We start from the raw sequence: 57,671 nt of genomic DNA, 5'->3' as shown, positions 1-57,671 counted from the left end.
ATAGGCGATCAGCGCCAGGGTTTCGAGCGTGGCGCGGGTGTACTTGGTCTGGCGTTCGGTCCACAGGCGCGCGACCCAGGCGTGCACGTCGGCCTTGACCTGGAAGCGGAAGCCGGAGGCGAGCTCGACGAGTTCCACGCCGCGGTCGGCGCAACCCTCGCGGAGGAGTTCCAGCGCCTGTTCGACGGAGCCGTCGGGCGCGGGATCGTCCAGCGAGAACAGGCCGTGCAGCTGCGCGAGCGTCAGCGGCTGGTTCGCCGCCATGAGCGCGGCTTCGACGATGCGGGTGATCAGGCTTTGGTCCATTGCATTCATGCGTGTCAGTCGTTCGCTGCGGCGGGTTCGTCGTCGAACTCGCTGGAAAGTTGCAGGGCTTCGGGCGCGCCTTCGCCGACGGCGAGGGACTTCACATAGATCGGGGCGAGGGTGCGGTTGTCGCCGTGCGTATCCGACGGCGGCTCCTGCACGATCTCGATGAGTTGTTCCTTCGCCAGCGTGAGCAGCGCCAGGAATGTCACCACCACGCCGAGTTTGCCTTCCTGCACGGTGAACAACGATTCGAACCGCTGGAACTGGCCGTCGTGCAGGCGTTCGAGCAACTCGCCCATGCGCTGGCGCACGCTCAGGGCGTCGCGCTTGATCGCATGTTGCGTGAACAGCTCGGCGCGCTTGAGTACGTCGGCCAGCGCCAGCAACATCTCGCGCAGGTCCACCGGCGGCGGCAGTTTCACTTCCGCGCGGTCCGGCACGAAGGCGTTGACCGGTGCGGTGTCGCGGTCCTGGCGGGGCAGGGCGTCGAGGTCTTCGGCGGCCTGCTTGAAGCGTTCGTATTCCTGCAGGCGGCGCACCAGGTCCATGCGCGGGTCGTCTTCCAGGCCTTCTTCCGTCGGCGGGCGCGGCAGGAGCATGCGCGACTTGATCTCGGCCAGGATGGCGGCCATGACCAGGTACTCGGCGGCGAGCTCGAAGCGCATCTCGTGCATCGCCTGGATGTAGTCGACGTACTGGCGCGTGATCTCGGCGACCGGGATGTCGAGGATGTCCAGGTTCTGGCGGCGGATCAGGTACAGCAGCAGGTCCAGCGGACCTTCGAAGGCGTCGAGGATGACCTCAAGCGCATCCGGCGGGATGTACAGGTCCTGCGGGATCTGCAGGACCGGCTGGCCGAGCACGACCGCCAGCGGCATTTCCTGCTGCTGCGGGTGCGTCGGGTTGTGCGTTTGCGGGTGGACGCCGTTGGCTTCGGGGCCTTCAGGCGCGGGCACGCTCGGTTCGTCGGACATGCGGTAGGCGGCCCCCTCGAGGCCACGGGGTGGAGCAATGCAGCGCGAACGGCCAGGCCGTGCGCAGCCGCGGATCTCTGAAGTCGCTTGCGGGGGGACCCGGTGGGGTCGCGACGGGCCGCGTCGACCGCGGCTCCGTAAACAATGACCCCAAGGGTACGGGGGCGGGAGAGGGCTGTCCACCACTTACAATCGCCTTTTCAGCAAACGCACCAACGGGCAGGAGCAACTGGATGTGGTACGCGATCGAGGGATACGACGGCACCGGGGTGCTCGAACGCCGCCTGGCCGCGCGCCCGGCGCACGTGGCGCGGCTCATCGCCCTGCGCGACGAGGGCCGCCTGCTGCTCGCCGGCCCGTGCCCGGCGATCGATGCCGAAGACCCGGGCCCGGCCGGTTTCAGCGGCAGCATCATCGTGGCGGAGTTCGACTCGCTCGAGGCCGCGCGCGCCTGGGCGGAACTGGATCCTTATATGGAGGCCGGCGTCTACCAGCGCATCGATGTCCGCCCCTTCAAGCCCACGCTGCCGTGAGCCGGGTCGAACGCATCCGCGCGATGCTGCAAGCCGCGCTCGCGCCGCAATCGCTCGAGGTGGTGGACGACAGCGCGCGCCATGCCGGCCATGAAGGTGCGAAGGACGGCCGCGGCCACTTCAATGTCGACATCGTGAGCGAGGCCTTCGCCGGACTCGCGCCGCTCGCGCGGCATCGCAAGGTGTACGCGGCGGTAGGCGACATGATGCAGACGGATATCCACGCACTTTCGATTCGCGCACGCACGCCGGCGGAAGCGGAAGCCTGAAGCGGCTTCAGTTCGTGTTGCATCGCAGCACGAACTCAACCTTTACAAAGCGTTTACATCCCATTGTGAAAACGTTTACATTCCGGACAGGACGGTAAACGCGGGGCGGCAATGGGAGACGTTGTCACGATTCGCGATGTCGCGCGGTTGGCGCAAGTGTCGGTCGCCACCGTGTCGCGCGCGCTCAACGGCCAGCAGAACGTGGCCAGCACCGTTCGCGAACGCGTCCTCGACGCCGCGCGCGAACTCAAGTACGTCCCGCATCACGCCGCGCGCAGTTTGAGCAGCCGGCGCACGCGCACGATCGGCGTGGTGTTGCCGGACCTGCACGGCGAATTCTTTTCCGAATTGATGCGCGGCATCGATGTCGTCGCGCGCGAGCACGACCTGCATCTGCTCGTCTCGAGCTACCACGGTCATCCCGACGAACAGGGCACCGCGTTGCGCGCGATGCGCGGCCGCGTGGATGGCCTGCTCGTGTTGTCGCCGTTCGTCGACAGCCAGGCCCTGGCGAGCGAACTCGGTCAATCGCAACCCGCGGTGCTGATCAACTCGCATCTCACGGGCGTGGGCCTGGGCACGTTGCGCATCGACAACTACGGCGGCGCGCGTGCGATGGTCGCGCACCTGGTCGAGCGCGGCTTCCGCCGCATCGCGTTCGTCACCGGCCCGAAGGACAACTTCGACGCCGACGAACGCCTGCGCGGCTACACCGACGCACTGTCCGATCTGTTGCCCGATGCGCAACCGATCGTGTTGCAGGGCGCCTTCGACGAATCCTCCGGCCACGCCGCGGGCCACGCGATCCTCGCGATGCAGCCGCGCCCCGATGCGGTGTTCGCCGCCAACGACATGACCGCGCTTGGCGTGCTGTTCGCCTTCCACCAGGCGGGCTTGCGCGTGCCGGAAGACATCGCGGTGGCCGGCTTCGACGACATCCCGCTCGCACGCTACGTGCATCCCTCATTGACGACGATTTCCGTCGACATCGCCGAACTCGGCGGCCGCGCGTTGCGCACGCTGCTGGCCGGCCGCGAAAACCCCACGCCGCCGACGCAGGACGCGACGCTCATCGCGCCGCACCTGGTCGCGCGCGAATCCACCCAACGCAACGCAGACCGCCCGCCGGGAGAGAACCTCAAATGAAGTCTCGCAATCCAAAACGCCCCACGCCGCGCCTGCTTGCGTGCGCGCTCGCCGCGGCGCTCGCCGTCGGCGCGCCCGCCGTCTACGCGCAAAGCACCTCGGCCACCTTGCGTGGCCAGGCCGCCGCATCGCAGGACATCACCGTCGTCAACACCGCGACCGGGCTCACCCGCGTGGTGAAGGCCGATGCGAACGGCAACTACATCATCGCCGGCCTCCCGCCGGGCACGTATCGCGTGACCTCGGCGAGCGCGCCGACGCGCACGGTCACGCTCGCCGTGTCGCAGACCGCCTACCTCAACGTCGGCGCCGCGCCGGCGCAACCGGCGCAACTGGAAGCCGTCGAAGTCGTCGGCGCACCGCTGCCGGAAGTGCGCACGTCGGAAGTGTCCAGCAACGTCTCGCAGGCGCAGATCGAAGCACTCCCGCAGCAGAGCCGCAACTTCCTGTCCTTCGCCGACACGGTGCCGGGCGTGATGTTCGATCAGCTGCAGGACGGCTCCACCCGCGTGCGCAGCGGTGCGCAGAACTCCAACGGCGTGAACGTCTTCATCGACGGCGTCGGCCAGAAGAACTACGTGCTCAAGGGCGGCATCAGCGGCCAGGATTCCTCGCGGGGCAATCCGTTCCCGCAGGTCGCCATCGGCGAGTACAAGGTCATCACCTCGAACTACAAGGCCGAGTACGACCAGATCAGCAGCGCGGCGATCACCGCCGTGACGAAGTCGGGCACCAACGAATTCGGCGGCTCGGTGTTCTACGACCGCAGCTCCGACCATTGGCGTTCGATGACGAAGGCCGAAGAGGAAGCCGGCGTGGAATCGGACACGGCGACCGAGCAGTTCGGAATGTCCGTCGGCGGCCCGATCCTCAAGGACCGCTTGTTCTACTTCGTCGCCTATGAAGGCAAGACGATCGACAGCCCGCGCACGATCACGGCGGGCCAGATCAACGGCGGCTTCGCGCTTCCGAGCTTCCTGGTGCCGTACACCGCGCCGACCGCATCGCCTTTCAGCGAAGACCTGTGGTTCGGCAAGGTGACCTGGCAGCCCGATGGCGACAATCTCGTCGAGCTCTCGGTGAAGACCCGCGACGAAACCGAAATCACCGGCATCGGCGGCGCCGATACCTTCGAATACAGCACGTCGAAGGACAACAAGAGCACGCGCGGCGACCTGCGCTGGCAATACAACCAGGAGAACTGGTTGAACGACGCGCACCTGACGTTCGAAGACGAAGAGTGGGCGCCCATCGCCACCAACAGCGGTCCGGGTTATCGCTTCACCGGTACCCCGTCCTCGCCGTTCGACGGCGCGATCCTCAACATCGGCGGCGGCCGCGACTTCCAGCGCAAGGGACAGAAGGGCTGGGCGATCCAGGACGACTTCAACTGGTTCGGTTTCGAGGGCCACACGATCAAGGCCGGCATGAAGTACAAGGCCGTCGAGATCCAGGCGTTCGAACAGCAGCCCTACAACCCGCAGTATTCGATCGACCTCGGCGAGCAGCTCTCGCTCGGCAACGACGACCTCAACGAAATGACGCCGTGGCGCACGCAGTTCGGCGCGCTCGTCCCGGGTTACGGCGACCGCAACATCACCACCGACGCCAAGCAGTTCGGCATCTACATCCAGGACGACTGGCAGGTCACCGACAAGTTGCTGCTGAACCTCGGCCTGCGCTGGGACTACGAAAAGAACCCGGGTTGGGAAAACTACGTGACGCCGCCGGGCATCGTCGCCGCGCTGCGCGCGTGGCCGAACGTGCATGGCCCGAACGTCGATTACAACATCGAGAATTACATCAGCGACGGCAACAACCGCGACGCCGACATGGACAACTGGGCACCGCGCCTGGGCTTCTCCTACGACTTCGGCGGCGATGAACGCCACGTGCTGTTCGGCGGCGCGGGCCGCACGTACGACCGCAACCTGTGGGACTACCTGCAGCTCGAGCAGTCCAAGAGCAGCTTCCCGACGTACGAGATCCGCTACAACACGCCGCTCCATCCCTGCACCGTGGGCACCGGCAACTGCGTCGCGTGGGATCCGTCGTACCTCAACCCGGCGGTCCTCGATGCGTTCGTGGCGAACAACCCGAACCTCGGCGCCGAGGTCAACCTGATCAACAACGACCTCAAGACGCCGTACTCCGACCAGTTCAGCCTCGGCATGCGCAACACCTTCGGGATGCTGGGCAACGACTGGACGTTGTCGACGACGGTCGTGCACATCCGCAGCAAGGACGGCATCGTGTTCTCGCTCGGCAATCGCTGGCCCGACGGCAGCTTCCGCGATCCCAACGTGCCGGGCGCGACGTGGGGCAACCAGCCGTGGGGCTTCCCGATCCCGGGCTACGGCACGCTCATCAAGGCCGACAACGGCATCGAGACGCGCCTCAACCAGTTCCTGCTGGGCCTGGAGAAGGGTTACACCACCGACTCGCCGTGGTCGCTCTCGATCGCGTACACCTACAGCGACGCCGAGGAAAACCGCTTCAACGCCGCCGACGCGGACGAACACTACCTGTTCGATTATCCGAACCTCGACAACCAGCCGTTCCAGACCTCGGTCGGCGTGCCGAAGAACCGCCTGGTGGTGAGCGGCTTCGCCGACATCTTCTGGGACATGCAGGTCTCCGGAAAGCTCGTGGTCGCCAGTTCCTATCCCAAGGATTCGGTGAACTGCCACGACACGACGAGCTTCAACAACTGCTTCTTCGACTCGTTCATCCCGGACGTCGATTACGGTTACAAGGAACTGGACCTCGCGATCAAGAAGTCCGTCGACACCGGCACCAGCCTGCGTCCGTGGATCCGCGTGGACGTGCTCAACGTGTTCAACTGGCGCAGCTGGACGGACTACGACACCTGGCGTGGCGGTCCGTCGCCGGACATCAACACGAACTTCGGCGACGTGAACGGCTTCAACCATCGTGAAGTGCCGCGCACGTACAAGCTCTCGTTCGGTTTCGACTTCTGAGGTAGTAGTCCGTAATGCACAAAACGCTTTCGAACATCGCACTGGCTGCACTGTCGACCGTCGCGCTGGCCTCGTGCCAGCGCGACACCGCGACTCCCGAAACCACGCAACCCGCGCCGCCGCCGTCTGCATCGACGACGGCGCGCGTGGAGCGCGCGGTCCCGCCGCTGGTCGAAGATCTCGAAAAGCGCACGTTCGATTATTTCTGGCAGACCACCAACCCGGAGAACGGGTTGGTGCCGGATCGCTGGCCCACCCCGTCTTTCTCGTCCATCGCGGCAGTGGGCTTCGGGCTCACCGCATATGGCGTGGGCGTGGAGCGTGGATGGATCACGCGCGACCAGGCGGTCGAGCGCACGCTGGCCACGCTGCGCTTTTTCAAGAACGCGAAGATGGGCCCGGAAGCGAAGGGCACGTCCGGCCACAAGGGCTTCTACTACCACTTCCTCGACATGCAATCGGGGGCGCGCTTCGCGACCAATGAGCTCTCGACGGTCGACACGACGTTGCTGATGGGCGGCGTGCTGTTCGCGCAGACCTACTTCGACAAGGACGACCCGCGCGAGAAGGAAATCCGCGACACGGCCGATGCGTTGTATCGCGCCGTGGACTGGCCGTTCGCGCAGGTGCGCAAGCCGCTGATCTCGATGGGCTGGAAGCCGGAGGACGGCTTCATCGCCTATGACTGGAACGGCTACAACGAAGCGATCCTCGTCTACGTGCTGGCGCTCGGTTCGCCGACGCATCCGGTCGGCCGCGATGCCTACGATGCCTGGACCTCGACGTACGACCGCTCGTGGGGTGCGTTCAACGGCGGCCAGGAACACCTGACGTTCCCGCCGTTGTTCGGCCACCAGTATTCGCACGTGTGGATCGATTTCCGCGGCATCACCGACGATTACATGAAGCGCCGCGGCCTCGATTATTTCGAGAACAGCCGCCGCGCGGCGCTGTCGCACCGTCTGTACGGCAAGCAGAATCCGGAAGGCTGGACGGGTTACGACGAAAACATCTGGGGCCTGACGGCCTCCGACGGGCCGATCGACGCGACCATCGAGTTCAAGGGCAAGCCGCGCCTGTTCCGCACGTACACCGCGCGCGGCATCGGCACCGAGTACACCATCGACGACGGCACCATCGTGCCGACGGCGGCCGCGGCCTCGATCGCGTTCACTCCGGAAGAATCCGTCGCCGCGATCCAGGCGATGCATGACCGTTACGGCAAGGCGATCTACCAGCAGTACGGGTTCCTCGACGCGTTCAATCCGAGCTTCACGTTCAAGGACAAGAAGCTGCAACACGGCCAGATCGTCGACGGCGTGGGTTGGGTCGACAAGGATTACCTCGGCATCGACCAGGGCCCGATCGTGCTGATGATCGAGAACCACCGCAGCGACTTCGTCTGGTCGGTCATGCGCCGCAACCCGTACATCCGCAATGGCCTGGAACGTGCGGGCTTCACCGGTGGATGGCTCGACGCCGACCGTCATCCCCGCGAGGGCGGGGATCCAGGCAAGTAGTCGATGAATCCGCTGCGCACGTTGGCCTGTGTGGCGCTCGCGTGCGTGGCGATGCTCGTTTCGTGTTCGCGCACGCCCACCGAAGACGGCAAGACCACCACCATCCGCTTCTGGGTCATGGGCTACGAGGGCGACATGGTCGCCCAGATGTTGCCCGACTTCGAACGCACGCACCCCGGCATCAAGGTGCAGTTGCAGCAATTGCCGGTCACGGCCGCGCACGAAAAGTTGCTGACCGCCTTCGCCGGCGACGCGTTGCCGGACGTCAGCCCGCTCGGCAACACGTGGATCGCCGAATTCGCCACGCTCGGCGCGCTCGAACCGCTCGATCCGTGGATCGCACGCACGCCCGGCATCGTCGTCTCCGATTATTTCCCGGGTGCGTGGGACACCGGCGTCATCGACGGCAAGACCCTCGCGGTGCCGTGGTATGTCGAAACGCGCCTGCCGTTTTATCGCAAGGACATCGTCGCCGCCGCGGGCGTCAAGGACCTGCCGCAGAACTGGGCGGAATGGCGCGTCGCGATGCGCAAGGTCAAGCAGCACGTCGGCCCGGATCGCTACGCAATCCTGTTCCCGCTCAATGAGTACGAGCCGATGCTCAACCTGGCCGTGCAGCAACCCGATCCGCTGCTGCGCGACGGCGGGCGCCACGGGAATTTCCGCAGCGACGGCTTCAAGCGCACTTTGCGGTTCTACAAGGAGACCTTCGACGAAGGCCTCGCCCCGCGCGTGGACAACACGCGCATCTCCAACGTGTGGCAGGAACTCGGCCGCGGCTACTTCAGCTACTACGTCAACGGCCCCTGGAACATCGCCGAATTCCGGAAGCGCCTGCCGGCGGACGTCGCCGACACGTGGGGCACGATGCCGTTGCCGGGTCCGAATGGGCCGGGTGCATCGGTCGCCGGCGGCACGAGCTTCGTGTTGTTCAAACAATCGAAGAAGAAAGAAGCCGCGTGGCAATTGATCGCATGGTTGTCCGAGCCCGCCCAACAGATCCGGCTGCATGCGATCACCGGCAATCCGCCGCCGCGTCGCGCGCCGTGGTCCGCGCCCGCGTTGGCGAACGATCCCTACATCCAGGCCTTCCGCAACCAGCTCGAGCGCGCGGTGTCCACGCCGAAGGTGCCGGAATGGGAACGCATCGCGCAGGAAATGCGCTTCGTGGGCGAACTGGTTGCGAATGATCGGTTGACGGTCGACGAAGCCGCGGCGGAGATGGATCGCCGCGCCGACCGCATTCTGGAAAAGCGCCGCTGGATGCTCGACCACCCCGCGATGCAGGGCGGGGCGCAATGAAGCCGTCGCTAGCAGGCTGGGCGTTCGCCGCGCCGGCGTTGTCGGTGATCGCGTTGTTCTTCGCATTCCCGGTGCTGGCGGCATTCGCGTTGTCGCTGACCGACTTCGACATCTACGCGCTCGCCGACCTGCGCAACCTGCGCTTCGTCGGCCTCGACAATTACATCGGCCTGCTCGGGAACCCGCTGTTCTGGAAGGCGCTGGGCAACACCCTGTACTTCGTGGTCGCGGGCGTGCCGTTGTCGATCGTCGCCTCGCTCGGCGCGGCCTTGCTGCTGCATTCCAAGCTCGTGCGGTTCAAGCCGTTCTTCCGCACGTCGCTGTTCGCGCCCGTGGTGACGACCGTCGTCGCCGTCGCGGTGATCTGGCGCTACCTGTTCCACACGCGCTACGGCGTGATGAACTGGCTGCTCGCGCACGTGGGCATCGACCCGATCGACTGGCTCGGCGATCCGCATTGGTCCATGCCGACGATCATCCTGTTCGCCGTGTGGAAGAATTTCGGCTACAACATGATCATCTTCCTCGCGGGTTTGCAGGCGATCCCGGAAGACCTGTACGAAGCCGCGCGCATCGACGGCGCGACATGGTGGCGGCAGTTCCTGCACGTGACGTTGCCGATGCTCGGGCCGGTGATGCTGCTGGTGTCGATCCTGACGATGGCCGGCTACTTCCAGTTGTTCGCCGAGCCCTACGTCATGACGCTCGGCGGCCCGTTGCAAAGCACGGTGAGCGTGCTTTACCTGATGTACGACGAGGGCTTCAAGTGGTGGAACCTCGGCAACGCATCGGCGGTCGCGTTCATGCTGTTCGTGCTGATGACGGCGACGACGTCGGGCCTGTTGTGGTTCGCGCGCCGCAAGGGGGCCGAATGAGCGTCGTGCGGCAACGGGTCGTGTCGTCGGTGCTCGTGCACGCGGCGCTGCTGGCCGTCGCGGCGATCGCGCTCGCGCCGATCGTGTGGATGGTGCTCGTGTCCTTCATGCAACCGGGCGAGGCGAGTCATTTCCCGCCGCCGTGGTGGCCGGACAAGCCGACGCTGCACAATTATTCCGAACTGTTCCTGCGCGCGGGCATGGGGCGGTACTTCGCCAACAGCCTGATCATCGCCACGGGCGTCACGCTGATCTCGGTGCTGCTCAACACGCTGGCCGGTTACGCGTTCGCGAAACTGCGCTTCAAGGGCCGCGAGCGCACGTTCCGCGCGCTGCTCGCCGCGCTGGTGATTCCGGCGCAGGTCGCGATGATGCCGCTGTTCCTGCTGCTCAAGCAGATGGGGCTGGTGAACACCTACTTCGGCGCGATGGCGACGGGCCTGGCGAGCATCTTCGGCATCTTCCTCGTGCGCCAGTACGCGCGGTCGATCCCCGATGAATTGCTGGAAGCCGCGCGCATCGACGGGGCAGGGGAGCTGCGCATTTTCTTCCAGATCGTGCTGCCTGCGCTGAAACCCATCCTCGTGACGCTGGCGATCTTCGCGTTCCTCGGGGCGTGGAACGACTTCATGTGGCCGCTGATCGTGCTGGGCGACCAATCGATGCAGACCCTGCCGGTCGCGCTGGCCACGCTCTCGCGCGAACACGTGCAGGACAACGAATTGATGATGGCCGGCGCCGTGGTCACGGTGATCCCGGTCCTGTTGCTGTTCCTGGTCCTGCAGCGTTACTACCTGCAGGGCCTGCTGGTCGGGAGCGTGAAGGGATGACGAAGTGGTGGTTGTCTGCGTTGATGTTCGTCTCCCTCTCGTGTCATTCCCGCGAAAGCGCGGAGCCACGGAAGGTGGACGACTTCGAAGACCCCACGCACTGGAAGATCATCCAATCCGACCAGGTCACCGGCGTCCTTCGAAAGTTCGACGACGCCCTGTGCCTGGACTACGACTTCCACGGCGTCTCCGGCTACGTCGGCCTGCAGCGCGACGTGGCGCTCGACTACCCGTCGAACTACGCCTTCGATTTCAAGCTGCGCGGCGACGGCCCCAGGAACGACCTCCAATTCAAGCTCGTCGAGGCCAGCGGCGACAACGTCTGGTGGGCGACGAAGCCGAAGTTCGAGTTTCCCTCGCAGTGGACGCAGATGCGTTTCAGGAAGCGCCACATCTCCAAGGCGTGGGGTCCGTCGGAGGAGATGGAACTCACCCACAGCGCCAAGCTCGAATTCACGCTGGCGAGCGGCGAGGGCGGGAAGGGGAGTGCGTGCTTCGATGCGTTGACGTTCGAAGCGTTGCCGCCGCCGGATGAGTCGCCGTTGACGACCAAGCGGATGCGCAACGGAGACCAAGGCTGGGTTTTCGGCCTCGGAAGTGTTCGCGAAATCGGCGGCCTGGTCTTCGAAGACCTGTTGATGTGGTCCAAGGTTTCCCTGTCGAACGATGGGAAAACCTGGACACCCCTCGGATTGTTCGGCGGCGAACACAACAACCAGACGCACATCGCCCTCCCCGAGACAGAGACGCGTTTCATCCGAGTGGACAAGGGCGTCGTGTTCGGCGGTGGCGGTGCGAATCCGCCGAGGCTGCAAGTGCAGCCGCTCGCCTACTCGGCGACGCCCAACGATTTCGTCAAAGCGGTCGCGTCCCGCAATCCGCGTGGCGACTATCCGCGCGGATTCATTGGCGAGCAGCCCTACTGGACGATCGTCGGTGTGGACGGCGGAACCGAGCAGGGACTGATCGGCGAGGATGGCGCCATTGAAGTCGGCAAGGGCGCCTTCAGCGTCCAACCCGAAGTGCTCGGTCCTCACGGACGCGCGACGTGGGCCGACGTGCAGTCGTCGCAAGACCTGCTCGACGGCTACCTGCCGATCCCCTCGGTGCATTGGCGCCACGACGGTTTTCGCCTTGACGTCACTGCGTTCGGTGAAACCGGAAAGCCACAGCCGCGGCTGGTCGCACGCTACAGGCTGACCAATACGGGCGCAAAGGCCACGCAGTATTCATTGGTGCTGCGTGCGCGCCCCTTCCAGGTGAATCCGCCGAGCCAGTTCCTCAACACGACAGGCGGCGTGAGTCCGATCAATCGCATCGCAGTCAATCCTGGGGGTCTTGTCGTGAACGATTCCCGGCACGTCGCGTTCGATCGCAACGCCTCACGCGGCGGAGTGGTGACTTTCCACTCAGAAACGAACGTGCTCAAAGAGTTCGACAAGGAACCACTGCGAGCAAACGACCCCACGGGGCTGGCGGAGGGCGCGGTTTATTTCGATGCGACGTTGCAACCGGGCGAGTCGCTCGACGTCGCATGGGTCTCGCCGCTCTACGAATCCGAGGCGGTCCCGGCGCGGATTGACGCAGGCGAGGCGCAGGATCTGCAAGCGCAGGCCGCGAAGGCTTGGCACGACAAACTCGACCGCGTGACCTTCAAGCTCCCGAAGGAAGGCGAACACATCGCGAACAGCATCCGCACCGCGCTCGCGCACATGGCGATCTCGCGCGTCGGCCCGCGCCTGCAACCGGGCACGCGTTCGTACTCGCGCGCGTGGATCCGCGACGGCGCGATGATCGGCGAGGGCCTGTTGCGTCTCGGTCGCGAGGACATCGCGAAGGAGTTCCTGCGCTGGTACGCGCCGTACCAGTTCGACAGCGGCAAGGTGCCGTGCTGCGTCGATGACCGCGGCGCGGATCCGGTGCCCGAGAACGACAGCCACGGCGAGTTGATCTATCTCGTCGCCGAGGTCTATCGCTACACGCACGATCGCAAGCTGCTGGAAGCGATGTGGCCGCACGTCGTCGGCGCCGTGCAGTACATGGACGAGCTGCGGGCGAGCGAGCGCACCGACGCAAATCGCGCGAAGAACCCCGCGTTCTACGGCCTGATGCCGGCGTCGATCAGCCACGAAGGCTATTCGGCCAAGCCGATGCATTCGTACTGGGACGACTTCTGGGCGCTGCGTGGTTACAAGGATGCGGTGGAAATCGCGCAGTGGCTCGGAAAGGACGGGGACGCGAAACGATTCGCGGCATCGCGCGATCAGTTCTCCGGCGACCTGCAGGCCTCGATCCGCACGGCAATGGCGCAGGAGAAGATCGACTTCATTCCGGGCTCGGCGGAACTCGGCGACTTCGACGCGACGTCGACGACCATCGCGCTCGCGCCGGGCGCCGCGCAATCGATCCTGCCCCCTGGTGCGTTGAATGCCACATTCGAGCGGTACTGGCGCGAGTTCGAACAGCGCCGCAAGGGCGAGCGCGAGTGGAAGGATTACACACCGTACGAGTTGCGCACGGTGGGGACGTTCGTGCGGCTGGGGTGGCGTGAGCGCGCGCAGACGGCGCTGGACTTTTTCTTCGACGACCAACAACCGCGCAGCTGGAACCAGTGGGCGGAAGTCGTCTCGCGCACACCGCGCAAACCGTTCTTCGTCGGCGATCTGCCGCACGCGTGGGTCGCGAGCGATTACGTGCGCTCGGCGCTGGACTTGTTCGCGTACGAGCGGCACGAGGACGAATCGATCGTGCTCGCGGCCGGCATTCCGGAAGCGTGGGTGAAAGGCGAGGGCATCGCGATCGACGGGCTGCGCACGCCGGGAGGAGCGTTGTCGTATTCACTGCGCGAGATCGACGGCACGCTGGTGCTCGACGTCAAGGGCGGACTCACGCTACCGAAGGGCGGGCTGGTGTTGCCGTGGAACGGGGGGGAAACGCGCGTGACGCGCGTTCCCGCCCGACTCGAAATCCCGACTCAATAAGGCAGCGGATCGTCGACCGAGGCGCCGTGCGTCTGGATCGCCTTCGAATACCACCGTGCGCTGTCCTTCGGCGTGCGTTCCTGCGTGCCGTAGTTCACGTGCACGATGCCGAAGCGCTTGGAATAGCCGAGCGACCATTCGAGGTTGTCGAGCAGCGACCACACCATGTAGCCGCGGATGTCGCAGCCCTGGTCGATGGCGTTGCGGATCGCGGTCAGGTGCTTCTTCAGATACCCCATGCGCAGCGGGTCGCGCACGCGGCCTTCCTCGGCGACGGCGGGGTCGAAGAACGCCGCGCCGTTTTCGGTGATGTAGGTGGGGATGTTGCCGTACCGGTCCTTCGCCCAGACCAGCAGGTCCGTCAAACCCTGCGGGAACACTTCCCAGCCGGTTTCGGTGTACGTGCCCAGCTTCTGGCGCACGGCGCCCGCCTTCAACGGATAACTGTCGGTCGCTTCGGTGACGCTGCGCGTGTAGTAGTTGATGCCGATGAAGTCGAGCTTCTGCTTGATCAGCGCGTAATCCTCGTCGGCCCACTCGGGCCACGCATCGCCGAAGATTTCGTTCTTCAGCTCAGGCGGATATTTGCCGAGCAGCGCGACGTCGAGGTACTGCTCGTTCATGTACGCATGTGCGCGCTTGGTCGCGGCGAGGTCTTCGGGCGACTGCGTGTTCGGATACTTCGGCTCGATGTTCACCACCAGGCCGATCTCGTGCTTGCCGATCTCGCGATAGGCCTGCACCGCGGCGCCGTGCGCGCGCATCAGGTTGTGCGTGGCGATCGGCGTTTCGTACTTGCTGCGGTGGCCCGGTGCGAGCGCGCCGTGCAGGTAACCGCCGTCGGTGACGACCCACGGTTCGTTGAGCGTCACCCACTTCTTCACGCGGCCGTCGAGCGCGCGATAGAGCACGCTGCCGTATTCGGCGAACCACTGCGCGATGTCGCGATTGAGCCAGCCGCCGCGGTCGTCGAGCGCCGCCGGCAGATCCCAGTGATAGAGCGTGAGCAGGGGTTCGATGCCCTTGGCCAACAGCTCGTCGACCAGGCGCGAGTAGAAGTCCAGGCCCTTCTGGTTCACGCGGCCCGTGCCATCGGGCAGGATGCGGGACCACGAGACGCTGAAGCGATACGCCTTGAGGCCGAGCTCGGCCATGAGCGCCACGTCGTCCTTCATGCGGTTGTAGTGGTCGCACGCCACGTCGCCGGTGTCGCCGTTGACGGTCATGCCCGGCGTGTGGGCGAAGCGGGTCCAGATGCTCGGACCTGCGCCGTCGGCCATGGGGGAACCTTCGATCTGGTGCGCGGCGGTGGCGGCGCCCCAGAGGAAGCCTTCGGGGAAGCGACGGGCGTTCGAAGTCATGGCCATGTTCGTGTAAACGGTTACATGGCAGGATAACCGCACATCCCGCGTATTGCACCGTCCCTTTCGCAGAACCGGAATCCATGGCCCAGGTCAGCCTCGAGCAGGTCCGCAAGGTCTACCCCAACGGGTTCGTCGGTGTCGCAGGCGCGACCTTCGATGTCGCCGATGGCGAATTGCTGGTGCTCGTCGGGCCTTCGGGCTGCGGCAAGTCCACGCTGCTGCGCATGATCGCGGGACTGGAGGACATCTCCTCGGGCTCGCTGCGCATCGGCGAGCGGGTGGTGAACGACGTCGCCCCGAAAGACCGCGACATCGCGATGGTCTTCCAGAGCTACGCGCTGTACCCGCACATGAGCGTCGCGGAGAACCTCGGCTTCGGCCTGAAGCTGCGCGGCAAGACCAAGGCGGAGATCGCGTCGCGCGTCGACGAAGCGGCGCGCGTCCTCGAACTCGGCAAGCTGCTCGACCGCAAACCCGCCGCGCTCTCCGGGGGCCAGCGCCAGCGCGTGGCGCTCGGCCGTGCGCTCGTGCGGCATCCGCAGGTCTTCCTGCTCGACGAACCGCTGTCCAACCTCGACGCCAAGCTGCGCGCCGGCATGCGCGTGGAAATCGCGCGGCTGCACCGGCAGGTCGGCGCGACGATGGTCTACGTCACGCACGACCAGGTCGAAGCGATGACGCTCGGCCAGCGCATCGTCGTCCTGAAGGACGGCCACGTACAGCAGATCGATACGCCGATGGCGTTGTACGAACGGCCGGCGAACCTTTTCGTCGCCACCTTCCTCGGCAGCCCGGCGATGAACGTGCTGCAGGGCAGGTTGGTGCGCAGCGATGGCCTGGCGCTCGATCTCGGCGACGGCAAGCAGGTGCCGCTCGGCGATGGCCACGATGTGCCCGAGGCGTGGCTCCAGCGCGACATCGCGATCGGCATCCGCCCCGAAAGCCTGCTGCCCGCCGATGGCGGCGCCGGCTTCGATTCGACCATCGAGATGATCGAAGCCCTCGGCAACGAAACCCTGGTCAACGTGCGGATCGGCGCGCAGCCGCTGGTGACCCGCATGGCGCCGCGCGCACTGCCGCCGCCGGGCGAAACCTTGCGCCTGGCCGTCGCCCCGGGCCGCTGGCACGCGTTCGACGCGGCCACCGGGGAGCGGCTCGCCCCCACGGGCTGAGCGATTCGCCACGCGGGGCCGCCCATGGGGCGAAAACCCTCGTTATACTCGCGCGTAATCGCGATGCTTTCATCGTGCGCCGCTTGTGCAATCAATGACTTGGCGGTGACTTCGCACCGAATTTCTCATTGAAGCGACACAGGCCCTCATGGGGATGTGCCGCAGGGGCCGAACGACCGCCGCATGCGCCTGTCCACGATCAAGCTTTCCGGTTTCAAATCCTTCGTCGATCCGACCACGCTGCACCTGCCGACCAACATGACCGGCGTGGTGGGGCCGAACGGCTGCGGCAAGTCGAACATCATCGACGCGGTGCGCTGGGTGATGGGCGAAAGCTCCGCCAGCCGCTTGCGCGGCGATTCGCTCACCGACGTCATCTTCTCGGGCAGCACCGCGCGCAAGCCGGTGTCGCAGGCGACGGTGGAGCTGATCTTCGACAACAGCGACCACACGATCACCGGCGAGTACGCCGCGTTCAACGAGATCTCGGTCAAGCGCACGGTCAGCCGCGACGGGCAGAGCACCTACGCGCTCAACGGCACCAAGTGCCGCCGCCGCGACATCACGGACCTGTTCCTCGGCACGGGCCTGGGCCCGCGCAGCTACTCGATCATCGAGCAGGGGATGATCAGCCAGATCATCGAGGCGCGCCCGGAAGAACTGCGCGTGTACCTCGAGGAAGCCGCGGGCATCTCGAAGTACAAGGAGCGCCGCAAGGAAACCGAAACGCGCATCCGCCACACCCGCGAAAACCTCGACCGCCTCAACGACTTGCGCGAGGAAGTCGGCAAGCAACTCGAACACCTGCGCCGCCAGGCCCGCCAGGCCGAGCAGTACCAGGCCATCCAGGGCGAGCGCCGCATCAAGGACGCCGAGTGGAAGGCGCTGGAATACCGCGGCCTCGACGCCCGCGTGCAGGCGCTGAAGGAAAAGCTCGACAACGAAGAAACCCGCCTGCAGCAGCTCATCGCCGAGCAGCGCGCGGCCGAAGCCAAGATCGAAACCGATCGCGTGCGCCGCGAGGAAGCCAGCGAAGCGCTGAACAAGGCGCAGGCCAACGTCTACCAGGTCGGCGGCACGCTGGCGCGAATCGAACAGCAGATCGCGCACCAGCGCGAAATGGCCCAGCGCCTGCAGCGCGCCCGCGACGAAGCGCAGAACCAGCTCAGCGAACTGGGCTCGCACATCAGCGGCGACGAATCCCGCCTCACCAGCCTGCGCGACACCATCGCGCAAGCCGAACCCGAACTCGAACGCCTGCGCGCAGACGACGCCGCGCGCCAGGACGCCCTGCGGGATGCCGAAACCGCGCTGGCCGATTGGCAGCAGCGTTGGGACGCGCACACCAAGGCGCAGTCCGAAGCCGCGCGTGCCGGCGACGTCGAACGCACGAAGATCGAACACCTCGACCGCCAGACGCTCGACGCCGACCGCCGTCGCGAACAACTCACCGCCGAACGCGCCGGCCTCGACGTCGATGCGCTGTCCAACGCCTTCACCACGCTGCGCGAGCAACACGACACGCAGAAGGCCTCGCTCGAAGGCCTGACCGCGCAGGTCGAAGAACGCAAGGCCGGCGTCACGGCGTTGCAGGACCAGCAGCGCAGCGCCCAGAGCGAAATCGCCGACGTGCGCAAGAACGCGCAAGCCGCGCGTGGCCGGCTGTCGTCGCTCGAAACGCTGCAGCACGCCGCGCTCGGCCAGGAACAGGGCGCCGCCACCGCGTGGCTCAAGGCCCGCGGCCTCGACAGCGCCGCGCGCGTGGGCGAAACGCTGCAGGTCGAATCCGGTTGGGAAAACGCCGTCGAGGGCGCGCTCGGCCAGTTGATCGAAGGCGTGCTCGTCGAAGCGCCGGAGGTCCTCGTCGATGCGCTCGGCGAACTCGGCGAAGGCCGCCTGACGCTCGTCGATCCGACCAACGCCGACTTCCCCGTCGCGCCGACCTCGCTCGCCGCGAAGGTGAAGGGCCCGGCCGCCATCCGCCGTTTGCTCTCGAAACTCCACGGCGCCGAAACGCTGGCCGATGCGCGCGCCCTCGTGCCGCAACTCGGCGACGGCGAATCGGTCATCACGCGCGCGGGCGAACGCCTCGGCGCCGGCTGGGTGCGCGTCGTGCGCTCCGGTGCGGCGAAGCAGGGTGCGCTGCTGCGCGAGAAGGAAATCCAGTCGCTGCGCGCGGAGATCGAAGACCTCCAGAAGCGCGAAGCCACGCTCAACGAAACGCTGACGCGCCTGCGCGACCAGGCTCTGTCCGCCGAACAGCAGCGCGAAGACGCGCAGCGTGCGTTGTATCTCGCGCATCGCGGCGTCTCCGAACTCGCCGGCCAGCTGCAGAGCCAGCAGGGCAAGCTCGATTCGGCGCGCAACCGCATCGAACGCATCGACGCCGATCTCTCGCAACTGATCGCAACGCTCGACGCGAGCCGCGAACAGGCCCGCGACGCGCGTTCGAAGCAGGAAGACGCCGTCGGCCGCATGGCCGACCTCGAACAGACGCGCCAGGTGCTCGACGCCGAACGCCGCCGTTTCGTCGAAGCGCGCGACAACGCCCGCGTCGCCGCGCGCGAATCGCGCGACACTGCGCATGCGCTCGCGCTGACGGTGGAATCGCAACGCGCGCAGATCGTGGCGCTCGCGCAATCCCTGGAGCGCATGGGCAGCCAGCGCGGGCAGCTGGATTCGCGCCTGGGCGAACTCGCCGCGCAGTTGACCGACGGCGACGCCCCGGTCAATGCGCTGGAAGCCGAGCGCCAGTCCGCGCTGGAAGAACGCGTCCGCGCCGAGAAGGCGCTGGGCGAAGCGCGCTCGACGCTCGAAGGCATCGACGAAGAGCTGCGCGGCAACGAACAGACGCGCCACCAGCGCGACGAACAGTCGATCGCGCAGCGCGAGAAGATCGGTCAGCGCAAGCTCGATCAGCAGGCCCTCGTCATCAAGGCCGAGCAGTTGTCGGCGGCGGTGGTCGAGGCCGGCTTCGTCTTGCAGGACGTGATCGACACGCTGACGCCCGACGCCGAAGTCGCCGCGTGGGAAAAGATCGTCACCGACTTCGACGCCAAGCTGCGCCGCCTGGAACCGGTCAACCTGGCCGCCATCCAGGAACACGCCGAGGCCGCGCAGCGCAAGGAATACCTCGATGCGCAGGACACCGACCTGAGCACCGCGCTGGAAACGCTGGAAGAAGCGATCCGCAAGATCGACCGCGAAACGCGTGGCCGTTTCAAGGACACCTTCGACCGCGTGAACTCCGGCGTGCAGGAGCTGTATCCGCGCCTGTTCGGCGGCGGCCACGCGTACCTCGAACTCACCGGCGAAGATCTGCTCGACACGGGCGTGGCGATCATGGCGCGCCCGCCGGGCAAGCGCGTGTCGAACATCTCGCTGCTCTCCGGCGGCGAGAAGGCGATGACCGCGGTGGCGTTGGTGTTCGCGATCTTCCGCCTCAACCCCGCGCCGTTCTGCCTGCTCGACGAGGTGGACGCGCCGCTCGACGAAGCCAACGTCGGCCGTTTCACGGCGATGGTCAGCGAGATGAGCGAAGCAGTACAGTTCCTGTTCGTCACCCACAACAAGGCGACGATGGAAGCCGCGCAGCAGCTCTCGGGCGTCACCATGCGCGAACCGGGCGTCAGCCGCCTGGTGTCCGTCGACCTCGCCGAAGCCGCGCGCCTGGCCGGCGCCGCCTGACCCCAAGGGAGCTCGCGATGGATTCGACGTTGTTGCGCATCGGGATCGCCATCGCCGGCGTGGTGTTGATCGCCGCGATCTACTTCTTCGGCCGTCCCCGCAGGCCGGGGCAGGGGCGTCGTGTCGGCGGCGGCTTCGCCGACGGCAACCGCGGCGACGGCGAACGCATCGAGCCGACACTCGGCGAACAGATCGCCGATGAGCTCTCCGCCAGTGATGCGGCGTCGCAATCCGAGCTCGACCTTGGCGCGCGCAACGAACACAACGACCTCGGCAAGCGTGGCGATGCGTCGTTCGAAAAGATCGTCACGCTGTACGTCGCCGCACGCCAGGGCGAGAAGCTGCGCGGGCCGGACATCGTCGTCGCCGCCGAAAAGGCCGGCCTGACCTACGGCCACATGCAGATCTTCCACCGCCTGGTCGAAGGCCACCCCGAGCGCGGCCCGATCTTCTCGGTGGCCAACATCATGAAGCCCGGCAGCTTCGACATGGCGACCATCCAGGAACTCGAAACCCCGGCGATCGCCTTCTTCCTCACGCTGCCCGCGCCGATGACCGCGCTGGACGCGTGGGAAAAGATGCTGCCCACTGCGCAGCGCATGGCCGAACTGCTGGAAGGCGTCGTGCTCGACGAGTCCCGCAACGCCCTCGGCCGCCAGCGCATCGCCCACATCCGCGACGAATTGCGCGGCTACGATCGCCAACACGAAGCGCCGCCGCTGACGAAGCCGGCGCGCTGGTAATGGCGAAGGCCGCATCCCTGGCGGCGCGCGTCGAAGAACTGCGCCGCCTCCTCGACGACGCCAATTACCGCTACTACGTCCTCGACGATCCCACCCTGGCGGACGCCGAGTACGACACGCTGCTGCGCGAGCTCGAAGCGCTCGAACGCGACCACCCCGAATTCGCCGATCCGCAATCGCCGACCATGCGCGTGGGCACCGCACCGTCGGGCAAATTCGCCGAAGTGAAGCACTCGGTGCCGATGCTCTCGCTCGCCAACGCGTTCGAAGGCGAGGAAGTCGCCGAATTCGTCGCGCGCATCACGAAGGAAACCGGCGACGACACGCCCGATTTCTCGGTCGAGCCCAAGCTCGACGGCCTGGCGATCAGCCTGCGCTACGAGGACGGCGTCTTCGTGCGCGGCGCTACGCGCGGCGACGGCGCAACGGGTGAAGACGTCACCGCCAACCTGCGCACCGTGCGCAGCGTGCCGCTGCGCCTGCGCGGCGTGGCGCCGAAGGTGATCGAAGTGCGCGGCGAGGTCTACATGCCGAAAGCCGCGTTCGAGAAGTACAACGAATGGGCGCGCGAGAACGGCGAGAAGACGCTCGCCAACCCGCGCAACGGCGCGGCCGGCTCGCTGCGCCAACTCGACCCGCGCATGACGGCCCAACGCCCGCTCGCGTTCTACGCCTATGCGTTGGGCGAAGTCGAAGGGGCGGCGCTGCCGGCCACGCATTCCCGCACGCTGCAGTGGTTGCGCGAGTTGGGCTTGCCCGTGAGCGCGGAAGTCGACGTCGCCACCGGGAGCGAGGGCCTGCTCGCGTACTACCGACGCATCGGCGAAAAGCGCAACGCGCTGCCGTACGACATCGACGGCGTCGTCTACAAACTCGACCGCTATGACCAGCAGCGCGCGATGGGCTTCGTTTCGCGTGCGCCGCGGTGGGCCATCGCGCACAAGTATCCGGCGCAGGAAATGCCGACGGTCGTCGAATCCATCGAAGTCAACGTCGGCCGCACGGGCGCGGTGACGCCGTGGGTGCTGATGACGCCGGTGCAGGTGGGCGGCGTGACGGTCACGCGCGCGACGCTGCACAACGCCGACCAGATCGCGCGCCTGGACGTGCGCGCCGGTGACACGGTGATCGTGCGGCGCGCCGGAGACGTCATCCCGGAGGTCGTGCGCGTGGTCGAAGACAAGCGCCCGCTCGATGCCAAGGGCCACCCGAAATTCCCGGCATACGTGCTGCCGACGCAATGCCCGGTGTGCGGTTCGGCCGTCGAACGCGAAGAGAACGAAGTCGTCGCCCGTTGCACCGGCGGCCTGTTCTGCCCGGCGCAACGCGTGCAGGCGTTGTTCCACTTCGCCTCGCGCCGCGCGATGGACATCGAAGGCCTGGGCGAGCGCTTCATCACCGCGCTGGTGGAATTCGACATGGTCCACAGCGTGGCCGACCTCTACCGGCTGACGGTCGAGGATTTCGTTTCGATGAAGCAGCGCGCCGACGAACTCGCCGACGCGGTACCCGAGACGGTCAGATCCGGCAAGGTCGCCACCAAGTGGGCCGAGAACCTCGTCGCCGCGATCGACGCCAGCCGCACCACCACGCTGGAGCGCGTGCTGTACGCACTGGGCATCCGCGACGTGGGGGAGAGCACCGCGCGCACGCTGGCGCGGCATTTCGGCGCACTGGATCCGATCCTGACCGCCGACGAAGAGACGCTTCGGCAGGTCCCGGACATCGGGCCGGTGGTCGCCGCGCGCATCGCGCACTTCTTCGCCGAGGCCCACAACCGCGACGTCATCGCCGCCTTGCGCGCCAATGGCGTGCACTGGCCGGAAGGCGCGCCGCAACGCGCAGCCGATGGCCCGCTCGCGGGGCAGACGGTGGTGCTGACGGGGGGGCTGTCATCCATGTCGCGCGACGAAGCCGGCGCGAAGCTGGAAGCATTGGGCGCGAAAGTCTCCGGCAGCGTCTCGAAGAAGACGAGTTTCGTCGTCGCCGGCGAAGCCGCGGGCAGCAAGCTCGCGAAGGCCCAGGAACTCGGGATCGAGGTCTGGGACGAAGCACGCCTGGCCGCGTTCCTCGCGGAGCAGGGCGGCTGAGCCACGCCATGACGCACGACGCGATCCGCCTGCGCGCACGCCTCTACGCGACGTTGCGCGCCTTCTTCGCCGAACGCGGCGTGCTGGAAGTCGAAACGCCGGTGCTCTCGCGCGCAGGCAACACCGACGCGAACATCGCGTCGTTCTCGCTCGAGTTCTCCGGCCGTACCGACGGCGCACCGCGCACGCGTTGGCTGCGCACGTCGCCGGAGTTCCCGCTCAAGCGCCTGCTCAGCGAAGGCATCGGCGATTGCTACGAACTCGGGCGCGTCTTCCGCGACGGCGAAGCCGGCGGACGGCACAACCCGGAATTCACGATGCTCGAGTGGTACCGCGTCGGCCGCGACCACCGTTGGGTGGCGAACGAAACGGTCGATGTGATCCGGGCGGCGCTGGCGTTGGTCGGGCGCGATGTGCGCGTGGTCGACATCGCGTACCGGGATCTGTTCCGCGAACGCATCGGCCTGGATCCGTTCACTGCGGGCGAGCCGGAGTTGCGCAACGCACTCGGCGATGTCGTACTCGATCCCGCGGGCCTGACGCGCGACGACTGGCTCGACCTGCTGATCACCCACCGCCTGCAGCCTGCGTTCGACGCCGGCACGGTGCACATCGTCCGCGACTATCCCGCGTCACAATGCGCGCTCGCGCGGATCCGCGCGGACGATCCGCCGGTGGCCGAACGCTTCGAAGTCTTCCTCGGTCCGCTCGAACTCGCCAACGGGTATCACGAGTTGCGCGACGCATCGGAGCAGCGTGCGCGCTTCGAACGCGACCAGGCTGTGCGCAGAGCGCGCGGGCAGTCCGTCCCGCCCATCGACGAGGCGTTGCTGGCCGCGTTGGAACGCGGTTTGCCGCCGTGCGCCGGTGTTGCGCTGGGCGTGGATCGGCTCATGATGGCTCTGCGGGGGACGGATCGGATCGCCGATGTGCTGGCGTTCGATTTCGCGCGGGCATGACGCCCGACGGTCCACCGTTGACTTGACCCCGCATTCAGCGATCCGGGACAGTGCGCGTCAGGAAATCGAGGACGTCATCGATGCCAACCAGCGCCTCCCGCGTCGTGCTCGCCGGCCTTGTGGCCGTCGCACCCGCGTGGGCGCAGCAATACCGCACCGCCGAACCGTATCCCGGCAACCGGCCCGATGTGGTGCGCTGCGAATCCGCGAAGGGCCGCCCGGTGTCGTGCGACGCCGACGTCCGCGGCGGCGCGCGCCTCGTGCGCCAGTTGTCGCGCAGCCCGTGCGTCGAAGGCGAGACGTGGGGCGTGCGCGAAGGCGAGATCTGGGTGAAGGCCGGGTGTCGCGCGGATTTCCGCCTGGGCGATGCGAACGCCGTCGCGCCCGGCCCGCAGTTCGTGAAGTGCGAATCCAAGAACGTCTCCTCGCGCAAGCATTGCCCCGCGCTGACCATCGGCGGCGTGCAGTTGATCCGCCAGTTGTCGAAGTCGCAATGCATCCAGCACAGCACGTGGGGCTACGACCGCAACAGCGTGTGGGTCTCGCAGGGCTGCCGCGCGGAATTCCAGATCGGCGAGGGCAAGGTCGCGGAAACCAAGCTGGGCCCGCAACAGGTGCGCTGCGAATCCGATCGCGGCCGCGAGCGACGTTGCGAAGTCGGCGTCTGGGAAGGCGCCCGCATGACCAGGCAATTGTCGAAGTCGCCCTGCGTGCAGGGCCACAGCTGGGGCTGGGATCAGCGCGGCGTGTGGGTCAGCCGCGGGTGCCGCGCGGAATTCACCGTCTGGTGATCGTCATCCCCGCGAAGGCGGGGATCCAGGCGCGCAAATGTTTACTCTTCCGACGCCTCGGGCGCAGCCGGCATCTCGCCGCCCAGCATCTGCTGGATCATGTCGGCGAGTTCGGACTCGCTGAAAGGCTTGGTGATGTACGCCTTGGCGCCCTGGCGCATGCCCCACACGCGGTCGGTGTCCTGGTCCTTCGTCGTCACCAGCACGATCGGGATGTGCTTGGTGGTGGACTCGCGCGTGATCGAACGCGTGGCCTGGAACCCGTTGAGGTTCGGCATCACCACGTCCATCAGGATCAGGTCCGGCAGCTCGCGCTTGGCCGCTTCCACGCCCGCCGCGCCGTCCTCGGCGGTCAGCGCCTCGTGGCCGAGTTTTTCGACGATGCGGCGAATGCCCATCAACTGGGAGGGCGAGTCGTCGACGATCAGGATGCGAGCCATGGGGGTCCCCGGGATTCTCCGCGCATTCTAACGGGGCTGCCGGTCGAGGCAAGCCACGCGCGCATTGTTTTCGATTACAGGCGGACCAGCGTGCGCCCGAACGACGCGCCCGCCAGCATCGTGTCGAACACCACGGGCAGTTCGTCCAGCGTGACTTCGCGAGTGCAGATGCGATCGAGGGTCGCCGGTTTCCACTCCGACGCCAGGCGCCGCCAGACTTCCTCGCGGATGTCGCGCGCCGTGCCGGCCGAGGCCACGCCCAGCAGCGACACGCCGCGGATGATGAAGGGCATCACGGTCGCATGCAGTTCGTGCGAGGCCGCCAGGCCCGCGGTCGCGACGTTGCCGTACGGCGCGGTGTGCGCGAGCAGGGCGGAGAGCATCGCGCCGCCGACGTTGTCCAGGCCGCCGCCGAAGCGCGCGGTGTCCATCGGCTTCGTCGTGGAAAGCGATTCGCGGCCGAGGATCTCGCTGGCACCGAGATCGCGCAGATAGGACGCGGCATCGGGCTTGCCGCTGACCGCGTGCACGTCGTAGCCCGCGCGGGAAAAGATCGCGACGGCGAGCGAGCCGACGCCGCCGGTCGCGCCCGTGACCGCGAGCGGGCCGAGTTCCGGCGTCTGCCGGTTGTCTTCCATGCGCAGCAGTGCGAGCGCCGCGGTGAAGCCCGCCGTGCCGAGGATCATGCTCTCGCGCAGCGACAGGCCCTCGGGCAATGGGATCGTCCATTGCGCGGGGAGGCGCACGAATTCGGAGTAGCCACCGTCGCGCGTTTCGCTCAGGCCGCTGCCGGTGGCGAGCACCGCGTCGCCTTCGCGGAAATTCGGATCGGCCGACGTCACCACGTGCCCCGCGACATCGATCCCGCCCACGAGCGGGAACTTGCGCAGGATCTTCCCTTTGCCGGTGCCCGCCAGCGCGTCCTTGTAGTTCACGGACGAATACGCAGCGCGAATGACCACCTCGCCGGGCGAGAGATCATCGACGGCCACCGGTTCGATCCCGCTGCGATGGCCGGCGGCCTCCTCGTGGATGCGGAAGGCGTTGAACTTCGCGGGCGTGTCGGTCATCAGCGCAGGTCCTTGCGGCGTTTTTCGTCGAGCCATTTCGAAGCATGCGCCGGTTCGTACGCACGCATCCAATCGATGAGCGTGTCGAGGTCGTCGCCATGCCACAGATCGCGGCGCTGGTCGGCGTGGAGGAAGCGTTCCTCGACCATGCGGTCCATCATCGCCGCGAGCGGTGCGTAGAAGCCGGCGACGTCGAGGAACGCGCACGGTTTGTCGCCGAGGCCCAGCTGGCGCCAGGTGAGCATCTCGAACATTTCATCCAGCGTGCCGAAGCCGCCGGGCAGGGCGACGAAGGCGTCGCTCAGGTCGAACATGCGCGCCTTGCGTTCATGCATGTTGGCGACGACCTCCAGCCGCGTCAGGCCGCGATGCGCGACCTCCCAACCGACCAGTTGTTCGGGAATGACCCCGATCACCTCGCCGCCGGCGGCGAGCGCGGCGTCGGCCACGATGCCCATCAATCCGACGTTGCCGCCGCCGTAGACGACCGCCAACCCCTCGCGCGCCAGGCGCGTGCCCAGCTCGGTGGCCTTCGAAGCGTATTCGGGCCGGGCGCCCGCGTTGGAACCGCAATACACGCAGACCGACTTCACCCGTTCCCCTCCAGCAAGGCGATGCCCGACATGCGCAGGTTCGCCTCGCGATGCGCGCGCGGCGAGATGTTGAGCAGGAAATTCCAGAATGCCGCGCCGCGCGGCTTGCGGTTCAATCGCATGGCGTCGGTCCACGTCGAATGCCATTCGCTTTCGCGCCAGCCGGCGCGTGCGAAGAATGCGGTGCCGTCGGCCGGCCCGAACCGGAACGGCGCGTTGCCGCTCTTCAACGTCGGCGACCAGCGCTTCTCGAGGATCTTCAGCAGGCGCGGGGAGGCGAGGTCCATCAACCACCAGCGCGCGCGTGCGATGTCGTGCAGGTCCTGCGCGAGCGCGGCGACGTCACTGGCTTCCAGGTAGATCAGCAGCCCTTCGGTGATCGCGAGCACCGGGCCTTCCTCGGCTGCCTTCGCGAAGACCGAGCGGCGCGTGGCGGCATCGCGCAGGTCGGCGGGGATGAATTCCAGCCGGCACTTCGGCGTTTCGCCGGCCATGCCGGTGCGGAAGTAGTCGACCATCTCCGGCATGTCGACGTGCAGCCAGCGCAGGTCGGCAGGGAGATCGAGCCGGTAAGGACGCGCGTCGAGGCCCGCGGCGAGGTTCAGCACGGTCTTGGCACCGCTGCGCACGAGGCGCAACACGATGTCGTCCATCACGCACGTGCGGACGACCAGCGGCCAGCTCGTTTGCGACCCATCGGGCAGGGCTTCGACGATCGCCTGCCCGCGCGCACCGCCGAGGCGGCGCGCATACGGATCATTGAAGAGCGCATCGGAACGCTCGGACTCCATCGCGCGATAGGTGGCGACCCACAGCGCGGTGTCGGAGACGTTGCGGATGGGATTGGTATCGACCACCGCAACGCCTCCCGCGAACTCAGTTCGCCTTGTGGATCGCCCGCTTCGAAACGGCCATCGCCGCGTCGTGCACGGCTTCCGACAGCGTCGGATGCGCGTGGCAGATGCGCGCGAGGTCGTCGGCCGAGCCGCTGAACTCCATCGCCAGCACGCCTTCGTGCACGAGTTCCGACACGTTGACGCCGACCAGGTGCATGCCGAGGATGCGGTCGGTCTCCGCATGCGCGATCACCTTCACGAAGCCCGCCGGTTCGGCCATCGCCACCGCACGGCCCAGCGCCGCGAACGGGAAGCTGCCCGCCTTGTACGGCGTGCCTTCGGCCTTCAGCTGTTCTTCGGTCTTGCCGACCCACGCGATCTCGGGTTCGGTGTAGATGACCCACGGGATCGTGTCGAGGTTGACGTGGCCCGGCAGGCCCGCGATCAGCTCGGCCACCGCGATGCCTTCCTCGAAACCCTTGTGCGCAAGCATCGGGCCACGCACGCAGTCGCCGATGGCCCACACGCCGTCGACGCCGGTGTGGCAGTGCTCGTCCACTTCGATCATGCCGCGCTGGTCGAGCTTCACGCCCGTGCCATCGGCCAGCAGGCCCTTGGTCGCCGCACGACGGCCGACCGACACCAGCAGCTTGTCGACGGTGATCGTCTGCTCGCCCTTGGCGTCGGTGTAGGTCAGGACGACTTCATTCTTCTTGACGTCGGCCTTCGACACCTTCGCGCCGAGGCGGATGTCGAGGCCCTGCTTCTTGAATTCGCGCGCGGCGGTCTTCGCCACTTCGGCGTCGGCGGCGGCGAGGAAATCCGGCAGCGCTTCGAGGATGGTGACTTCCGCGCCCAGGCGCTTCCACACCGAGCCCAGTTCCAGGCCGATCACGCCGGCGCCGATGACGCCCAGGCGCTTGGGCACTTCGGTGAAATCGAGCGCGCCGACGTTGTCGACGATCGTCTTGCCGTCGAACTTCGCGAACGGCAGCTCGATGGAATCCGAACCCGCGGCGAGCACGACGTTCGTGCCCTTGAGTTCGACGGTGGTGCCGTCGTGCTGCTTCACCGTGACGACGTTGCCCGGCTGCAACTGGCCGAAGCCGTAGTACGGCGTGACCTTGTTCGCCTTGAACAGCATCGCGATGCCACCGGTGAACTGCTTCACGATCTTGTCCTTGCGGCCGATCATCGTGCCGATGTCGATCGCCGGATTCGAAGCGGTGATGCCGTGTTCGCCGAACAGGTGCGTGAGGTTCCAGTACTGGCGCGAGCTGTCGAGCAGCGCCTTGGACGGAATGCAACCCACGCGCAGGCACGTGCCGCCGAGGGCGGGCTTGCCGTCCTTGCCGAGCGCGGCGTCGATGCACGCGGTCTTCAGGCCCAGCTGCGCGGCGCGGATGGCGGCGTGGTAACCGGCCGGGCCGGCGCCGATGACGATGACGTCGAAGTTTTCGGTGGCCATTGCCTTACATCCCCAGCAGCATGCGGTGCGGATTTTCGAGCTGGTTCTTGATGTCGACCAGGAAGAGCACCGCGTCCTTGCCGTCGATGATGCGGTGGTCGTAGCTCAGCGCGATGTACATCATCGGCGCGGCGACGACGACGCCGTTCTCGACGATCGCGCGTTCCTTGATGGCGTGCATGCCGAGGATCGCGCTCTGCGGCGGGTTGACGATCGGCGTGGACATCAGCGATCCGAAGGTGCCGCCGTTGGTGATCGTGAACGTGCCGCCCTGCAGGTCTTCGAGCTTCAGGCCGCCTTCGCGCGCCGCCTTGGCGTACGCGGCGATGCCCGCTTCGATTTCGGCGAAGCCCATGCGCTCGACGTTGCGCAGCACCGGCGTGACCAGGCCCTTGTCGGTCGAGACCGCGATCGAGATGTCGGCGTAGCCGTGGTAGATCACGTCGTTGCCGTCGACCGACGCGTTGACCGCCGGATGGCGCGCGAGCGCGTTGGCGGCGGCCTTGGCGAAGAAGCTCATGAAACCCAGCTTGATGCCGTTGGCCTTCTCGAACGACTCGCCCAGGTCCTTCCGCATCTGCATGACCTTCGCGAGGTTGACCTCGTTGAAGGACGTCAGCATGGCGATGGAGTTCTTCGACTGCATCAGGCGCTCGGCGATGCGCGCGCGCATGCGCGTCATCGGCACGCGCTGTTCCGGGCGGGCCGAAGCGGCGACCGCACCACCGGCCTTGGCGTAGTTGACGAGGTCTTCCTTCGTCACCGCGCCGCGGCGGCCGGTGCCGGCGACCTGCGAGGCGTCGATGCCTTCGGAGGCGGCGGTGAAGCGCGCGCCCGGCGGGAGTTCGCCACCCGAAGCGGAGGCCGGCGCCGCCTTGGACGGCGCGGCGGTCGGGGCGGCGGCCTTCGGTGCTTCGGCCTTCGGGGCCTCGGCCTTGGGCGCTTCGGCCTTCGCCGGTGCGGCGGCGACGGCGCCTTCCTCGATCACGGCGATGACCTGCTGCGAGGTCACCGTCGCGCCTTCTTCGAACTTGATTTCCTTCAACACGCCGTCGACGGGCGAGGGGACTTCGAGGACGACCTTGTCGGTCTCCAGGTCCAGGAGGTTTTCGTCGCGCTTCACCGCGTCGCCGGCCTTCTTGTGCCAGCTGGCGATGGTGGCGTCGGACACGGATTCGGGAAGGACCGGAACTTTGACTTCGATGGCCATATCAGGCGTCCTGGGTGCGATGTTGGTTGCGGTCGATCATTCCGGGCAGGCGTCGCCATGCACCGGATTGACCAGTGCATCGGCGACGAGCGCGGTCTGCTCGGCGACGTGTTCGGCAAGGTGGCCCGCGGCGGGCGAAGGCGAGCGCGCGCGGCCGACGTAGCTGAGCGACTGCTTGCCCTGCAGGCAGAAGCGCAGGTGATGCTGGATCTGGTACCACGCGCCCTGGTTCTGCGGCTCTTCCTGGCACCACACCACTTCCGTGGCGGCGGGGAAACGCTGCAGTTCCGCAACGAGTTCGTTGCGCGGGAACGGATACAACTGCTCGACGCGCACGATGGCGACGTCCTTGACCTCGCGCTTCTGCGCTTCTTCCAGCAGGTCGTAGTAGACCTTGCCGCCGCAGACGACGACGCGCTTGACCTTCTTCAGGTCCGCGGCCTTCGTCGAGACGTTGCTCGCCGGGATCAGCGTCTGGAACGTGCCGTTGGACAGCTCGTCGAGCGTGGAGACCGCGAGCTTGTGGCGCAGGAGCGACTTCGGCGTCATGACCACGAGCGGCTTGCGCGTGTCCATTCGCTGCTGGCGGCGGATCATGTGGAAGGCCTGCGCCGGCGTCGTCGGCGTGCAGACGAGCATGTTGTCGAGCGCGCACAGTTGCAGGAAGCGCTCCAGGCGCGCGGAGCTGTGCTCGGGGCCCTGGCCTTCGTAACCGTGCGGCAGGAACAGCGCCAGGCCGCACAGGCGACCCCACTTGGCTTCGCCCGACGACAGGAACTGGTCGATCACGACCTGTGCGCCGTTGGCGAAGTCGCCGAACTGCGCTTCCCAGATGTCGAGCGTGACGGGATCGGCGGTGGCGTAGCCGTATTCGAACGCCATCACCGCTTCTTCGCTGAGCAGCGAGTCGATGATCGTGACGTCCTGCTTTTCCTGCACGAGCTCGCGCAGCGGCAGGTAGTACGCGTCGGTGTTCTGGTCGTGCAGGATCGCGTGGCGGTGGAAGAACGTGCCGCGGCCGCAATCCTGGCCCACGAGGCGCAGCTTGTTGCCTTCCGTCAGCAACGTGGCGTACGCGAGGTTTTCCGCGAAGCCCCAGTCGCCCGCTTGTTCGCCAGCCGCCATCTTGCGGCGGTCGTCGTAGATCTTCGCCACGCGCGGATGCAGCTTGACGGAGTCGGGGATCGTGTTGATCTGCCTGGCCAACGCGTCGAGCTGTTTGCGCGGCACCGTCGTGTCGACGGCGTCGGTGAGCTTGCCCTTGAGGAAGCGCGACCAGTCAACGGCGAATTCGTCGCCGTTGACCGCGACGACTTCCGTCGTGACGTCGCCGGCGTCGAGCTTGGCGCGGTAGGCATCGACCAACGCCTTCGAGGCATCGGCCTTGATGTCGCCGGCGGCGTCGAGCTTCGCCGCGTACAGCTCGCGCGTGGTCTGCATCGCGCGGATCTTCTGGTACATCAGCGGCTGCGTGGCCGCCGGTTCGTCGGCTTCGTTGTGGCCGTGGCGGCGATAGCAGACGAGGTCGACGACGACGTCCTTCGCGAAGCGCTGGCGGAAGTCGAACGCGAGTTCGGCGACGAAGGCCACCGCCTCGGGGTCGTCGCCGTTCACGTGCAGCACCGGCGCGCCGACCATCTTGGCCACGTCCGTGCAGTACAGCGTCGAACGCGCGTCTTCCGCGGCGCTGGTGGTGAAACCGACCTGGTTGTTGATGACGATGTGCACCGTGCCGCCGACGGCGAAGCCGCGCGCCTGCGACATCTGGAACAGTTCCATCACCACGCCCTGGCCCGCGAATGCGGCGTCGCCGTGCATCAGGATCGGCAGGACGACCTTGCGTTCGTTGTCCTTGCGGCGCAGCTGGCGCGAGCGCACCGAGCCGACGACCACGGGGTCGACGATTTCCAGGTGCGAGGGGTTGAAGGCCAGCGCGAGGTGCACCGGACCGCCGGACGTCGACACGTCGGCCGAGAAGCCCATGTGGTACTTCACGTCGCCGCTGTGCGCCAGGTCGTTGTCGTGGTGTTCGAACTTGCCTTCGAACTCGTCGAACAACTTGCGCGGCGGCTTGCCGAGCGTGTTGACCAGCACGTTCAAGCGGCCGCGGTGCGCCATGCCCATCACGACTTCGCGCACGCCGTTCTCGCCGCCGCGGCGGATGATCACGTCGAGCATCGGGATGAGGGCGTCGCCGCCTTCCAGAGAGAAGCGCTTTTGGCCGACGTACTTGGTGTGCAGGTAACGTTCCAGGCCCTCGGCGGCCGTGAGGCGCTCGAGGATGCGGGCCTTCTGTTCCGGCGTGCGGCCATAGTTGCCGCCGGCGGATTCCAGGCGTTCCTGCATCCAGCGACGTTGTTCGACGTCGGTGATGTGCATGAACTCGGCGCCGATGGCGCCGGTGTAGGTGGACTTCAGCAGCGCGAAGAGCTCGCGCAATTTCATGCGGTGCTTGCCCGCCACGCCGCCGGTGGAGAACTCGCCGTCGAGGTCGCCTTCGCTCAGGTGGTGGAAGCCCAGCGCCAGGTCCGGCGCGTCCGGCTTGATGGCCATGCCGAGCGGATCGAGGTTGGCCTGCAGGTGCCCGCGCGAACGGAACGCCGTGATGAGGCGACCGACCGAACGCTCGCGGGCATCACCGCCGCCGGCGGCCGGCGCATCGAGCAGGCCGCGCGCGGCGCGGCGGCCCGCGTCGGCGACCTGTTCCATGACCACGCTGTGGGGGACGTCGCCGGCTTCGCGGCCCTTCAGGCCGTCGAAATACGCCTTCCATTGCGGCCCGACGGACTCGGGGGCGACCAGGTATTGCTCGTACAGGTCCTCGAGGTAGGCGGCATTGGCGCCGAGTTGGGAGGACTGCGCAAACTGCTTCAGGAGACTGTCCACTATGAGGTCGGGAAGCTCTTCGATGGGGGCATGCGGAACGCGCCGAGCCAAACGGGGCGCGAAAGGACCGGAATTATAGCCCCGCGAATCAGAGCCTTGCACCCAAGTGAATGGGCGGGCGCGGGTCAGATGCCCAGTGCGCGGTACTCCGAGACCGGGCGTGCGCGTTCCCACACCGGCATGAAGGCCCCTCGCAACTGCCGGGCGCGGCCCGGGGCGTGGAGGTCGGCCTCGCCGTCGAAGCGGTGGCCGAGGGTGCGGAAGTAGTAAGCCCCGAGATCGTTGGCCAGGTAGGCGGAGGGGTAGGCCTTGTCCACGGGGTCGTCGACCTCGCGGAACAGGAAGACGCTCGGCAGGCGCTGGGCGAGCGCGAGCAACGGCGCATGGCCCCGCTGCGGCGCGGCGGCATCCTGCAGCAGCACGCGCATTTCGTTGCCGCGGCCGGCGGTGCCGAACCTGCGCAGCGCCTCCATCACGGGCGGCGCGTCGAACAGGCCGGGGTCGAGGTCGCGGGTGTACAGGAACAGGTGGCGGCGCGCGTCGCCCACGATGTCGACGATGGTCTCGATCGCAGTGTCGCGATGGTCGATGGACGCCGGCCCGCCGAGCACGCGCCGCATCGACTGGTGCTCGATGCCGGCTTCCCAGAAGCGCTCGCCGTAGGGCTGGAAACCATGGCGCAGGTAGAACGCGATGGCCGAGCTCTGTGCGTGCAGCGAGACTTCGCGCCAGCCGCGTTGCCGCGCCTGTTCGATCAGCGCCAGCAGCATCGCGTCGCCCACGCCTTTCCCGCGCCATTCACGCAACACCGCCATGCGCCCGATCTTGTGTTCGGGTGTCAGGCGGCCGGTACCGATGGGCGTGCCATCGAGGGCGCGGGCGAGCACGTGCACGCAATTGGGGTCGAGTTCGTCCCATTCGAGTTCGAGCGGAACCTGCTGCTCCTCGACGAACACGATCTCGCGCACGGCGCGCAGCTGGTTGAGCGCGGCCGCGTAATCGACGGCCTCGATGCGGAACGGTTGGCTGGGGTCGCTGTCCATGGCGGTCACTCGTCCTCGTCGATCAGCATCTGGTAGTGCCCTGCTTCCACCAACGCAAAGACGGCATCGCGCCCGGCCTGCGAGAGGGTGGCGTACTGCGCGCCCTCGAGCATCGTGGCACCGGCCAATGTCTTCGCGTCCTTCACGGACATGGCGAAGGGCAGGCCGCTGACGAACAGGTGCGCGCCCTTCGCGGCGCGGCGCCACACGGCGCGCGACCACGGGTGCCTCGACAGGCGTGCGCCCTGGCCCAGGTCCCATTCCAGCTCGATGCGTGAAGGCGTCGTTTCCGGCGGCTGCACTTCACCGGCCGCCCGATACAGCGTGGAGAAGCGTGCGAACCAGTCGCCCAGGCGCTCGGGGTCGTTCATGCGCAATGCGTTGAGCGCGGCGATCGCGCGGCCGATCGCGGCGGCGTCGATCTCGTTGGGATCGGCGGGCACCGAGAGGTCGGGGTCGGAATAGCGCAGCGACTCGTCGGCGTCGGCCGCGAGGGTGTCGACGAAATCGCCGAGCAACTCGGCCGTCGACGGCGCGCGCATGCCCACCGAGAACGTCAGGCACGGATCCTCGGCCACCCCGTGGTGCGGCACGCCGGGCGGGAGATAGAGCATGTCGCCCGGGCCGAGCACCCAATCGTGCGTGGCGTCGAACGTGCGCAGCAGTTTCAGCTCCACGTCGTCGCGGAACGCGATGTCAGGGTGGTCGCCCGCATCGATCTGCCAGCGGCGGTGACCGTGCGCCTGCAGGAGGAACACGTCGTACTGGTCGACGTGCGCGCCGACCGAACCGCCCGTGGCCGCGAACGACACCATGATGTCGTCGATGCGCCAGCGCGGCAGGAACGCGAAGGCGGGCAGGAGCGAGGCGACATCGGCGTCCCACTTGTCGACGTCCTGCACGAGCAGCGTCCAATCGTGATCGCCGAGCTGCGGGAACAATTCCTCGTCGAACGGCCCGTGCCGCACCATCCACGAATCGCCGCTGCGGTCGTGCGCAATCAGGCGCGACAACGCCGCTTCCTCGCAGGCCAGGCCCGCGAGATCTTCCGGCGTGATCGGCGAGACGAAACCGGGGAACGCATTGCGGATGAGCAGCGGCCGCTTCTGCCAGTAATCGCGGAGGAAGATCTCCGGCGGCATGCCGAGCGGAGGTTGCAGCGCGCCGTCGACTTCGAGGGGGAATTTGCGCGTCATTGCGTCGCGATCTCGTCGTATCCACGGCCAAGGAATTGCAACAGGCACCACCCGTGTCCCCACGGATCGGACAGTTGCACGATGCGGCCCCAGCCGGCTTCGCGCACCGCGCCTTCCTGCACCGCGCCGGCGGCCACCGCGCGGATCAACGCGGCGTCGAGATCGTCGACGACGACATCGACGTGCACCGGCGTCCAATGCCGCAGGTAATCGCGCGCGGCGGCGCCTGCGCCCAGCGTGCCGGCTTGTTTGTGCAACAGGTAGATCGGGACGTCGCCGCCCAGCAGTTCGAGCGCATCGGTCCCGAAGCGCCGTCCGCGGTGCAGGCCGAAGGCCTCGCAGTAGAACCGTTCGGCCGTCGCGATCTCGGGGACGTCGATGTTCACCAGCATCCGCATCGCGCCACCTCCCTGCGTATCGATCAGATGTCCTTCGCGAGGCGTTCGGCCAGGCCGATGTACGTCGCGGGCGTGAGCGCCGAGAGGCGCGCGCGGGCATCGTCGGGCAGATCGAGCGAGGCGATGAACGCGCGCATCGAATCGGCCGTGATGCCCTGGCCCCGCGTCAATGCCTTCAATTGCTCGTACGGGTTCGGCAAGCCGTGGCGGCGCATCACCGTCTGCACGGCTTCGGCCAGCACTTCCCACGCGGCGTCGAGGTCGGCGGCCAGGCGATCGGGGTTCGCACTGAGCTTGTTCAGGCCGCGCAGCAAGGCGTCGAAGCCGATCATCGAATGGCCGAACGCCGTGCCGAGCGCCCGCAGCACCGTCGAATCGGTGAGATCGCGCTGCCAGCGGCTGATCGGCAACTTGGCGGCGAAATGCTCGAACAACGCATTGGCGATGCCGAAGTTGCCTTCCGCATTCTCGAAATCGATCGGGTTGACTTTGTGCGGCATCGTCGAGCTGCCGACTTCGCCGGCCTTCACCGCCTGCTTGAAGTAGCCCAGCGAGATGTAGCCCCAGATATCGCGGCACAGGTCGATGGCGATCGTGTCGATGCGCTTGCAGGCATCGCACAACTCGGCGACGCCGTCGTGCGGTTCGATCTGCGTGGTGTACGGCTGCCAATCCAGGCCGAGCGAGCCGACGAAACGCTGCGACAGCGCCGGCCAGTCGACATCGGGGTACGCACTGACGTGGGCGTTGTAGTTGCCGACGGCGCCGTTGATCTTGCCCGGCATCGGCAGTGCGGCGAGCACGCTGCGCTGGCGGTCCAGCCGCGCGACGACGTTCGCGATCTCCTTGCCGACGGTGGTCGGCGAGGCCGTCTGGCCGTGGGTGCGCGAGAGCATCGGCAGCGCGGCGTGGTCGTGCGCCATCGCGCGCAGCGTCTTGATCAACTCGTCGAGCTTCGGCAGCAGCACCGTGTCGCGCGCTTCGCGCAGCATCAGCGCGTAGGAGAGGTTGTTGATGTCTTCGCTGGTGCAGGCGAAGTGGACGAACTCGAGCGCGGGGCCGAGCTCGGCGTCGTCCTGCAGTTTTTCCTTGATGAAGTACTCGACCGCCTTGACGTCGTGATTGGTCGTGCGCTCGATCTCTTTCACGCGCGCGGCGTCGGCCACCGAGAAGCCGGAGGCCAGGGCGCGCAGGCGGCCGGCCTGCTTCGCATCGAATCCTGGGAGTTCGACGATGCCGGCGTCTTCACCCAGTGCGAGCAGCCATTCGATCTCGACGCGCACGCGGGCCTTGATCAACCCGTACTCGGAAAAGATCGGGCGCAAGGCGTCGACCTTGCCGGCATAGCGGCCATCGAGCGGGGACAGGGCGAGCAGCGGGGCGTCGGTCATCGAGGTCGGTTCGGCGATCGGGAGCGCGCAAGTTTAAACGCTCGCGGGCGTATGCTCCCGGCCGACCGGCCCCTGGAGCCCATCGATGGCGAAGAAACGCACGTCCCCGGCCGCCAAGCGCGGCGAGCGCATCGAGCACGACAGCATGGGGGAACTGCGCGTCCCCGCCGACGCCTTGTGGGGCGCGCAGACCCAGCGCGCGGTGCAGAACTTCCCGATTTCCGGCCGGCCCATGCCGCGCGGGTTCATCCGCGCGTTGGGGCTCATCAAGGCCGCGGCGGCGGATGTGAACGCCGGTCTCGGGCTGTTGCCCAAGCGCCAGGCCACGGCGATCCGCAACGCGGCGCTGTCGGTGGCCGAAGGCGCGCACGACGCGCATTTCCCCATCGACATCTTCCAGACCGGCTCGGGCACCTCGAGCAACATGAACGCCAACGAGGTCATCGCGGCACTCGCATCGCAGGCCGGCAAGGCGGTGCATCCCAACGACGACGTGAACCTCGGGCAGAGTTCCAACGACGTCATCCCCACGGCCATTCGCGTCAGCGCGCAACTCGCCGTGGTTGAAGACCTGCTGCCGGTACTCGACCACCTCTGGTACACGATCGACCGGAAGGGCAAAGCGCTGTCGGCGATCACCAAGACCGGCCGCACGCACCTGATGGATGCGATGCCGCTGACGTTCGGACAGGAATTCGGTGCGTGGGCCGCGCAGCTCGCGTCCGCGAAGGGGCGCCTGGTCGATTGCGGCAAGCGCCTGCGTCGCTTGCCCATCGGCGGCACGGCCATCGGCACGGGCATCAACGCCGATCCGCGCTTCGGCAAGCGCATGGCGAAGGCGTTGTCGGAAATGTCGGGAACGAAGTTCGAATCGGCCGACGACAAGTTCGAAGGCATCGCCGCGCAGGACGACGCGGTCGAGCTCTCCGGCGCGCTCAATGCGCTCGCCGTCGCACTGATGAAGATCGCCAACGACCTGCGCTGGATGAACGCCGGTCCGCTCGCGGGGTTGGGCGAAATCGAACTGCCCGCTCTGCAACCCGGCAGTTCGATCATGCCGGGAAAGGTGAACCCGGTGATCCCCGAAGCCACGTGCATGGTGTGCGCGCAGGTGATGGGGCAGCACACGACCGTGACCATCGCCGGCGCGTCCGGCAACTTCCAACTCAACGTGATGTTGCCGGTGATCGCGGCGAATCTGCTCGACTCGATCCGCCTGCTGTCGAACGTGATGCGATTGCTCGCCGACACGGCCATCTCGGGGTTGACGGTGCGCAAAGACAAGGTGGACGAAGCCCTGGGCCGCAACCCGATCCTCGTGACCGCGCTCAACCCGGTGATCGGTTACGAGAAGGCCGCGGCGATCGCCAAGCGCGCGTACAAGGAACAGCGGCCGGTGTTCGATGTTGCGCTGGAAATGAGCGGACTGCCGGCGGCGAAACTCAAGGCCTTGCTCGATCCCGCGGCGTTGACGAAGGGCGGGATCCGCGCCGGTGGCGGGGGCGGCGGCGGCTGAAAAAAAATGCCCCGGCGGTGCCGGGGCAAGTGGGGTTGCATCCTTTCCAGGGATTAGTTGTCGTCGCGCCAGCGACGCAGGCGGATGGCGGCGAAGATCATCGCGATGCCGGCCGCCGCACCGATCCACATCTGCGGCGTGGCGAAGACCGAGTACATCGACTGCACTTGCGAGAGCGCACTGAAGCTTTCGGGGCCGTCGATGTGGATGTTCTGCGCGGTCATCCACATGCCCGGGAAGACCGAGGTCAACGCGCGGGCCACGACGTTCGTCCAGAACCAACCGGTATCGAGGCTGAAGACGTTCATGACGTCGAACCAGGCCACGAAGATGCCGGCGAACACGGGGATCATCACCGCCCACAGGAAGGGCTTGGTGCGTGCCCATGCCGAGCAGAGCATCAGCCAGCCGACGGTCGGCAGCGCCCACACCGCGTACACCGGGATCGCCGCGACCAGCGTGCCGGCCACTTCGAGCGGATTGCCCGCGCCCCAGTACATCTTGAAGGGGTTGAGGCCGTGCATCGGCATGACCAGCGTGACCACCAGGCCGAAGGCGAACATCGTCAGGACGGCGGCGACCGTGGCGATGACCGGGGCGACCAGCAGCGCGCTGGCGGCCTTCGACAACACCGTGTCGCGGTCGGACAGCGGCAGCGACTTCCAGAACAGCACGCTGCGGTCCTTGCGTTCGTCGTACAGCGCGCCGAGGCAGTAGAAGAACACCACGAAGCCCAGGACGATGTAGGGCCACAGCGAGGAGACCAGCATCGAGGCGTCGACCGCGTTGCTCCATTGCTGGAGGTCGTCGGCGCTCATGCGCGCGGTGACGTGCGAGAAGTCCAGGCCGTTGATCTGGAAGCTGTCGCCGTGCAACTTGCCCGCCGCCAGCGCCTTGCGCGCGCCCACTTCGGCCACCAGCAGCGCCATGAGCGCGAGGACGACGGAGATGCCGCCGGCGATGATCGGCGCCCAGAAGAACCCGCCCTTGTGCTCCCAGAACTCGCGGCGCAGCAACAGCTTGAACTTGTGGGTGGGGTGGGGCGCGGCCACGGGTGCGCGGCGCGGTTCGCCATCAAAGGTGGATGCGTTCATGCGTAGGTGCCCTTCATGGTGGCGACGAACAGGTCGGCGAGGCCCGGCACGCGGGTTTCGCCCAGGCCGGCGAGGCGGTGCTGCTCGACGCCGTCGAACAACATCACCGTCTTGCCGAACGGCAGGCTGCGCTCGTCGATGGGGCGCAAGCCGCGTGCTTCTTCGGTGCGGTCGGCGTTGACGAGGACTTCGACGTAACGCTGGCCCACGTCTTCCATCGGCGCCGACAGCACGATCTTGCCGTCGCGGATGAACATCACGTCGGTGAGGATGTGCTCGATCTCCTCGACCTGGTGCGTGGTGATGACGATGGTCTTGTCCTCGTCGAAGTAATCCTCCAGCAGGCGCTGGTAGAACTGCTTGCGATACAGGATGTCGAGGCCGAGCGTCGGCTCGTCGAGCACGAGCAGCTTGGCGTCGATCGCCATCACCAGGGCCAGGTGCAACTGCACGATCATGCCCTTGGACAGCTCGCGCACCTTCATGTTGGGCGTGAGCTTGGTGTTGGCGAGGAAGCGTTCGCAGCGCGCGCGGTCGAATCGCGGATGCACGCCGGCGACGAACTCGATGGCTTCGCGCACGCGGATCCAGCGCGGCAGCACCGCGACGTCGGCGATGAAGCACACATCGTTCATCAGCGCGTCGCGTTCGGTGCGCGGGTCGCGGCCGAGGACGCGCAGGTCGCCTTCGAACGGGATCAGGCCGAGCAGCGCCTTGAGGGCGGTGGTCTTGCCGGCGCCGTTCGGGCCGATGAGGCCGACGATGCGGCCCTGCGGGATCTCGAACGCGGTGTTGTCCAGCGCGACCTTGTTCTTGTAGGCCTTGCGCAGGTTGCGCGCGCTGACGACGGACTGCGTTTCGACGGACACGTTCATGCCTGGCCTCCGTTGGGCGCAGTGGCGTTATGCAGGAGACGGTCGAGCGAGAGGCCCAGGCGCTGGATGCGTTCCAGCACCAGCGGCCATTCCTCGCGCAGGAAGCGGTCGCGCTCGCTGCCCAGCAGTTTTTCCGAAGCCCCTTCCGTGACGTACATGCCGAGTCCCCTGCGTTTTTCGACGATGGCTTCGTCCGCGAGCTCCTGGTAGGCGCGCGAGACGGTGATTGGGTTGAGCTGGTATTCGGCGGCCACCTGGCGCACCGAGGGCAGTGCGTCCCCTGGCTTCAGGATCCCGTCGAGCAGCATCGCCACGACGCGTTCCTTCAGCTGGCGGTAGATGGGAGCGCCGTCGCTCCATTCGATTGCGGTCATGGGCTCAGCCTCGCGGCGCGAAGGAGTAGAAGGGCATCGCGACCGACTGGCGGCCGGACGTGCGCTTGCGGGCGGGCTTCGAAGGCGTGGTGTCCGCCTCTTCGACGGCCGCCATCGTGTCGGGGTGTTCGACGCCGTCCATCGCGGCGGCGATGGTCGCGAGCGTCGCGGCCTCGGCGGCGAATCCGAGGACTTCGCCGAGGGCGTCGTTGCCGTTCTTCGCCTTGGCGAGGCGGGCTTCGAGGTCGGCGGCGCGCGCTTCGATGCGCTTGGCGGCTGCGGCGGCGTGCTGGCCCTGGGCGGCGAGCTTCGCCAGCTTCGCGTTGGCCGGCGCGGAGTCCGCGGCCGGTTGCACGACGATGGGGGCGAGGACCGAAGCGCCGGTCGACGGCGCGGGGTTGGCGGCCATCAGGCTCAGCACGAGCAGCCCCGAGGTCGCGAACAGCGCGGTGACCGTGTTGTGGAGCTTGCGGTTCATGGTGGGCGTCCTGCTCTGGGTGATCGGTGTTGTAGGCAACTATAACACCACCATTCCCCCGGTCAACAACCAATCGACCCAACTAAAGGCATATCCGACGGGAGGGGGCCGACGGCGGGCAGGGCGGGGCGCTGCGGGCGTGGCAGACTCCGGGTCCCGATCCGCGAGACCCCCGTCATGCGCCGTTTCCTCACTCATGCCGCCGCCGCCACGTTGCTGGCGCTGGCTACCGCCGCCATTGCCGGGCAGGCCGGATTGCTCGACCACAGTTACCGGCCGCTCGCGGGCAAGACACAGGTCGACCTGGAGAAGGCCTACGGCGGCGACGTCGTCCTGGTCGTCAACACCGCGAGCAAGTGCGGATTCACTCCGCAGTTCGAAGCGCTCGAAGCGCTGCACAAGAAGTATTCGGATCGCGGCTTCGCCGTCCTCGGATTCCCGTCGGGCGATTTCAGGGCGCAGGAATTCGACGACGAGAAGCAGATCCAGGAATTCTGCAAACTCACGTATGGGGTGAAGTTCCCCATGTTCGAGAAGGTGCACGTCGTCGGCGCGGACGCCACGCCGCTGTACAAGGATCTCGCCGCCGTGTCGAAGGATCCGCCGAAGTGGAACTTCCACAAGTACCTGATCGGCCGCGACGGCAAGCTGATCGCGAGTTGGGGCTCGAAGACCACGCCCGACGACAAGGCCATCGTCGAGGCCATCGAGAAAGCGTTGACGGCGCGCAAGCCGAAGGGCGCCTGAACCATTGCCCCTGGGGGGCGTTTGCCCCGCGCCCCCGCGGCCGCCGACAATGGTCGGCCGCGCGGCGCGAGCCGGCGCGTTCCCATGCAACACCTCGACAACCTCGACAGGAGTTCCACCGGATGAAGGGTTTCGTGCGCGGCATCGCCGCGTTGCTCGCACTCGTTGCGCTGTCCGCGCACGCGCAGGACAAGGCTCGGCTCGTCACCGAGCGCGACAAGGTGAGCTACATGGCGGGCATGGACGTCGCCGAATCGATCGCCCCCATCGGCCCCGACATCGACTTCCCCGCATTCGAGCGCGCGCTGCGCAACGCGATGGCGGGCAAGCCCCCGCTCATCGACGAAGCCACCGCGAAGAAGACGGGCGAAACGCTGATGGCGCGCATCGGTGCGCGCAACCAGCCCAACGCGAAGCTCCCCGACATTTCGAAGACCGACGTCGGTTTGCTCGTCGGCATCGACCCGGGCCGCCGCCTCGCACCGATCCGGGACGAGATCGACGTGGCCGTGCTCGTGCAGGCCGTGCGCACTGCGCTGTCGGGCGGCAAGCCGCTGATGTCGCCGGAAGAAGCGATGATCGTCCGCCAGGATTTCAGCACGAAGCTCAACGCCGCCGCGGTGGCGCGCGCGCAGGTCGGCGCGGCCGACAACGCGAAGGCCGGCGCCGAGTTCCTGGCGAAGAACAGGACGCAGAAGGGTGTCTTCACCACGAAGTCCGGCCTGCAGTACACGATCCTCCGCCAGGGCGCGGGCCTGCGCCCGAAGCCGGGCGAACGCGTCCGCGTGCTGTATCGCGGCACGCTGCTCGACGGCACCGAATTCGACAGCACCGGCGACGGCCAGCCGCGCACGTTCTCGCTCTCGCAGGTCATCGCCGGCTGGAGCGAAGGCCTGGCGATGATGCCGGTCGGCGGCAAGTACCGGTTCTGGATTCCCGGCGATCTGGCCTACGGCGCCTCGGGCATGCCCCAGGGCAACATCGGTCCGAACGCGACGCTCGTGTTCGATGTCGAACTGCTCGGCGTCGAATGACCCACACGTTGTCTTTTGATTTTCCTTTTCCGATTTCCAAGGAGCGCCCAACGATGAAGCTGTCCATGCGCCACGCACTCGTCCTCACCGCCGCCACCGCGGCCATCTTCGCCGCCGGTTGCAAGGCGCCGGACAAGACCGACGCCAATGCGCCGGCCGCCGCGTCGACTGCCAAGGGCGCGCAGATCGCCGGCCTCCCCACCGAAAAGGACCGCGTGAGCTACATGGTCGGCATGGCGCTGGGCAAGCAGCTCGAGCCGATCAAGGACGAGGTCGACTTCGACGTCATCGCCAAGGCCGTCAAGTCGACGCTCAAGGGTGACAAGCTGTTGATGACCGACGACCAGGCGCGCGAAGTCAGCGAAGCCTTCGGCGAGAAGATGCAGCAGAAGGCCGTGGTCAAGGCCGAAGCCGATGCGAAGAACAACCTCGACGCCGGCAAGAAGTTCCTCGCCGACAACGCAAAGAAGCCGGGCGTGCAAGCCACCGCCTCGGGCCTGCAGTACCAGGTCGTGACCGAAGGCAAGGGCCCGAAGCCGAAGGCCGGCGACGTCGTGCGCGTGCACTACAAGGGCGCCACGCTCGACGGCAAGACCTTCGACAGCTCCTACGAGCGCGGCCAGCCGGTCGTGTTCCCGCTCGACCAGGTCGTGCCGGGCTGGCAGGAAGGCATCCAGCTGATGCCGGTCGGCAGCAAGTTCAAGCTGTGGATCCCGGGCAACCTCGGCTACGGCGAGAAGGGCACGCCGGGCGGCCCGATCGGCCCGAACGCCACGCTCGTGTTCGACGTCGAACTGCTCGACATCGTGCAGGCGCCGGAACAGCCGAAGCAGTAATCCGCATCATTGCAATGACCACGTCACGCCGCGGTTTCACCGTGGCGTGACGACGGCGGCTGCGACCATGCCGCCTTTCCAAGCTCATCAGGGACCTCCATGCGCGTCACCATCTTCGGCACCGGCTACGTCGGGCTCGTCACTGGCACCTGCCTTGCGGAAGTCGGGCACGACGTGGTTTGCGTCGACATCGACCAGGCCAAGGTCGAAGGCCTCAACCGGGGCGTGATCCCGATCTACGAGCCGGGCCTCGAACCGATGGTGAAAGCCAACCACGCCTCGGGCCGTTTGAACTTCACCACCGATGCGGCCGCCGCGATCGAGCACGGCGACGTCGTGTTCATCGCCGTGGGCACGCCGCCGGACGAAGACGGCAGCGCGGACCTCAAGTACGTCCTCGCGGTGGCGCGCACGATCGGCCAGCACGTGCAGCGCGCGGTGGTCGTGGTGAACAAGTCGACCGTGCCGGTCGGCACCGCAGACAAGGTGCATGCGGCGATCGCGAACGAATTGGCGAGCCGTCGCGTCACGCTCGTGTTCGACGTCGTCAGCAATCCCGAATTCCTCAAGGAAGGCGACGCGGTCAACGACTGCATGCGCCCCGACCGCATCGTCATCGGCACCGACAGCGCGCAGGCGCTGGAAAAGCTCAAGCGCCTCTACGCGCCGTTCAATCGCAACCACGAGCGCATCGTGTCGATGGACGTGCGTTCGGCCGAGCTGACCAAGTACGCGGCGAACGCGATGCTCGCCACCAAGATTTCCTTCATGAACGAGATGGCGTGCATCGCCGAGCAGGTGGGCGCCGACATCGAACACGTGCGCCAGGGCATCGGCTCGGATCCGCGCATCGGCTGGCACTTCATCTACCCGGGCGCCGGTTACGGCGGGTCGTGCTTCCCGAAGGACGTGCAGGCGCTGGCATGGACCGCGCAGCAGTACGGCTGCAACCCGCGCCTGCTGGATGCGGTGGAAGCGGTCAACGCCGCGCAGAAGCAGCACCTGTTCGAACTGATGCAGCGTCATTTCCCCGACGGCGTCGCCGGCAAGACCGTCGCGGTGTGGGGCCTGGCGTTCAAGCCCAACACCGACGACATGCGCGCCGCGTCCAGCCGCGAGCTGCTCGCGCAACTGTGGGAGGCCGGCGCGCGCGTGCGTGCGTACGACCCGGAAGCCACGCAGGAAGCCCGCCGCATCTTCGGTACGCGCGACGACCTGCATCTGTGCGCGACGGCCGGCGAAGCGCTGCAGGGCGCCGACGCGCTGGTCGTGGTCACCGAATGGAAGCAGTTCCGCAGCCCGGATTTCGCCAAGCTCGCGAAAACGTTGACGGACAAGGTCGTCTTCGACGGCCGCAACCTCTACGACCCGGAAGAAGTCGAAGCCGCAGGCCTGCAGTACTACGGCATCGGCCGCGGCCGCTCGCTGCGCCGGGAAAAGCAGGCCTGACGCGATGACCAATGGCGATGCGCTCGAAGCGCGCGTGGTGGAACTCGAAACGCGCATCGCCTTCCTCGAAGGCACGCTGGCGGAGATGAGCGACGCGCTCGCCGCCGCGCGCATCGAGGCGCAGCGCAACGCGGACCTGTTCCGCCGTGCGCTGGAAGAAATGAAATCCTCGCGCGCGGGATTCATGGCCGATCCGGCCGACGAACCACCGCCGCCCCATTACTGACGCGCCAGGGCTGCATCGCCGCGCGCGATGCGGTAGCTTTGCGCCGTCGAATCGCACGTCCGCAGTCCCGAAATGAGCGAAACCCTGCGTAACCAGTTGCTCGGCCTGGGCTTCAAGCCGGCGCCGAAACCCGAGCGTCCGAAGCCCGCGCCGCAAGGCGGGAAGCCGCAGCACGGCGCGAAGCCGGGGCAGGGCAAGCCCGCGCACGGCAAGCCCGCGCAAGGGCGCCCGCAGCACGGCAAACCGCCGCACGCCAATGCCAGGCCGCCGCAAGGCAAGCCGCGCACGCGCGAGGACATCGACCTCGCCAAGGCGTACGCCATCCGCGCGCAGAAGGAAAAAGACGAGCGCATCGAAGCCGAACGCCAGAAGCAGGAAGCCGCGCGCCAGCGCCGCGAGGCCAAGGCCGCGCTCGCCACGTTCCTGCAGGGCAAGGGCCTCAATGTCGCCGACGCGGAGATCGCGCGCCACTTCGAATACGGCGGCAAGATCAAGCGCGTGTACGTCACGCAGGCGCAGTTGGCGGCGCTCAACGCCGGCGAACTCGGCGTGCTGCAGAACGACGGCCGCTACGTGCTGGTGGATGCAGCGACGCTCGCGCAGGCCGAAGCAATCTTCGCGCCGGCCGTCGCGCTGAAAGTCGACCCGGACGCCCCACCGCAGGACGACCCCTACGCCGACCCGCAATACCAGGTGCCCGACGACCTGGTCTGGTAGGGCCGCTGGCCGCCACGCCCGCCGCCAAGCGTTGCAAGGTGCGTGACCACCGCACCCGCGCTGCGCACCGAACTCATCGTCGGGGTCACGAGCCATCGCGACCTCGATCCCGCGCAGTTGCCCCATCTGCGTACGCAAGTCCGCGAAGCGCTTGCGGTCCTGCATGAACGCTATCCCGACCTCGCGCTCGTCGTCGTCTCCGCGCTCGCCGAAGGCGGCGACCGGCTCGTCGCCGAAGTCGCGCTAGACGCCGGCGCTCGCCTGGTCGTGCCCTTGCCGCTGCCGATCGACCTGTATCGCGAAGACTTCCCGAGCATCGAGTCGCAGCACGCCTTCGCGCACCTGCTCGCGCAAGCACACACCGTCCCGCTGACGCTGGTCGAACAGGACCTCGACGTGCTGCGTCGCGCGGGACCGCCGCGCGATCGCCAATACCTGCATGCCGGTTTGTTCGTCGCGAACCATTGCCACGTGCTGTTCGCCTTGTGGGACGGACGCGAGGAATACGGCACCGGCGGCACGGCGCAGATCGTGCGGTATTACCTCGGCGGGCCGGTGCCGGGGGCGCGGCGCGCGACCGACAACCTGCGGCAGATGCTCGCGGGCGACGATGATTCGCTGGTGCTGCACTTCAAGGTGCGGCGCAACGGCGACAGCGCGCCCGCGGAGGGGGACAGGCCGTGCTGGTGCACGAGCGCGGGGCAGCGCACGTTCGATGCGGGCATGCCGCCCGAATACGACCGCATCTTCCGGCGCATGCAGGCCTTCGAGATCGACCGCCGCAAGCTCGATCCGCGCGCGGTGCCCGCGGCGAGCGAGGATGTGTCCGAACGGACATGGCGCGAAGCCGACGCACTCGCCGTGCGATACCAGCGGCGCACGCAGTGGGCGATGCGCGCGATCCATTTCGGCGCGGTGGCGATGGGGTTGTCGCTGCTGCTGTACGCCGACCTCGGCGCGCCGGACTGGATGCTGTGGGTGTTCCTGGGGCTGTTCGCCGCGGGCCTGTGCATCGCCATCGCCGCGCATCGCCGCGATTGGCACCGCAAGTACATCGACTACCGCGCGCTCGCCGAAGGCCTGCGCGTGCAGACGTTCTGGCGGCGCGCGGGCCTGACGATCACCGGTGACGCCGAGTTCGCGCACGACAACTTCATGCAGAAGCAGGACGTCGAGCTCGGCTGGATCCGCAACGTGATGCGCCAGGTCGGACTCGCGCGCACGGCGCCGTCCCCGGATGCGGACGATGCGGCGCGCGCCGTCGCCGAAGTGATCGATGCATGGGTCGGCCGCCCCGGGCAATCCGGGCAACTGGCGTATTACGAACGCAAGTCCGTGTTGCGCGAACGCCACCACCTGCGCACGCGCACCGTCGGCGCCGCCTGTTTGTGGACCGGCATCGCGATCAGCATCGTGCTGGCGCTGTTCCACCGCGGCTTCGACGACGCCACGCGCAGCGTGCTGGTGACATTGATGGGTGCGCTCTCGCTCATCGCCGCCGTGCGCGAGGCCTACGCCTATCGCAAGGCCGACAAGGAGCTGGTCAAGCAGTACCGCTTCATGCACCGCATCTATCGCAACGCACGCATGGCGCTCGACGCGGCGGCGGGCACGCAGGAAAAGCGGGAGATCCTGCGTGCGCTCGGCGAGGCGGCGTTGGCCGAACACGCCGAGTGGGCGTTGATGCATCGCGACCGGCCGATTGAACACGGGAGGCCGTAGCGGAAACGACGCTCTTACTCCGGGTCGTAATCCAGGTTCGACGCCAGCCACCGTTCCGCCTGCGCCAGCGTCACGCCCTTGCGCCTGGCGTAATCGGCGACCTGCTCGCGCGACAGCCGCCCGACCACGAAATACTGGCTGCGCGGGTGGCTGAAGTAGTAGCCGGACACCGCCGCCGCCGGGTACATCGCGAAACTCTCCGTGAGCTTCACGCCCGCATGTTTCTCCGCATCGAGCAGTGCGAACAACGTCGCCTTCTCGGTGTGGTCGGGGCACGCGGGATAACCCGGTGCGGGGCGGATGCCGGCGTATTTCTCGTCGATCAACGCATCGTTGTCGAGCGCCTCGTCGGACGCATAACCCCACAACTCGCGACGCACCTGCGCATGCAGGCGTTCGGCCAACGCTTCGGCCAGGCGATCGGCCAGGGCCTTGAGCAGGATCGCGCGATAGTCGTCATGGTCGGCTTCGAAACGCGCAACGTGCGGTTCGATCCCGAGCCCCGCGGTGACGGCGAACCCGCCGATCCAGTCGTCCTTGCCCGAACCTTCGGGCGCGATGAAATCCGCGAGGCAGAAATCCGGGCGATCGGCCGGCTTCTCCGCCTGCTGGCGCAGGAAGTGCAGCGTCGTCCCGTCCGCAAGGCGCACGTCGTCGCCGACCGACCGTGCCGGCCATAGTCCGACCACGGCCTTCGCCGTCAACCATTTCTCGTCGACGATCTGCCGCAACATCGCCTGCGCATCGGCGAACAACTCGCGCGCCTGCGCACCGACCACGGCATCGGAGAGGATCGCGGGATACTTGCCCGCCAGTTCCCACGTGTTGAAGAACGGCGACCAGTCGATGTAAGGCACCAGCTCCGACAACGGCACGTCGTCGAATACCGTGATCCCGGGGTTTCGTGGGGCAGGGGGCGTGTGTTCGGCCCAGCCGCCCTCGAACTTCTGCGCGCGCGCCTTGTCGATCGGCACGAGTCGCTTCGCATCGCCGCGATTGCGGTGCCGCTCGCGGATCTCCGCATAGTCCGCGTCGTTCGCGGCGACGAACGCCGCGCGCAGGTCGCCCGACACCAGTGACTGCGCGACGCCCACCGCGCGCGAGGCATCCTTCACCCACACGGTCGGCGACTTGTACTGCGTGTCGATCTTCAGCGCCGTGTGCGCGCGCGAGGTCGTCGCGCCGCCGATCAGCAGCGGCATCACGAAGCCCTGGCGCTGCATCTCCGCCGCGACGTGGCGCATTTCCTCCAGCGACGGCGTGATCAGCCCCGACAGGCCGATCAGGTCCGCGCCCTCGGCCTTCGCGCGATCGAGGATGACCTGCGAAGGCACCATCACGCCGAGGTCGATCACCTCGAAGTTGTTGCACGCCAGCACCACGCCGACGATGTTCTTCCCGATGTCGTGCACGTCGCCCTTGACGGTCGCCATGACGATCTTGCCGTTCGACTTGCCGGCATCGCCCGTGCGCAGCTTCTCGGCCTCGATGTACGGCAGCAGCCACGCGACGGCCTTCTTCATCACGCGCGCGGACTTCACCACCTGCGGCAGGAACATCTTGCCGGCGCCGAACAGATCGCCGACGACGTTCATGCCGGCCATCAGCGGCCCCTCGATCACGTCGAGCGGACGCGTGGATTGCAGGCGCGCTTCTTCGGTGTCGGTCTCGATGTACGCATCGATGCCGTGCACCAGCGCGTGCGACAGGCGGTCGCCCACCGGCTTGTCGCGCCAGCGCAGGTCCTCGACCTTCTTCTCGCCCTTCTTGCCCTTGAAGCGTTCGGCGATTTCCAGCAACCGCTCGGTGCCGTCGCTGCGGCGGTTGAGGACGACGTCCTCGACGCGCTCGCGCAGGTCGGCATCGAGGTCGTCGTACAATGGCAAAGCGCCGGCGTTGACGATGCCCATGTCCATGCCCGCCCTGATCGCGTGGTACAGGAACACCACGTGGATCGCCTGCCGCACGGCTTCGTTCCCGCGGAAGGAGAACGAAACGTTCGACACGCCGCCGGAGATGTGCGACAGCGGGAAGCGGCGGCGCAACTCGCGCGCCGCCTCGATGAAGTTGACCGCGTAGTTGTCGTGTTCCTCGATGCCGGTGGCGATCGCGAACACGTTGGGGTCGAAGATGATGTCCTCGGGCGGGAAGCCCACTTGCGTCGTCAGCAGGTCGTACGCGCGCGCGCTGATGCCGACCTTGCGCTCGACCGTGTCGGCCTGGCCCGCTTCGTCGAAAGCCATGACGACCACCGCCGCGCCGTAGCGCCGCACGAGCCGCGCCTGGCGCAGGAATTCGTCTTCACCTTCCTTCATCGAAATCGAGTTGACGATGCCCTTGCCCTGCAGGCATTTCAGGCCGGCCTCGATCACCGTCCATTTCGAGCTGTCGACCATCACCGGCACGCGCGCGATGTCGGGCTCGGCGGCGATGAGGTTGAGGAAGGTCGTCATCGCCAGCTCGGCGTCGAGCAGGCCTTCGTCCATGTTGACGTCGAGCACCTGGGCGCCGTTCTCGACCTGCTGGCGCGCCACGACCACCGCTTCGTCGTAGCGGCCTTCGAGGATCAGCTTCTTGAACTGCGCCGAGCCAGTGACGTTCGTGCGTTCGCCGACGTTGACGAAGTTGCTCTGCGGGGTGATCTGCAGCGGCTCCAGGCCGCTCAGGCGCGTGTTGCGGGGGAGGGGGGCGTTCATGCGGCTTCGATGAGCTCCGGCAGCGCGCGCGGAGGCAGCCCGGCGATCGCTTCGCCGATCGCGCGGATGTGGTCGGGCGTCGTGCCGCAACACCCGCCGACGAAATTGAGCAAGCCGCTCGCCGCGAACTCGCGCAGCGTCCCGGCCATGTCTTCCGGCGTTTCGTCGTAGCCGCCGAACGCATTGGGCAGGCCCGCGTTCGGATGCGTGCTGACGTAGGCATCGGCGACCTGGGCCAGCACGTCCACGTGCGCGCGCAGGTCCTTGGCGCCGAGCGCGCAGTTCAGGCCGATGGCGAGCGGACGCGAATGCCGCAGCGAATACCAGAAGGCTTCGGCCGTCTGGCCCGAGAGCGTGCGGCCCGACGCATCCGTGATCGTGCCGGAGATCATGATCGGCAGGCGCACGCCGAATTCCTGGAAGACATCCTCGATGGCGAACACCGCAGACTTCGCATTGAGCGTGTCGAAGATCGTTTCAACCATCAGGATGTCCGCGCCGCCTTCGATCAGGCCGCGCGTGGCGTCGCGATAGGCTTCGGCGAGCTCGTCGAACGTGATCGCGCGGAAGCCGGGGCGATTCACGTCGGGGCTCAGCGAGGCAGTGCGGCTCGTCGGGCCGAGCACGCCGACGACGAAGCGTGGCTTCGACGGGTCGCGCGCTTCGGCCGCATCGCATGCGGCGCGGGCGAGCTTCGCCGATTCGAAGTTCAGTTCACGCACCAGGTGTTGGAGGCGATAGTCGGACAGCGACACCGACGTCGAATTGAACGTGTTGGTCTCGATCAGGTCCGCGCCCGCGTCGAGATACTGCGCGTGGATGTCGCGGATGATGTCCGGCCGCGTCAGCGTCAGCAGGTCGTTGTTGCCTTTCTGGTCGTGCGCTTCGCAGCCGCAACCGTCACCGTGTGCGTGGCCGTCGTTCGCGAACAGCGCGTCGTACCCGTGCGCGAAGCGTTCGCCGCGGTAGTCGGCTTCGCCGAGTTCATGGCGCTGGATCATCGTGCCCATCGCGCCGTCGAGCAGCAGGATCCGTTCGGCCAATGCCGATTCGAGCGCGGCCACGCGCGCGGGGTTCTTCCAGGGCAGGGTCTTCGGATCGGTCACGGTTTGACTCCCAGCAGCGACAACACTTCGAAATGGGGCGGGCGGCGCTCGCGCGTCACGGTGCCGGCGTTGGCGATCTCCAGCCCGGCCTTCTCGGCGAACTTGCGCAAGTCCTTCTCCGTGAAGCCCAGGTTGGCGTGGCCGTAGGCCTCGACCACCGCCTTGTGTTCGTGGCGCGCCAGGCTCGAGAGCAGCAGGCGGCCGCCGCGGCGCAGCACGCGCGCGCCTTCGGCCACGGCCTGCGCCGGCTTGGCCGCGTAGGTGAGGGCATGCATCAACACGACGAGGTCGAAGCTCGCATCGGCGAACGGCAGGGCATGCATGTCGCCTTCGCGGACTTCGACGTTCGGATACGGCTTCAGGCGTTCACTGGCGGCGGCGACCACGCGCGCGCTGGCATCGATGCACACGTACTTGCGGGCGTGGGGCGCGAGCAGTTCGGCCAGCACGCCGTCGCCCGAGGCGATGTCGAGCACGTCGCCCGGACTCAGCAGTGGCAGCGCGGTGCGTGCGAGCGCTTCCCAGGTGCGGCCCGGCGAGTAGTGGCGCTCCATGTCGCCGGCCACCGAGTCCGCCCAGTTCTGGTCGGCCGCGCGCATCGCGAGCACGCCGGGGACGCGTTCGGCGTCCTGGCGCAGCAACGGGTCGTCCGATCCGCTGCGCAACGCCTGCCAGAGGGCGCGCTGTGCGGGGTCGAGGGCGGCTTCGTCGTAGCGGTAATACGCGCTCACGCCGGCGCGGCGATCGCGCACCAGCCCGGCTTCCTTCAGCTTGGCCAGGTGCGTGGACACGCGCGGCTGCGCCAGCCGAGTGATCGAGGAGAGCTCGGCGACGGTGAGTTCCTCGCCTTCGAGCAGGGCCAGCAGGCGCACGCGCGTGGCATCGGCGAGCACCTTCAGGCGGACCGACCAGCCTTCGAGATCCATTGGCGGGTTTCATCCGTCGATCAAGATATAGAGATAAGTCTGGCCCCCGGGGCCGCCGGGGGTCAAGCGGCGCGCGTGCGCGGCTACAATTCCGCTTCTTCATCCCCGCCCGGAGTGCGCCAAGTGGATTTCCGCTTCACCGAAGAGCAGTTGATGATCCAGGACATCGCGCGGCGCATCGCGCGCGAGAAGATCGCGCCCACGGCCGAACACTTCGACCGCAGCGGCGAGTTCCCCCTCGAGAACATCCGCACCCTGGGCGAAAACGGCCTGATGGGCATCGAAGTGCCGGCCGAATACGGCGGCGCCGGGCTCGACCCGGTCGGCTACGTGCTGGCGATGGTCGAAGTCGCCGCGGCCGACGCCGCGCACTCGACGATCATGTCGGTCAACAACTCGCTGTTCTGCAACGGCATCCTGACCCACGGCACCGAGGCGCAGAAGCAGAAGTACGTGCGCGCCATCGCCGAGGGCGCCGAGATCGGCGCGTTCGCGCTGACCGAGCCGCAGTCCGGTTCCGACGCCACCGCCATGCGCTGCCGCGCGGTGAAGCAGGCCGACGGCACGTTCGTCATCAACGGCAAGAAGAGCTGGATCACCTCCGGCCCGGTGGCCAAGTACATCGTGCTGTTCGCGATGACCGACCCGGACAAGGGCGCGCGCGGCATCACTGCGTTCCTGGTCGACACCGACAAGCCCGGCTTCAGCCGCGGGAAGACCGAGCCCAAGCTCGGCATCCGCGCCTCGGCCACCTGCGAAATCGAGTTCGTGGACTACGTCGCCACCGCCGACGAAGTGCTGGGCGACGAAGGCCACGGCTTCAAGATCGCCATGGGCGTCCTCGACGCCGGCCGCATCGGCATCGCCTCGCAGGCCATCGGCATCGGCCGCGCGGCATACGAGGCCTCGCTGGCCTACGTGCGCGAGCGCAAGGCCTTCGGCGTGCCGATCGGCACGTTCCAGATGACGCAGGCCAAGATCGCCGACATGAAATGCAAGCTCGATGCGGCGACGCTGCTCACGCTGCGCGCGGCCTGGCTGAAGGGCCAGGGCCAGAAGTTCACGACGGAAGCCGCGATCGCCAAGCTCACCGCCTCGGAAGCGGCGATGTGGATCGCCCACCAGGCCGTGCAGATCCATGCGGGCATGGGTTACTCGAAGGAAATGCCGATCGAGCGCTATTTCCGCGACGCGAAGATCACCGAGATCTACGAAGGCACCAGCGAGATCCAGCGCCTGGTCATCGCCCGCCACGAAACCGGCCTGCGCTGAACCAGCGCGCCTGCAAGGAACGACATCGCCCCATGAGCACGCGTCCGAAATCCATCAAGGCTGCCCCGAAGACGGCGGCTGCCTCGTCCACCACCACGCCGAAGGCGATTCGCGGCGATTCGTCGGCGCGCTTCGACCTCGCGCCGATCCTCGACGCGCTGCGCAAGCGCGTGCCGAAGTCGCGCGCGGCCGAAGCCGACGCCTTCGCGCGCAGCTTCTACAAGCGCATGACGCGCGATGAATACATCGAGCACGGCGCCGAAGGCTGGGCCGCGCTGGCCGCGGGCATCCTGGACTTCGCCGCCACGCGCAAGGCGAAGAAGGCGAACGTGCGCCTGTTCAACGCCACGGCGAAGGACAACGGCTGGGAATCGCCGCACACCGTGCTGCAGATCCTCAACGACGACATGCCCTTCCTCGTCGACTCGGTGACGATGGCGCTGGCGGACATGGGCATCAACGTGCACGTGCTCGGCCATCCGGTCGTGCAACTCACGCGCGACAAGGCCGGCAAGCTGACGGGCGTGGGCGAGGGCACCAACGAGTCGTTCATCCACATCGAGATCGACCGCCAGCCCGCCGAGGCGATGGCGAAGATCGAAAAGCGCGTGCGCGCGGTGCTGGAAGACGTGCGCGCGGCCGTGGCCGACTGGGAAGCGATGCGTGCGCGCATGCTCGAGGTCGCCGAAGAACTCCCGTCGCACAACATCCCGGTGTCCGACGCCGGCCGCGCCGAGGCCCAGGAATTCCTGCGCTGGGCCGCGGACAACCACTTCACCTTCCTGGGCTATCGCGAATACACCGTCGAGAAGCAGGGCAAGGACGAAGTCCTCGTCGCGCATCCCGACACGGGCCTGGGTCTGTTGCGTGGCGCCGATGCCGGCACGCCGCGCCAGTTGAAGACGCTCGCCGCGCACTACATGCCGCAGTCGGGTTCGGTCGACGCGCTGATCCTCACCAAGACCAACGCGCGCGCCACGGTGCATCGCCCGGGCTACATGGATTACATCGGCGTGCTGGCCTTCGATGCGAAGGGCAAGCCGGTGCGCGAGGATCGCTTCCTCGGCCTGTACACCTCGAGCGCCTACAACCGCCGCCCGTGGGACATCCCGCTGGTCCGCGAGCGCTACGAGCACGTGATGCGCGAATCGGGCCTGCGCCCGCACAGCCATAGCGGCAAGGCGCTGCGCCACATCATGGAAACGCTGCCGCGCGACGAGTTGTTCCAGTCGTCGGAAGCGGAACTGTTCGAAACCGCCGGCGGCATCCTCGGCCTGCAGGAGCGCGTGCGCAGCAAGCTGTTCCTGCGCCGCGACCGTTACGGCCGTTTCTATTCGGTGCTCGTCTACGTGCCGCGCGACCGCCACGACACGCGCATGCGCCACCGCATCGAAGCGATGCTCAAGCGCGAGCTCGACGGCGAACACGTCGACACCAACGTGCACATCGGCGAATCGCCGCTCGCGCAGTTGCACCTGATCGTGCGTCCGCGCGCCGGTTCGCAGGTGCAGGCCGATGAAGCGAAGCTCGACGCCGAACTCGCCACGATCGTGCGCGATTGGCAGGACGCGCTGGCCGAAGAACTGGGCAAGCGCCACGGCGAGGAAGCCGGCCTGCGCATGGCCTCGCGTTACGGCCGCGCGTTGCCGACCGGTTACATCGAAGACGTCAGCCCGGCGGTCGCCGCCACGGACGTCGAAAACCTCTCGCAGCTCGTCGGTCCCGACGACCTGCGCCTGTCGCTCTACCGCTCGCGCCGCGACGGCACGCTGCGCTTCAAGTTCTATCGCTTGAACGACGACATCCCGCTGTCCGATGCCCTCCCGATGATGGAGAACATGGGCCTGCGCGTGATCTCAGAGCACCCGTACCGCATCACGTCCAACGGCGACATCGCGTACATCCAGGACTTCGAAGTCGAAGCCACGCAGGGCGACATCGACATCGACCGCCTCGACGAGAACTTCGAGGACGCCTTCGCGCGCATCTGGCGCGGCGAGGCGGAGAACGACGGCTTCAACCGCCTCGTGCTGACGGCGGGCCTGTCATGGCGCCAGGTCGCGATGCTGCGCGGCTACTGCAAGTACCTGCTGCAGACGGGCGTGCCGTTCTCGCAGGCGTACGTCGAAGCGACGTTCTCGCGTTACCCCTTGCTCGTCCGTTTGCTGGTCGAGTTGTTCGAAGCCAAGTTCGACCCGTGCACGGGCAGCGAATCCAAGGCCGCGATCAAGCAGGGCATGGAGCGCTTCGGCGTGCAGTTGCAGGCGCTGCTGGCGAACGACGCCGCCGCGCAGGCCGCCGTGCAGCCGGTCATCGATGCACGCGCCGGAACGCGCGAGCAGCAGATCGACACCACGCGCACCGCGCTGAAGGGCTTGTTCGACCGCGTCGCGAGCCTCGACGACGACCGCATCCTGCGCAGCTTCATCGGCGTCATCGATGCCACGCTCCGCACCAGTTACTACATCCAGTACAAGGACGGGAAGCGCAAGGACGGCGGCCCGGCCGACTACATCAGCTTCAAGTTCGATTCGGCCAAGGTGCCGGACCTGCCGAAGCCGCGCCCGTATCGCGAAATCTTCGTGTACGGCCCGCGCGTGGAAGGCGTACACCTGCGTTTCGGCCCGGTTGCGCGCGGCGGCTTGCGCTGGTCGGATCGCCGCGAAGACTTCCGCACGGAAGTCCTCGGCCTGGTGAAGGCGCAGATGGTGAAGAACACCGTCATCGTGCCGGTGGGTTCGAAGGGCGGCTTCTACTGCAAGCAGTTGCCGGACATCGCGACCAACCGCGATGCATGGTTCGCCGAAGGTGTCGCGTGCTACCAGCGCTTCATCAACGGCCTGCTCGACATCACCGACAACCTCTCGCCGGAAGGCAAGACGCTGCATCCGGACTTCGTCGTGCGCCACGACGCGGAAGATCCGTATCTCGTCGTCGCGGCCGACAAGGGCACGGCCACGTTCTCCGACATCGCCAATGCCATCGCGCGTGCACACGGCTTCTGGCTGGATGACGCGTTCGCCTCGGGCGGTTCGGTCGGCTACGACCACAAGGCGATGGGCATCACCGCGCGCGGCGGCTGGGAATCGGTCAAGCGCCATTTCCGCGCCATGGGCCGCGACAGCCAGGCGCAGGACTTCACGTGCGTCGGCATCGGCGACATGAGCGGCGACGTGTTCGGCAACGGCATGCTGCTGTCGAAGAAGATCCGCCTGCTGGCCGCGTTCGACCACCGCCACATCTTCCTCGACCCGAATCCGGATTCGGCGCGCACCTTCAAGGAACGCGAGCGCCTGTTCAAACTGCCGCGCTCGAGCTGGGACGATTACGACAAGTCGCTCATCAGCAAGGGCGGCGGCGTGTTCCCGCGCAGCGCGAAGTCGATTCCGCTCTCACCGGAGATCAAGGGCGTGCTGGGCATCGAAGGCGACGTCACGGCGATGAGCCCGACGGACCTGATGTCGGCCATCCTGAAATCGCCGGTCGACCTGTTGTGGAACGGCGGCATCGGGACCTACGTGAAGTCCTCGCGCGAAACCAACGCCG

General features: G+C 67.1%; 45 protein-coding genes and 1 pseudogene (2 of these 46 running past the window's edge). 25 read left to right on the top strand and 21 right to left on the bottom strand.

From position 1 onward, the window contains the following. Window positions 1-306 (bottom strand): annotated as a pseudogene (gene scpB / locus LF41_RS01130) (SMC-Scp complex subunit ScpB) (its annotated part extends 247 nt beyond the left edge of the window); the annotation flags it as partial. Between the two features lie 14 nt (window positions 307-320). Beyond that, complete coding sequence (locus LF41_RS01125; protein ID WP_036164597.1) at window positions 321-1,283, bottom strand: segregation and condensation protein A; 963 nt, start codon at window positions 1,281-1,283, stop codon at window positions 321-323. Between the two features lie 233 nt (window positions 1,284-1,516). Between LF41_RS01125 and LF41_RS01120 the strand changes: the two genes are divergently transcribed. From LF41_RS01120 to LF41_RS01080, 9 genes are all read left to right on the top strand, one after another. Continuing rightward, a complete protein-coding gene (locus LF41_RS01120) occupies window positions 1,517-1,816 on the top strand; it encodes a YciI family protein (protein ID WP_036164595.1) in 300 nt (99 codons plus the stop codon). After that, window positions 1,813-2,085, top strand: a complete 273-nt coding sequence (locus LF41_RS01115; protein ID WP_036164593.1) for a BolA family protein — start codon at window positions 1,813-1,815, stop codon at window positions 2,083-2,085. Before LF41_RS01120 ends, LF41_RS01115 begins: the two co-directional genes overlap by 4 nt. A 111-nt stretch (window positions 2,086-2,196) precedes the next feature. Continuing rightward, complete coding sequence (locus tag LF41_RS01110; RefSeq protein ID WP_036164589.1) at window positions 2,197-3,231, top strand: LacI family DNA-binding transcriptional regulator; 1,035 nt, start codon at window positions 2,197-2,199, stop codon at window positions 3,229-3,231. Continuing rightward, a complete protein-coding gene (locus LF41_RS01105; protein WP_036164586.1) occupies window positions 3,228-6,212 on the top strand; it encodes a TonB-dependent receptor in 2,985 nt (994 codons plus the stop codon). The genes LF41_RS01110 and LF41_RS01105 overlap by 4 nt, the downstream gene beginning before the upstream one ends. A gap of 14 nt (window positions 6,213-6,226) precedes the next feature. Next, window positions 6,227-7,732 carry a glucoamylase family protein gene (locus LF41_RS01100; RefSeq protein ID WP_052116015.1) on the top strand — a complete coding sequence of 502 codons (1,506 nt, stop codon included), beginning with the start codon at window positions 6,227-6,229 and terminating at the stop codon, window positions 7,730-7,732. 3 nt (window positions 7,733-7,735) lie between these two features. After that, the gene (locus LF41_RS01095) at window positions 7,736-9,034 is read left to right on the top strand and encodes a sugar ABC transporter substrate-binding protein (RefSeq protein WP_052116014.1); all 1,299 of its coding nucleotides are present in this window, start codon (window positions 7,736-7,738) and stop codon (window positions 9,032-9,034) included. Further along, entirely contained in the window at window positions 9,031-9,909 is an 879-nt protein-coding gene (locus LF41_RS01090) for a carbohydrate ABC transporter permease (RefSeq protein ID WP_036164583.1), read from the top strand. The genes LF41_RS01095 and LF41_RS01090 overlap by 4 nt, the downstream gene beginning before the upstream one ends. Further along, window positions 9,906-10,739, top strand: a complete 834-nt coding sequence (locus tag LF41_RS01085) for a carbohydrate ABC transporter permease (protein ID WP_036164579.1) — start codon at window positions 9,906-9,908, stop codon at window positions 10,737-10,739. Before LF41_RS01090 ends, LF41_RS01085 begins: the two co-directional genes overlap by 4 nt. Beyond that, window positions 10,736-13,720 carry a discoidin domain-containing protein gene (locus tag LF41_RS01080; RefSeq protein WP_425599458.1) on the top strand — a complete coding sequence of 995 codons (2,985 nt, stop codon included), beginning with the start codon at window positions 10,736-10,738 and terminating at the stop codon, window positions 13,718-13,720. The genes LF41_RS01085 and LF41_RS01080 overlap by 4 nt, the downstream gene beginning before the upstream one ends. Here LF41_RS01080 and LF41_RS01075 read toward each other — a convergent pair. Further along, a complete protein-coding gene (locus LF41_RS01075) occupies window positions 13,714-15,081 on the bottom strand; it encodes a GH1 family beta-glucosidase (RefSeq protein ID WP_036165600.1) in 1,368 nt (455 codons plus the stop codon). The two genes, LF41_RS01080 and LF41_RS01075, sit on opposite strands and share 7 nt — an antisense overlap. Window positions 15,082-15,164: 83 nt before the next feature. On the opposite strand from LF41_RS01075, the gene LF41_RS01070 reads away from it, so the two are divergent. The 6 genes from LF41_RS01070 to LF41_RS01045 all read left to right on the top strand — a co-directional run bounded on the left by LF41_RS01070 (window position 15,165) and on the right by LF41_RS01045 (window position 24,526). Beyond that, window positions 15,165-16,256 carry an ABC transporter ATP-binding protein gene (locus tag LF41_RS01070; RefSeq protein ID WP_036164576.1) on the top strand — a complete coding sequence of 364 codons (1,092 nt, stop codon included), beginning with the start codon at window positions 15,165-15,167 and terminating at the stop codon, window positions 16,254-16,256. A gap of 183 nt (window positions 16,257-16,439) precedes the next feature. Then, window positions 16,440-19,943: a chromosome segregation protein SMC gene (smc, locus tag LF41_RS01065; RefSeq protein WP_036165598.1), complete on the top strand. Its 3,504-nt coding sequence runs from the start codon at window positions 16,440-16,442 to the stop codon at window positions 19,941-19,943. A gap of 17 nt (window positions 19,944-19,960) precedes the next feature. Continuing rightward, window positions 19,961-20,686, top strand: coding sequence for a cell division protein ZipA (gene zipA / locus LF41_RS01060; protein ID WP_036164573.1), 726 nt, complete (start codon window positions 19,961-19,963; stop codon window positions 20,684-20,686). Beyond that, window positions 20,686-22,776, top strand: a complete 2,091-nt coding sequence (gene ligA / locus LF41_RS01055) for an NAD-dependent DNA ligase LigA (RefSeq protein WP_036164571.1) — start codon at window positions 20,686-20,688, stop codon at window positions 22,774-22,776. Before zipA ends, ligA begins: the two co-directional genes overlap by 1 nt. Window positions 22,777-22,784: 8 nt before the next feature. Next, window positions 22,785-23,735 carry an EF-P lysine aminoacylase EpmA gene (gene epmA / locus LF41_RS01050; protein WP_036164569.1) on the top strand — a complete coding sequence of 317 codons (951 nt, stop codon included), beginning with the start codon at window positions 22,785-22,787 and terminating at the stop codon, window positions 23,733-23,735. A gap of 80 nt (window positions 23,736-23,815) precedes the next feature. Next, window positions 23,816-24,526 carry a DUF3011 domain-containing protein gene (locus LF41_RS01045; RefSeq protein ID WP_084073201.1) on the top strand — a complete coding sequence of 237 codons (711 nt, stop codon included), beginning with the start codon at window positions 23,816-23,818 and terminating at the stop codon, window positions 24,524-24,526. Between the two features lie 41 nt (window positions 24,527-24,567). Here LF41_RS01045 and pilH read toward each other — a convergent pair whose 3' ends face one another. From pilH to purB, 11 genes are all read right to left on the bottom strand, one after another. Continuing rightward, a complete protein-coding gene (gene pilH / locus LF41_RS01040) occupies window positions 24,568-24,966 on the bottom strand; it encodes a twitching motility response regulator PilH (protein WP_036164566.1) in 399 nt (132 codons plus the stop codon). 74 nt (window positions 24,967-25,040) lie between these two features. Continuing rightward, window positions 25,041-26,036 carry a YhdH/YhfP family quinone oxidoreductase gene (locus LF41_RS01035; RefSeq protein ID WP_036164562.1) on the bottom strand — a complete coding sequence of 332 codons (996 nt, stop codon included), beginning with the start codon at window positions 26,034-26,036 and terminating at the stop codon, window positions 25,041-25,043. Further along, window positions 26,036-26,629 carry an LOG family protein gene (locus LF41_RS01030; RefSeq protein ID WP_036164559.1) on the bottom strand — a complete coding sequence of 198 codons (594 nt, stop codon included), beginning with the start codon at window positions 26,627-26,629 and terminating at the stop codon, window positions 26,036-26,038. The genes LF41_RS01035 and LF41_RS01030 overlap by 1 nt, the downstream gene beginning before the upstream one ends. Further along, the gene (locus tag LF41_RS01025) at window positions 26,626-27,486 is read right to left on the bottom strand and encodes a class I SAM-dependent methyltransferase (RefSeq protein ID WP_036164555.1); all 861 of its coding nucleotides are present in this window, start codon (window positions 27,484-27,486) and stop codon (window positions 26,626-26,628) included. The genes LF41_RS01030 and LF41_RS01025 overlap by 4 nt, the downstream gene beginning before the upstream one ends. 19 nt (window positions 27,487-27,505) lie before the next feature. Next, on the bottom strand, window positions 27,506-28,933 hold the full coding sequence (gene lpdA, locus LF41_RS01020) for a dihydrolipoyl dehydrogenase (protein ID WP_036164553.1): 1,428 nt from the start codon (window positions 28,931-28,933) through the stop codon (window positions 27,506-27,508). A 4-nt stretch (window positions 28,934-28,937) separates the two neighbouring features. Further along, window positions 28,938-30,143 carry a dihydrolipoyllysine-residue succinyltransferase gene (sucB, locus tag LF41_RS01015; protein WP_036164550.1) on the bottom strand — a complete coding sequence of 402 codons (1,206 nt, stop codon included), beginning with the start codon at window positions 30,141-30,143 and terminating at the stop codon, window positions 28,938-28,940. Window positions 30,144-30,179: 36 nt separating this feature from the next. After that, window positions 30,180-33,029, bottom strand: a complete 2,850-nt coding sequence (locus LF41_RS01010) for a 2-oxoglutarate dehydrogenase E1 component (protein WP_036164548.1) — start codon at window positions 33,027-33,029, stop codon at window positions 30,180-30,182. 125 nt (window positions 33,030-33,154) lie between these two features. Then, window positions 33,155-34,072: a GNAT family N-acetyltransferase gene (locus LF41_RS01005; RefSeq protein ID WP_036164545.1), complete on the bottom strand. Its 918-nt coding sequence runs from the start codon at window positions 34,070-34,072 to the stop codon at window positions 33,155-33,157. 5 nt (window positions 34,073-34,077) lie between these two features. Continuing rightward, window positions 34,078-35,268, bottom strand: a complete 1,191-nt coding sequence (locus tag LF41_RS01000) for a ribosomal protein uL16 3-hydroxylase (RefSeq protein WP_036164542.1) — start codon at window positions 35,266-35,268, stop codon at window positions 34,078-34,080. After that, window positions 35,265-35,666, bottom strand: a complete 402-nt coding sequence (locus LF41_RS00995) for a VOC family protein (RefSeq protein WP_036164539.1) — start codon at window positions 35,664-35,666, stop codon at window positions 35,265-35,267. The genes LF41_RS01000 and LF41_RS00995 overlap by 4 nt, the downstream gene beginning before the upstream one ends. Window positions 35,667-35,689: 23 nt before the next feature. After that, window positions 35,690-37,057, bottom strand: a complete 1,368-nt coding sequence (gene purB, locus LF41_RS00990; RefSeq protein WP_036164536.1) for an adenylosuccinate lyase — start codon at window positions 37,055-37,057, stop codon at window positions 35,690-35,692. Window positions 37,058-37,142: 85 nt separating this feature from the next. Here purB and LF41_RS00985 point away from each other — a divergent pair, with 85 nt between their 5' ends. Continuing rightward, window positions 37,143-38,573: a class II fumarate hydratase gene (locus tag LF41_RS00985; protein WP_052116012.1), complete on the top strand. Its 1,431-nt coding sequence runs from the start codon at window positions 37,143-37,145 to the stop codon at window positions 38,571-38,573. Between the two features lie 53 nt (window positions 38,574-38,626). On the opposite strand, the gene LF41_RS00980 is transcribed toward LF41_RS00985, so the two are convergent. The 4 genes from LF41_RS00980 to LF41_RS00965 are packed head-to-tail and all read right to left on the bottom strand — an operon-like array spanning window position 38,627 to window position 41,394. Then, window positions 38,627-39,667, bottom strand: a complete 1,041-nt coding sequence (locus LF41_RS00980) for a hypothetical protein (RefSeq protein ID WP_237577567.1) — start codon at window positions 39,665-39,667, stop codon at window positions 38,627-38,629. Further along, window positions 39,664-40,542 (bottom strand): ABC transporter ATP-binding protein, encoded by an 879-nt coding sequence (locus tag LF41_RS00975; protein ID WP_036164533.1) that lies wholly within the window; start codon window positions 40,540-40,542, stop codon window positions 39,664-39,666. Before LF41_RS00975 ends, LF41_RS00980 begins: the two co-directional genes overlap by 4 nt. Beyond that, window positions 40,539-40,916: a GntR family transcriptional regulator gene (locus LF41_RS00970; protein ID WP_036164529.1), complete on the bottom strand. Its 378-nt coding sequence runs from the start codon at window positions 40,914-40,916 to the stop codon at window positions 40,539-40,541. Before LF41_RS00970 ends, LF41_RS00975 begins: the two co-directional genes overlap by 4 nt. Before the next feature lie 4 nt (window positions 40,917-40,920). Continuing rightward, window positions 40,921-41,394: a hypothetical protein gene (locus LF41_RS00965; protein WP_036164526.1), complete on the bottom strand. Its 474-nt coding sequence runs from the start codon at window positions 41,392-41,394 to the stop codon at window positions 40,921-40,923. A 177-nt stretch (window positions 41,395-41,571) separates the two neighbouring features. Between LF41_RS00965 and LF41_RS00960 the strand changes: the two genes are divergently transcribed. From LF41_RS00960 to LF41_RS00930, 7 genes are all read left to right on the top strand, one after another. Further along, entirely contained in the window at window positions 41,572-42,141 is a 570-nt protein-coding gene (locus LF41_RS00960) for a glutathione peroxidase (RefSeq protein ID WP_052116011.1), read from the top strand. Between the two features lie 122 nt (window positions 42,142-42,263). Beyond that, the gene (locus LF41_RS00955; protein WP_036164523.1) at window positions 42,264-43,175 is read left to right on the top strand and encodes an FKBP-type peptidyl-prolyl cis-trans isomerase N-terminal domain-containing protein; all 912 of its coding nucleotides are present in this window, start codon (window positions 42,264-42,266) and stop codon (window positions 43,173-43,175) included. Between the two features lie 53 nt (window positions 43,176-43,228). Then, window positions 43,229-44,011, top strand: coding sequence for an FKBP-type peptidyl-prolyl cis-trans isomerase (locus tag LF41_RS00950; RefSeq protein ID WP_036164520.1), 783 nt, complete (start codon window positions 43,229-43,231; stop codon window positions 44,009-44,011). A gap of 99 nt (window positions 44,012-44,110) precedes the next feature. Beyond that, window positions 44,111-45,460: a UDP-glucose dehydrogenase family protein gene (locus tag LF41_RS00945; RefSeq protein WP_036164517.1), complete on the top strand. Its 1,350-nt coding sequence runs from the start codon at window positions 44,111-44,113 to the stop codon at window positions 45,458-45,460. A 4-nt stretch (window positions 45,461-45,464) separates the two neighbouring features. After that, window positions 45,465-45,686, top strand: coding sequence for a SlyX family protein (locus LF41_RS00940; protein WP_036164514.1), 222 nt, complete (start codon window positions 45,465-45,467; stop codon window positions 45,684-45,686). Between the two features lie 72 nt (window positions 45,687-45,758). Then, a complete protein-coding gene (locus LF41_RS00935; RefSeq protein WP_036164511.1) occupies window positions 45,759-46,403 on the top strand; it encodes a DUF2058 domain-containing protein in 645 nt (214 codons plus the stop codon). A gap of 42 nt (window positions 46,404-46,445) precedes the next feature. Further along, the gene (locus LF41_RS00930) at window positions 46,446-48,125 is read left to right on the top strand and encodes a hypothetical protein (protein WP_052116010.1); all 1,680 of its coding nucleotides are present in this window, start codon (window positions 46,446-46,448) and stop codon (window positions 48,123-48,125) included. 14 nt (window positions 48,126-48,139) lie between these two features. On the opposite strand, the gene metH is transcribed toward LF41_RS00930, so the two are convergent. The 3 genes from metH to LF41_RS00915 are packed head-to-tail and all read right to left on the bottom strand — an operon-like array spanning window position 48,140 to window position 52,853. Continuing rightward, the gene (gene metH, locus LF41_RS00925; protein ID WP_036164509.1) at window positions 48,140-50,821 is read right to left on the bottom strand and encodes a methionine synthase; all 2,682 of its coding nucleotides are present in this window, start codon (window positions 50,819-50,821) and stop codon (window positions 48,140-48,142) included. Further along, complete coding sequence (locus LF41_RS00920; protein ID WP_036164507.1) at window positions 50,818-51,927, bottom strand: homocysteine S-methyltransferase family protein; 1,110 nt, start codon at window positions 51,925-51,927, stop codon at window positions 50,818-50,820. Before LF41_RS00920 ends, metH begins: the two co-directional genes overlap by 4 nt. Beyond that, entirely contained in the window at window positions 51,924-52,853 is a 930-nt protein-coding gene (locus tag LF41_RS00915) for an ArsR/SmtB family transcription factor (protein WP_036164505.1), read from the bottom strand. The genes LF41_RS00920 and LF41_RS00915 overlap by 4 nt, the downstream gene beginning before the upstream one ends. A 114-nt stretch (window positions 52,854-52,967) precedes the next feature. Between LF41_RS00915 and LF41_RS00910 the strand changes: the two genes are divergently transcribed. Both LF41_RS00910 and LF41_RS00905 read left to right on the top strand, forming a co-directional pair. Continuing rightward, complete coding sequence (locus LF41_RS00910) at window positions 52,968-54,125, top strand: acyl-CoA dehydrogenase family protein (protein WP_338037838.1); 1,158 nt, start codon at window positions 52,968-52,970, stop codon at window positions 54,123-54,125. 32 nt (window positions 54,126-54,157) lie between these two features. Beyond that, window positions 54,158-57,671, top strand: the 5' portion of a protein-coding gene (locus tag LF41_RS00905) for an NAD-glutamate dehydrogenase (RefSeq protein ID WP_084073199.1). It continues 1,490 nt past the right edge of the window; only the first 3,514 of its 5,004 coding nucleotides appear in the window; its start codon is at window positions 54,158-54,160; its stop codon lies off the right edge, out of view.

The organism is Lysobacter dokdonensis DS-58, assembly GCF_000770795.1.
Lineage (GTDB): Bacteria > Pseudomonadota > Gammaproteobacteria > Xanthomonadales > Xanthomonadaceae > Noviluteimonas > Noviluteimonas dokdonensis.
Note: the sequence above shows the minus strand (reverse complement) of the source record. Positions and strands in the feature narration are given on the sequence as shown.

Excerpts from the sequence above, each read along its gene's own strand:
- LF41_RS01125 (WP_036164597.1), bottom strand. The coding sequence starts at position 1,283 with ATGTCCGACGAACCGAGCGTGCCCGCGCCTGAAGGCCCCGAAGCCAAC.
- LF41_RS01120 (WP_036164595.1), top strand. The coding sequence starts at position 1,517 with ATGTGGTACGCGATCGAGGGATACGACGGCACCGGGGTGCTCGAACGC.
- LF41_RS01110 (WP_036164589.1), top strand. The coding sequence starts at position 2,197 with ATGGGAGACGTTGTCACGATTCGCGATGTCGCGCGGTTGGCGCAAGTG.
- LF41_RS01105 (WP_036164586.1), top strand. The coding sequence starts at position 3,228 with ATGAAGTCTCGCAATCCAAAACGCCCCACGCCGCGCCTGCTTGCGTGC.
- LF41_RS01100 (WP_052116015.1), top strand. The coding sequence starts at position 6,227 with ATGCACAAAACGCTTTCGAACATCGCACTGGCTGCACTGTCGACCGTC.
- LF41_RS01095 (WP_052116014.1), top strand. The coding sequence starts at position 7,736 with ATGAATCCGCTGCGCACGTTGGCCTGTGTGGCGCTCGCGTGCGTGGCG.
- LF41_RS01090 (WP_036164583.1), top strand. The coding sequence starts at position 9,031 with ATGAAGCCGTCGCTAGCAGGCTGGGCGTTCGCCGCGCCGGCGTTGTCG.
- LF41_RS01085 (WP_036164579.1), top strand. The coding sequence starts at position 9,906 with ATGAGCGTCGTGCGGCAACGGGTCGTGTCGTCGGTGCTCGTGCACGCG.
- LF41_RS01080 (WP_425599458.1), top strand. The coding sequence starts at position 10,736 with ATGACGAAGTGGTGGTTGTCTGCGTTGATGTTCGTCTCCCTCTCGTGT.
- LF41_RS01075 (WP_036165600.1), bottom strand. The coding sequence starts at position 15,081 with ATGACTTCGAACGCCCGTCGCTTCCCCGAAGGCTTCCTCTGGGGCGCC.
- LF41_RS01070 (WP_036164576.1), top strand. The coding sequence starts at position 15,165 with ATGGCCCAGGTCAGCCTCGAGCAGGTCCGCAAGGTCTACCCCAACGGG.
- smc (WP_036165598.1), top strand. The coding sequence starts at position 16,440 with ATGCGCCTGTCCACGATCAAGCTTTCCGGTTTCAAATCCTTCGTCGAT.
- zipA (WP_036164573.1), top strand. The coding sequence starts at position 19,961 with ATGGATTCGACGTTGTTGCGCATCGGGATCGCCATCGCCGGCGTGGTG.
- ligA (WP_036164571.1), top strand. The coding sequence starts at position 20,686 with ATGGCGAAGGCCGCATCCCTGGCGGCGCGCGTCGAAGAACTGCGCCGC.
- epmA (WP_036164569.1), top strand. The coding sequence starts at position 22,785 with ATGACGCACGACGCGATCCGCCTGCGCGCACGCCTCTACGCGACGTTG.
- LF41_RS01045 (WP_084073201.1), top strand. The coding sequence starts at position 23,816 with ATGCCAACCAGCGCCTCCCGCGTCGTGCTCGCCGGCCTTGTGGCCGTC.
- pilH (WP_036164566.1), bottom strand. The coding sequence starts at position 24,966 with ATGGCTCGCATCCTGATCGTCGACGACTCGCCCTCCCAGTTGATGGGC.
- LF41_RS01035 (WP_036164562.1), bottom strand. The coding sequence starts at position 26,036 with ATGACCGACACGCCCGCGAAGTTCAACGCCTTCCGCATCCACGAGGAG.
- lpdA (WP_036164553.1), bottom strand. The coding sequence starts at position 28,933 with ATGGCCACCGAAAACTTCGACGTCATCGTCATCGGCGCCGGCCCGGCC.
- sucB (WP_036164550.1), bottom strand. The coding sequence starts at position 30,143 with ATGGCCATCGAAGTCAAAGTTCCGGTCCTTCCCGAATCCGTGTCCGAC.
- LF41_RS01005 (WP_036164545.1), bottom strand. The coding sequence starts at position 34,072 with ATGGACAGCGACCCCAGCCAACCGTTCCGCATCGAGGCCGTCGATTAC.
- LF41_RS01000 (WP_036164542.1), bottom strand. The coding sequence starts at position 35,268 with ATGACGCGCAAATTCCCCCTCGAAGTCGACGGCGCGCTGCAACCTCCG.
- LF41_RS00995 (WP_036164539.1), bottom strand. The coding sequence starts at position 35,666 with ATGCGGATGCTGGTGAACATCGACGTCCCCGAGATCGCGACGGCCGAA.
- purB (WP_036164536.1), bottom strand. The coding sequence starts at position 37,057 with ATGACCGACGCCCCGCTGCTCGCCCTGTCCCCGCTCGATGGCCGCTAT.
- LF41_RS00985 (WP_052116012.1), top strand. The coding sequence starts at position 37,143 with ATGGCGAAGAAACGCACGTCCCCGGCCGCCAAGCGCGGCGAGCGCATC.
- LF41_RS00980 (WP_237577567.1), bottom strand. The coding sequence starts at position 39,667 with ATGAACGCATCCACCTTTGATGGCGAACCGCGCCGCGCACCCGTGGCC.
- LF41_RS00975 (WP_036164533.1), bottom strand. The coding sequence starts at position 40,542 with ATGAACGTGTCCGTCGAAACGCAGTCCGTCGTCAGCGCGCGCAACCTG.
- LF41_RS00970 (WP_036164529.1), bottom strand. The coding sequence starts at position 40,916 with ATGACCGCAATCGAATGGAGCGACGGCGCTCCCATCTACCGCCAGCTG.
- LF41_RS00965 (WP_036164526.1), bottom strand. The coding sequence starts at position 41,394 with ATGAACCGCAAGCTCCACAACACGGTCACCGCGCTGTTCGCGACCTCG.
- LF41_RS00960 (WP_052116011.1), top strand. The coding sequence starts at position 41,572 with ATGCGCCGTTTCCTCACTCATGCCGCCGCCGCCACGTTGCTGGCGCTG.
- LF41_RS00955 (WP_036164523.1), top strand. The coding sequence starts at position 42,264 with ATGAAGGGTTTCGTGCGCGGCATCGCCGCGTTGCTCGCACTCGTTGCG.
- LF41_RS00950 (WP_036164520.1), top strand. The coding sequence starts at position 43,229 with ATGAAGCTGTCCATGCGCCACGCACTCGTCCTCACCGCCGCCACCGCG.
- LF41_RS00945 (WP_036164517.1), top strand. The coding sequence starts at position 44,111 with ATGCGCGTCACCATCTTCGGCACCGGCTACGTCGGGCTCGTCACTGGC.
- LF41_RS00940 (WP_036164514.1), top strand. The coding sequence starts at position 45,465 with ATGACCAATGGCGATGCGCTCGAAGCGCGCGTGGTGGAACTCGAAACG.
- LF41_RS00935 (WP_036164511.1), top strand. The coding sequence starts at position 45,759 with ATGAGCGAAACCCTGCGTAACCAGTTGCTCGGCCTGGGCTTCAAGCCG.
- metH (WP_036164509.1), bottom strand. The coding sequence starts at position 50,821 with ATGAACGCCCCCCTCCCCCGCAACACGCGCCTGAGCGGCCTGGAGCCG.
- LF41_RS00915 (WP_036164505.1), bottom strand. The coding sequence starts at position 52,853 with ATGGATCTCGAAGGCTGGTCGGTCCGCCTGAAGGTGCTCGCCGATGCC.